The sequence below is a fragment of the Flavobacterium sp. SLB02 genome (assembly GCF_009664855.1).
GTDB lineage: Bacteria > Bacteroidota > Bacteroidia > Flavobacteriales > Flavobacteriaceae > Flavobacterium.
In genome coordinates this window covers 1,683,497-1,741,167 of sequence record NZ_CP045928.1, presented here as the reverse complement: position 1 = coordinate 1,741,167, position 57,671 = coordinate 1,683,497, and the positions used below count along the sequence as shown (strand labels likewise).

Genomic DNA, 57,671 nt, shown 5'->3' with positions numbered 1-57,671 from the left:
GGTAGCCGAAGACTTGATGAGGTATTAAAAGAACAAACCGGTATTGCTGTTGTCAATAATATTAGTGGCGGTGCAAGATCTGTAGGCGTGCAAATGCAGGGTTTTGGGAGTGAATACATTATGGTACTTATAGACGGTCAGCCCATGGTGGGCAGAAATAATGGCAATTTTGACCTTTCGAGAATTAGTGTTTCCAACATTGAGCGTATCGAAATCATAAAAGGTGCTTCGTCGAGTCTTTATGGTAGTGAAGCGCTTGGCGGTACTATAAATATTATTACAAGACATGGAGTTATCGATCCGCAAATGCAGGCTTCTTTAAGCCACGGATCGCTGAATATTATAGATGCCACACTCGAAGGCGAAACACCATTTTTACAAAACAAAGGAACCGCAAATCTCGCTGCCAACTATTATAGAACAGACGGTTACAATACGAATTCGAAATACATAAAAGGAAACACCTCTCCTCCTTATGATAATTACAGTTTACAAGGAAGATCTCGTTATCAAATCAATGAAAAAAGCTTTCTTAATTTAAGCGGGCGTTATGGTTTGCGCCGTTCTTTTATGCAAAAGGATTTTGGTCTGGGACATATATCCGGTGATAATCAGGACGAGCAGGATCTTAATCTTTCTGTCTCTTTCGATCATCGTTTCAATAGTAATCTCAGAAGCATTACCAGATATTATCTCACTTATTATACTGCAGATATGAGTGTTGCCTGGCAGCAAACCAATAATGCAGTGAGTCAGGATGTGTTTAAACAAACGCTACACCGATTTGAACAGCAGTTTTCGTATAGCAACAATAACACCTATCAGCTTGTTGGAGGCATTGGCGCAAGTGTCGAAAATATGAATGACAACGCGCTTAACAATGTAAATTCATTAGAAAATTTCTTTTCCTTTATTCAGGGTGAATGGACGCCTTTTCAAAAACTAAAAGCTGTTGGTGGATTGCGATACGATCATACCAACAATTTTGGAGGAAGATTGAATCCAAGTTTCGGATTACAGTATTTTATGACTCCCAAAATAACTTTTAAAGCCGGTATTGGTACAGGTTTTAAAGCTCCTGATTTTAAAACCAATTATTTAGTGTTTTACAATTCCAGCAGTAACTATTTGGTCATTGGTAATGCTGTCCTCGTTCCTACACTACAGCAAATGCAAAAGGACGGACAAATAAGCGAAATCAGGCAATATGTCCTTAACCAAACTGCCGGAAATCTGCAGGCTGAAAAAAGCACATCTTATAATGCAGGAGTAATTGTAGAGCCTTCTAAAAAATTTAAAATCGAAGGAAATCTATTTTATCATAAAATAACCAATCAAATCAATAGCATACAAGTTGCTACAGGTGCCAACAACAGGATTATCTACACCTATCAAAATCTTCCTGAAGCGGTGAACAAAGGTTTTGAAATTGGCTTAAAATACAGTCCGCTTAAGAATCTGGAAATAAGCGCCGGATATCAATACTTAATTGCGAAAGATCTTAGTGTAAAAGACAGTATCAGTGCAGGAAAATGGCCTTATAGCCAAAACATACACGATTCTGCTACAGGAAACTCTTATAGACCGCGTCCGTCTGATTATTGGGGAATTGAAAATCGTTCCCGTCATATGGCAAATGCTTCGATTTTTTACAATTATACGCCCTGGAAACTTAATGCAAATGTCAGGGTAAACTTTAGAGGCAAATATCCTTTTGGAGATCGAAACGGAAATCAATTCATCGATAAATATGACATTTTTGTAAAAGAATATTTCCTTACCAATGCCAGTCTGGAAAAACGTTTGCTAAAAGACCATCTCAGCATCAGATTTACTGCAGATAATATTTTCAATTATACCGATCCGTTAATGCCCGGGCAGCCCGGAAGAATACTTCTGGCGGGTGTAAGTTACCGATTCTTTAAAGATCAATAAAAAATAATAAACATTAATACTTTCTAAATGATAACAAACAAAACCGTTAAAAAATACTACGCACTGGTATTACTTTTTACAGTGACATTATTCACCTCATGCAGCAGTAATGAAGAAGATACAACTACTTCTCTAACAGATGGTAAAAGTACCGTAATTACTGATCTTGCAGGAGATACAGGAGCCTCTATGGGTGGTGGTACAAATGGCAAGGAACAAAGGAGTTTTCACACCTTTCTTTTCCGTTTTAGCGACCAGAAACAAATATGGCTTCATACAAAAGCTGACTCTTTGCAATATATGAAAACAGCCGACTGGGACATTGCTTTTACAGGGCCTTATAACAGTGAGGTTTTTGTAAATAATGCCAAATACCAATACAATCCAGGTTTTGGTGGTCCAGCCGAAAAAACAGCTGTAATTTTGGTTAATGATGATTATAAAAACGTAAGCCAGGCTCCTTCTGATGCCAATTTTGATAGCAGCGAAGTTACCAAAATAGGCTGGGCATCATCTGAAAGTTCTGCTGGCTGGTTCTATTACAGTTTAAGCAGTCACATTATGCAGTCCATTCCAAACCGAACATATGCCATAAGACTTCCAAACGGAAAATATGCCAAGCTACAGCTTATAAATGCTTACAAAGGCAATCCGCCTGCCGTAACAGATCTTAACTGGCCTGCGCCTTATTTTACCTTTAGATACTATGTTCAAAATGACGGAAGCAAAAATTTAAGCACAAAATAATTATTCCATGAAAAAAATTAAAACCCTAATTAAGGAAATACCACAAATACTTTTGCCTCTTTTATTCCTTGCGGTATTACTAACAGCATGCTCATCTGATGATAAACCCGCAGACTCAGAAAACGGCGGCGAAAATCCCGGAACAGAAGTACCTGATAATGTTTTATTTTATAAAGTAGTACATGTAAAAAATTACCAGGGAAGCACTTCTGATGACAACCCTACTGCTCCATCGGCAACGCTGTATTACAGTCTTGAAGAAAACAAAGCTGTAGATGGTTCTTATAAAAAAACCAAAAAATGGGATCTTGCATTTGGCGGACTTTATGCCAGTTTTTTATCTGGAAATAACAGCAGTAATACACAAAACAACGGTGCTCTTGCCGGCGGTAAGGGTGGTATTACAATCGTAGAAAAACCTTTTAGCGAAGTGGTTGATATTCCTGCTGATAGTCAGTTTAAGACTGGTATAGACCTTATTGGTACAGATGATGCAGGTTCGTTTGGTAACGGAACTGGATGGTATTTGTATGATTTTGGTGGCGAAGTGGTGACTGACGGAACTAATCCGCAAAAAGCCCACGTTGCGTATGCACTGGGAGAATCTCTTAAAATTGCTAACGGAAAAGTTATTCCTGCCAGGACAGTTATCCTTAAAACTGCAAATGGCAATTATGCTAAAATAAAAATGATATCAGTGTATAAAGATGTGTATACCTCTGCCGAGTGGTTCAAAGATACTCCGCATATGTACTACACTTTCGATTATGTAATGGTGCCGGCCGGAAGCACCAAATTTTCAATTAAATAACCCTATCCTAATTAACATGACTATTAAAATTACCCCATTAAAAACATCTTTGTTTTTTACTGCTTTTGCATTATTTAGTCTCTTAACCTCATGTGATAATGAAGAAGACAGATGGACAGATGTAAAAGGAGAAACGGTCAAAGAGATCGTAACAAATCTTGATGCCAAACGAATTATATCGTTTAAAGTGACCAATCCAGGCGAAAGTCAGGCTTTATACAGCGCTGTAGATAACGTAAAAAAAACGATTACAGTTTACTTGCCCTCTTATTACGAATATCAATATCTGGAAACAGCTATAACATTACCAGAAAAAACGACTATTTCTCCTGCTGCTACTGAGTTGTTACCGGTATTTAGTAAAACTCCGGTAACCTATACAACAAAAGCAACTGATGGAACAACTGCTGTATATACAGTTAAGATTGTAATACAACAGCCTTCAATAATTTTAAAAGAATTGTCTACAGAAACCGAGACTATTACCATTCAGGCAGGGTCTTCTGTAACCGTAAAAGGAGAAAACTTTATACCCTCTTATGAAGTGACAAAGCTTTTTATTGTAGACAAACAGGGAAACAAAAAATTCCAGTTGAAACAATATAATGATGGAATCGATATTGCGAGTTTTTATGTTATGTACTCTTTTCCTTCTATAGAAAATGGTCTTCAGGCTGATACTGATTACTGGTTGTTAATGGAAAGCTATAATATCTCCAAAACAATGAAATATCCTTTTAGGGTCACCAATTAAATAAGAAAATAAAAAAATGCCTGTCTTCGTTGCCGGGGTAATGAAATAAGCCACTTAATCTATTTAATATAAAAAATTATGAAAAAATTAATTTTATCAATTGTAGCATTGGCTGCTATTTCAATGACATCTTGTAGCAATGACGACCAAACTGCTGACTCACAAGCGCAAGCAAAAGATCAAGAAGGATCAAATAATCTAACAAAAAAAGCTTTACTTGATCTTTGTACTGTAACCACAGCATCTGTAACTGTTAACAGATGGCAGGCTCCATCATCTGTTGATGCCAACTGGACTCCGGTTGCTGCAACAATTGGCGGTGTAAATGTTCAATGGGAAGGAATCTACGGTGCTTCTATACGTCCTGTAGGTAATACTGGAAAATGGTATGTAGGTACAATAGACCTAAGCTCAACTTGTGATGAGTGGGGAACCTGGAAAACAGCGGTTGCTGTAAAAAATGCAGCAGCTAATCTTGGTACTGCTCCAACTGACAAATACAATGTATTAGGGTATAACGGTACTATATCAGGAATAAATTACGGTTTAGGATATTATTCATACAATATCACAACGCATGTTATGACTCCTTCTAAAGCTATTGTAATCTGGAAAACAAACTCAGGAACAGATGCTACATCAGTTACTAGTCCTTCATCAGCAACAGAAGCTTATTTGGTAAAAGTAACAAGCGTTACTCCAGGTACATCAACAAGTACAATAAACTATAACTGGACAAAAGTACTATAATTAATAATGGCGTAAAAAAAGAACATGGGATCACGAAATGTTTACAGGTTACTTGCAGCAAAAGCTGACCGGCGATCTCTGCATATTACCACTATCATATCATTCCCCCATGACTATCAAACGGCTTTATAAATTACCGTAAGCATCGAAAGTACAGGCATTTTAAAAAAATAAAAGCAGGCTAATCAATGAGCTGCAAAATTAATAAATAAAATCTTTTAAAAATTAAATCCCCCATAGAATCATGGATAAAAGCAACAAAACCGGTATATTTTTACATAGGGCTATACTACTTTTCTTATCAACACTTTTTTTTTCCTGTGATACAGAATATGTTGATAAAATAAATGACATTCCCGGTGATGTAGTGCAAGTTCCCGGATACACCCAAATCGAATCATTTACCTTTAAGGATACCGAAAATAATGCCATTAGTGGTGCTATAACAGATGATGCTATAATCATTACCTGGAGCAGTTATATGGCGCTTCCGGAAACTATAAAACCAGAAATTGTTTTGGGTACAGAAGCAACTGTTAGTCCCGCATCAGGTGTAGAAGTTTCTTTTAAAGATGGCACTGTATATACTGTTACTTCAAAAGCGGGAACAACTAAAAAATATACCATCAAAATAGATCTTAGACAAAAAGAACCAAAAAGCTGGACATACAATGGCGGAGACTTTTTGTACAAAGGTTTTATGCAAAACATGACTAATAATGGTTCATCAAATAGTATTGACAATTTATGGTTAAGCCTTAAAGATACAAGAGTATATTTTGTAGCAGCTAGCGATAAAAAAACAGAATATACTGCCGAACTAGTCTATTTAGGAGTGGGCGATGCCACATTATTTCCAGCTTACGGAGTATATTACTTTCTTCCTGATAATATGCCTGCTGGTCAATATGATATGCGTATCAAGAATGGCGCTTATATATTGCAAAACACAAGCGTAGATAACAGATTTAAAGTTGAGGTTGCAGAACCGGATTATTTTTCAGCAGAAAGATATGGTTCTCCAATCGAGAAAAAATCCGGTGAAACCTTCGAAATTCGTGGCGGAATGATGAATACCATAACCTCGGCAGTGATTTACAATAACAAAGCTAAAACTTTAATTTATCCTATCGAAATTGTAAGCCTAACTCCGTACAAAGCTGTATTTAAAGTACCATCAGGAATTCCTGCAGGAATATATGATAGAATTAGATTTACAACCAATGATGGTTCTTCAGTTTTAAATTATACTATAACTATTAAGTAACAATTTTGTTTTTTGAAAATAAAAAGCCTTTAGATATGATTTGAGGTCACTGAAAAATTCCTTTAAAGTTGAAAAGGTAGTTTTACAAGTAAAATTGAGGCTCTCAGAATCGTCTGTACAAAAGTATTCTGCATCACCTTTTTCAATATTGAAAACAGCCTCTTTTGATAAACAGCTACTTTTTCAGTGCCCTCTATGAATTCTAAAGGCTTTTTTGTCTATTAAACAGTTTTTTTCAGCAGCAATCCCCTACCGGAGCCTGAAAGTGCTAACTGGCGAAGCAAATCGTACCCCTGACTCCATAAAATTGGTCGTTTTTTTTCCAATTATATCACATAGAGTTGATTAAAATCCATCTCTGCAAAATATTTTCTTCCTACAGAGCTTTTAAAAATCTGCGTAAATCAGCGCTTTCGCGAAAGCCAATCTGTATTATCTGCGTTAATTCCCTTGCAAACTACAAACCATTCAACTATTACAAGAAATTAGAATTTGGAATTTTCACAACAAACCATCCCTTTCTTTCTTCCATTTGCGTATTCTCCCGCGGGCATTTGTATAAGGCGAAGCAGTATTCAATTGAATCATTCGCCCTAATGTCCATTTTTCATACCAAGGTATTTCGTAAAGTTCATGATTCGATTTGCTTTTAATGAATGCTATAATTGAAGCTACATTATTGTCGAGTTTTACAAGAAGTTCCTCAAAACTATTGTTTTCATAATCTTTGTAAAATTTTTGAGCCAGTTTTCCTAATTCGTTCCATTTGTAGCCTGTTTCCGGAATATCGACAGCATCGTTTTTCATTTTTTTATAATTCCATTTTAAGACCAATTCTCCCCAGCCTATAAGATACGCCATAAGATTATTGATACTCATCAAAGTTCCTTTGCTATGACCTTCCAGTTCTTTCAATGTGGTTAACTCAACAGGAATACTTAAAAGTTCCTTTTTAAGTTTATTATAATTTGCAATTATTGCCTCCAGCAATTCATATTGGTTAATGGGAACAGCCATACAATTATTAATTTTTACTTACTCAAAAATACTATAAAGTATTAAAAAACATATTAACTATGAATCGTTTAAATTTTAAAAATTGTTTCCTGAAGTTCTTCTAAAAATTTCCTTTGGTTTCCGGCATTATAAAAATTACGAAAAGCAATTGAAATACCATCATTATTGCAAAAATTAAAAATACAGCTCCGGCTCCGATGGTAGAAAATAAAAAGGGAAGTTGTTGGTAACAGCCGCAAGAATGCAGTTTACAGATCATCCAAAGGCCTGGCCGCTGGCAAGCAAATGAAATAAAAAAAACTGAGAATCAATAAATGCTTATCGGGTCTTAGATTTTCTAAAAAAGTTGTATTTTTTAAATGCCGATTAGCACAATAATTATCTTACTTCACAAGCGATGACTCGCGTATTATTAGTTCTGTTCTTAGTACAATACTGTGATGAGGTTCACTCACATCTTTTTTCTTTAAAAGAGGCAACATCAATTCCATCAGTTTAGTACTTATTTCGATCAAAGGCTGCGCAACAGATGTGATCATAGGATCGTAGATTTTGAACATGTCATTATCATCAAACACAATGATGCCTAAATCTTTAATTAATTTTGGATTGTTCTCTTTTAAAACTTCCAATCCGCTTTGCGCAAAATAGTTAGTGGCAAAAAAAACAGCGTCTAAATCAGTATGTTTTTCGAAGAAATCCTTAATATACTCCTTGGCTCTTCCTTTGATAATTTCATTAAAAGGAATTTGAAGTGTACGTGGTTTTAGACCATTTTCTTCGACTGCTTTTTCGTATCCAGACAAACGTCCTTTCATTTGACTCTGATCTGAAGCCGTTGTAATAAAACTAATATTTTTAAACTTATTTTGTATCAAATGCTGCGTCGCTTCAAAAGAGGCCTGTACATTATCAATAACAACACTATTACAATCTAATCCTTCAAAAAACCTATCTAATAAAACCACAGGAATATTATCTTTTATTAAACCTTCAATAGTATCTTTTATTCCCGGAGAGGGTACAATAATAAACCCATCTACCTGACGAAAATTAAATAAATTGATTAATTCATTCGATTTTTCATCATCATTTTCGTTGCTGCAAAAAATTACTTTATATCCTTCATTGTATGCAATATCTTCAAAAATTCGGGCAAGTTTAGAAAAGAAATTATTCGAAATATCTTCTACCATAAAAACCAAAATTTTAGATTTTCCGGTTCTAAGGCTTTGTGCTATTTGGTTGGGTCTGTAATTTATTAATTTTGCATAATCTAAAACCTTTTTTGTAAGTTCTTTAGAAATGTGTTTTTCTTTTGCCTTACCATTCAATACAAAAGATACCGTAGTTACAGATATCTTCAATTCATCGGCAATATTTCTAATAGAAACAGGTTTTTTCTTCATTTTAAAATCATTTTTTAATCTAGAACCACAATTTTTGCTCAAATGTAGTAAAGTTATTATTGTGGTATAAAATTAGTACTATTTTACTTGAAATCAGTTACAATGTTTTAATCCCGCAAGACGCCAAGTTGCATTTTTTTTGTTTCTCGCAGATTTAAATTGATTAATTGAGGTATCGCTTCTTTATTCTATTAGTCAGCAAATTTCTCTAAATTAATTGCTGTTAAGTATTTTAGAACTTCAATAGCAGGAAGAAATTGTGGATAAATAATATATGCAGAAGCCAAGCTTTTTATTGTTAACTATAAAAAAAAACGTAAAGGATTTTTAAATACATAAAAGCAAAGTCTACAGTAAAACTAGCGCAGACCTTGTTATTTGTAAGTTAAAAGGAATATTCTATTATTTTAGAAAAAACAAAATAACCATACTACTATTCTGAAACAGCACTATTATTCTTTGGCGGAAAAAAGAAATGCAAAGGCTTACTTCTAAAATATCGAAAGATCGCTCTTGCTACTTTTCTTAACTCTGAAAGTGGAATATTTCTGGAACGAAACGCAAGCCCTAGTGATAAACTAAAACTAACCATAAAGTTGACCAGGCCAATCAGCCCAATACCTATCACTGACCAGAAAAACATTTGTTGACTTACATAAAAATCAGCGCCATATAAAGCCATTGCGAAATTTCCGCTGGCAAAAGTAATGTGCCTGATGTCAATATTTAATCCGAAGAAAATTCCAATAAAAACAGTACTTCCCATAAAGACTCCAAACCAGAAATTGGAAATAATTCCGGCCCATTTATTTTCATAGACTGAGGCTAATTTCTTCGTCCACCTTTTTCCTAAACTCATTTTAAGTAACGGATGTTCCTGAATGCGATAGTAAATATGGTTGTGCTTGTCGCGATTGGCAATACTACCCGCAATAATCCCGGATAAAAACAGAAAAACCCCGGCTATAGCGGCATGAAAAATTGCCGGCGAATCAATAGGATTAAGATCACTGATTAAAGTTGGCCATTTTTCTTTGGCAATATTATAATGAAATATTTGATCAATAGCCCAGATTCCAAGTAATGAAACCGGAAAAGCAATAATAACGTTCCCTACAAAGGCTATAAACTGCGAACGGAATACTCTGGCAAAAAATATAGCAAACTCTTTGTATTTATAATCTTTTTTCTCTTGTATTTGTTGTTTGAAACCTTCCTGCAACGCTCTTACCAATGCAGAAGCTGTCATTGCCGGTTGCTTGGTTGCCAGCGTAAATCCCAAAATATAAATGATGATAAACCCTATAGAATAATTCATGCTGTATAAAAACATATGACCAAAACCACTGGCATGCACTTTTCCTAATAAGAGCTTGATAATACACAGTATACCCACAATAAAACCACCACCAGCTGCTGACAAAAACATTTTATAATACTCTTTACGGCTGTTTGTAATATAATGTTCTCCCGTATTGGCGGTATGCTGGGTTATTTCATAAGATAAAAGCTGTGTGCTCTCGTTGACTAATTTTTGAATATTGTTTTTATTACAATTGTACTTAATCAGTTTATAAGAAAGGTAAATTGTATTTCTGTTCGCATCTTCCTCGTTGCCTTGTATCAAAAGCGGCAATAAGGATCTTAGTCGGTCGAGTTGCTGGCGAATGCGTAAAAGGCTTTGATTGACATGCAGCGAAATACCAAATTTATTACTGTTTTTAAAAGCCGTTTCGATATAATCTGTGCATTGTTTGTGCAGGATGATCAATTGTTTATAGTCTAAATCTTCGGCATTGATAACACTGTCAGGAGATTGTAACAGTTTTTCATTCATGAGCAATAATTCGCGCTGAAAGGCAATAAAAGGACTCTCGAGATTTTCATATTCAGGTACCATCCTGATTACATCTGTTTCCATGGCAGATCCACAAATACGGTAGGTAATAACTTCCATGGCAAAAACCAGTTCATTAAACGATGAATTCTCTTCGCGAACCCCGTAAATAGAACGAAATTTGAGCAGTGAAAATAACTGCAGGATTTGCTCCTGAGGTATTTTACCAATCCACAGTAAATCTGTATTGACAAAAAAGACCTGATTTAAGATAAATTGCAAGGTATCTTTTTCTGGCTGCTCAGGAATTAATTTGGCAAAAATTCTCTTGCGCACTTCAAAAAAGAAATTGGCATCCTGAAGAATACCTGCATCTGAAAGGATTTTATTAAACTTTTTATTTTCTAAATTAGTGCTGATGCAATCCATCAGACCGTCACGATAATTTGGGTTTTCCTGAAGCAGATAAATAAGTTGAGACAGATCGACTTCGGTTATTGTTTTTGGATTTTTAGGACGAATTAAATTTACTAATTCTACCAGCACTTCTATATTTTCTTTCTTAGATTTCCATACTTGTTCATTATTAAAGTTTTTTTCGAAAAAGGACTTTAAAGCCATTTTTGTTTTTCTTCTCAATTTCATTCTAATTCTATTTAATTATTGCTGTTTTGTGCAAATAAACGCATTCTTTTTATCAAAAAAGGGCAAATCTGTAGTGAATAAAAGTATTTTATATGAATTCTTGATTATGGGTGCTGTAGAAAAGAATTCTGCCGTAAAAAATAAAAACTGTTCGAAAATTAATCTCCGGACAGTTTTTATTGCTGTTATAATTTTACTTCTTTATTGGTAAACCAATACAAATTTGTTGAGTTGCGACTTGCGAAGCCATACAGAGTTCCTTATAATCATAATTAGACAGAAATATATGATCTGGAATATTTGGTTTTGAAACTATCAAAAACCATTGTTTGTAAGATTTTACATTCAGACTGAAATGATCAAGACTGCTATTTGTTTTTATAACCTCTCAATCAAAAGGCAAAACAAGATCTACACTCTGTTCCGTACCATTGATGTTTCCCCAGGAAATATCTTTTTTTATGGTTTGACTTTCTAACTTTAGCTGCGCGAGATGAACAGTGCCTATTTGTTTTTGTGCAAAGTATGTAATGCCCATAAAAAAATGATCAGAACCAATTCGCATTAACCATAAATGATTCTTTGTATAAATTTATTTTATCAGTAAAAAATTCATTTAGCATTTTCATCAATGATAACAACTTCATTCTCCGGATCTTCGTCAAGCCAGGCAATGAACAATTTATAACCTATCGAAAATATTATGGGCCCCACAAATAAGCCAATAAATCCCGACATAATAAAACCGCCTATAACGCCCAAAAAAATAACAAGCATTGGAACCAAAGCGCCTTTGCCCAGTAAAAGTGGTTTTAGAATATTGTCTGATAATCCGCTAATGATAAAAAATATGGTCCACAGAATAGCATAACCCGAAACGCCGGTAGAAAAAAGATAGATAATAACGCCAATATTGATAATGGTAGGGCCTATTTGTAAAATAGAAAATATTAAACATAGCAAAGTCAATATTCCTGCATAAGGAATTCCGGCCAAATAAAGTCCGAATGCCTGAATAAGGGTCTGGATTATCGCCACGCCTATTATTCCTTTTACAACCTGATAAATTGTCGATACAGAAATGGTTAGAATTTCATCGGCTTTTGAGCCTGCAATTCTTTTAATAAACTTTACGGCTAAATTCTTAGCGCTGGTCGATACCAATAAAATCCCGGCAATTATAACCGATAATATAAATTGAAGAAAAGCCAGTCCTGAACTCAAAACGCTTTCCATAATCGTTTTGGACAGTTCGGTTATTTGCGTACTGTATTTAAGTAAACTATGCTGTAAATCTGACGATAAGGAATATAAAAAGTCATATAAAGATTTGCCTATTATGGGCCATTCTTTTATGGTTTGAGACGGTGGTGTAATTTTAAGTGTTCCGGCTTCAAAACTATTTTTTAATTCTAAAAAATTGCTTGTTGCCGAACTTAAAAAATAAACGATTGGCAGAATCAATAATCCAACAATAGTTACTGTGAGAAGTACAGAGGCCAGTGTTTTACGCCCTTTTAATATTCTCTGCAGAAAATTAAAAAAAGGATAAAATATAATTGCCAGAATCGTTGCCCAAATCATAGGCATAATAAAAGGCAGCATTAGTTTGAAACAAAAGCCAACAATTAGTACCACAAAAAAGAGTTGCAATATGGTTTCAAATAGTTCTTTTCGGTTATTTAAATTAGACGTTTTCATTGTTTATTTTTTTAGGGAATAGTAAAACATTCGTGATTTGTTATTATTTATTTTGAAAAAAATTCGCATCAGAAACCAATCGGCCAATGAGAATTACCGGAAACAAAACGCCCGTAAAAGCTTCGACCTGAACCAGCGATCTTGCAACAGGATGAAGCGGTACAATCTCACCAAATCCTGTGGAGGTAATCGTTACATAACTGAAATACAAAAAACCAGCCAAATCACTATTTATCTTAAACGCAGAAGGTGTAAAATGAAAAGAACCTTCAATTTGTTCAAAAACAAATAAATAGGCAATGCACCAAAGATTGGCCAGCAACATATAGACTACAATTGAACCTATTATTTTGTAAGTGGTGACAGGTCCGGGTTCAAAAACTTTTATTAAAACCAATACAATAAGCAAGGAAACTGTAGCAATTGTTAAAACAAAATCTGTAAGCAAAACAAAATTGCTTGTGTTATACATACTGACCCAATTGAAAACCACAAACAAAAATGGTACGACTGAAAAACGAATGGCCTGCTGTTTATTTTTGGCCAATGAATAAATCCCTGCCAATAAAAATAACATCCAGAAAATGTTTAAAATTACCATAAATGATGAATGGCTCCCCAACAGCGGAATTACAATAAAATGCATAACAAAAAGGAGCACCAGCATACTGCTAAGCCCGCTTTCTTTGATCCAGAAGCGATAGAAAAACCGGTCTTTTTTTTGTTTTATCATAATAGCTTTGATTAAATTGGTATAGGCTCCAACTCTACTCTTCTAAGCGGTCTGCGCCAAAGTTTAAAAAGCAGGATAATAAAAACGGGCAGGAAACAAATGGCCGACATGACCAGGTAAATATCCTTATAAGCCAATAATATCGAGGCTTGCGCCGTTTTATTAGAAAGGCTTTTTTCTGCTTTTTTTTGCGCTTCGGCTTCAGATAATCCCATGAATAAAAAGTTTCTTTTGGCGTTGGCCAATTGTTTTTGTGCCAATACATTCACTTGGGTCAATTGCTGACTCAAACCTGTTTTGTGCTGTAGGTTGAGATTGGAAACAAATGTTCCTAAAATGGCGCTTCCTAATAAGCCTGCAAAAATAGCCTGAGCAATAATCCCGCTCATCATACGCGAAGCACTTAGTTTTGGAGGAACGCCTTCTGAGATATAAAGCAATGATATCGGAAAAAGAAACCCCATGCCTAATCCTTTAAAAATTAAAGGAAGAAAAAAATCGGATGAATCGATTCCGGGATAAAACCTGAAAAAGAGAATAATATGATACAATCCGTAACAGGAAAAACCCATAATCCAGATCGTTGCCAGATACGTTCTTTTGTATAAAAGCCAGGTCGATAACGGAATCGAAATACACAAACCAATCAATAAGGCCAAATGTGTCCTGGCTCCTGAAACCGAATCGAAACCCAGGATATTGGTCATATATCCGGTAACCACACTTCCGGTTCCGTTCATCACGCCAATATAAAACATCAGGAATGCGCCAATAACGACATTTTTGTAGGCGTAAACATGGGGATCAATTATAGGATCTGTTGTAAAACGGGCGTGTATTAAATAGATTCCTAAAATGATCAATAATAAAGCTACTGCCAAAGTTATTTTAGGATCGTTAAACCAGTTTCGGCTTTGTCCTTCGGCACTTAGAAAAAGGATAACGGTAAAAAACAAAATCATGATGATCCATCCCCGCCAGTCAAACTGAAAATTGGTTTTCATCGGCGCAACATCGGCTTTATAAAAATACCACGCCAGAATAATACAGACCAAAAAATTGATATTCAGGAAATAAATACCAAAAGTCCAATTGTAAAAACTGGTAAAATGCGCACCAAAATACTGGTAAAGATGCTGACTTCCTTTCTGGATAAACTGAAGGATTCCGTACAGCAAAGCCATATTAAAAGCCGGATTGTATTTTAATAAAATAGGCACCATCGATGCAAAAATTCCTATTACCGAAACAATTGCCAAAAGAGAACGCCAGAACGTAAACCACTCTATAGTTCCTGCATACAAAGAAGCGGTATTGAATATAATCGACAAAAAACTGGCCGATAATATCATGGTGCGAACCTTAATTTGTTTTCCCAGTTTTAATCCCAAAGGCATAAAAGCCAGCATTACAAAAATTGGAATATAGATCGAATAGGTAAAAACGGTCGTAGATTCTCCAAAATGTCCTAAAATCTGCGAATTGTCATAAGCCGTGACATTGAGTCCATTAAAAAAAGGAATGGTCAGGATGTACAATCCTATAAGGGTAAAAACGCTTGCTTTTTTTCCTGCGAACATCTTTTATTTTTTTACGTCGACCGTTACATTCATTCCCGGCTTTACTTCTTCCAGCTCTTTGGCGGAAGCCTCAAATTCAATTCTAACGGGAATTCGCTGGGTGATTTTTACAAAATTTCCTGTCGAGTTATCGGGTTCAACCATCGAGAATTTGGCTCCTGTTGCAGGAGAAAACCCTGCTACTTTTCCTTTAAATTCTTTTCCGTTCAGGGCATCTATAGTAATGCTAACTTGTTGTCCTTGTTTTATTTTTTCGATTTGGGTTTCTTTAAAATTGGCCGAAATCCATAATTTTTGGTTGAGTACAATTGTGGCAATGGTTTGGTTGGCATTTATGAGTTCCCCAATCGATACATTGCGTTCGCCTACAAAACCATCAGATGGCGCCAGAATACTGGTATAAGACAATTGAAGTTTTGCCGCATCTAGATCAGCTTTTTTTCTGGCTACGGTTGCTCTCGACGCTTCCATATTGATATTGCTTTGTCTGGTTACAGAACTGCTTGCTTCTACTCCTTTTTGGCCTGCTTTTAAATACGCTTCTTCAGATTTTAATTTCGATACGACCTGATCGTATTGATTTCTGGTCACGGCCGAATCGGCATACATTTTTTTAAAACGTTCATAATCCTTTTGGGCTTTCTCCAAACCTGCCCTGTCTCCTGCCAGTTTTTCTCTTCCGGCAGCCTGATTTGATGCTGATGTTGTTATCGATTGCTCCATCGAATGCAGGTTTCCTTCGGCTATAGCCAAATCAGCTTCGGCTTGTTTTACTTTTATAAGATACTCCGCATTATCCAGAATTATGAGTGTATCGCCTTTATGCACCAGCTGATTCGATTCAAACCGAATTTCTTTAATATGTCCTGTTGCCCGTGCAGCAACGCTGTTAATATAAGCTTCGACCTGAGCATTGTTTGTCGTTTCGTAAGTATTAAAATCAAAAAACAAACTCAAAATCCAGAAACCTCCGGCGATCAAAAAAATAAAGGACAAAATCGTTAAAATCCTGTTTCTCTTTTTGTCCTTTTTTATGGTTTCATTTTGTGGGGTTTCTTCGCTCATATTCTTTTTATTTAAAGTTTACCCATTGCAAACTGCAGGGAATAATATTGAATGATTAAATCTAAATTGGCATTGACAAGGGATATTTTAGAATTATTCAGCTGAAGTTCAGCATCTACCATATCGCTTATTAGGGCAAAGTCATTGTCGTACCGGCTTTTTACGATTTTATAATTGCTTAAAGCCAGCTCAACATCTTTTTTATACACCGTTATATTTCTTTTACTTTCGGCATACTTAACAAATGCTGTTTTTACTTCCTTATCGATTTGATCTTTTGTAGCATCCAGCGCAATATTGCTTTTTTCTATTTGCAGTTTGTCTCCACGAACACGGTGTTTTATGCTATAAAAACTCGAAATATCCCAATTTAAAGAAATACCGGCCGCCCAGTAATTGATAATATTGACATAGTTGGGCCACTGGGCAGGATACTCAGTATTTAGAATAAGATTGGCATTTATATTGGGTCTAAAACCGCTTTTTGTAATATCTAATGTCGATTTGGATAATGCTATACCTATTGTGGCTCGTTTTATTTCTTCTCTGTTTTGATAGGCTTCGGTAAGGCTTTTTTGCAGATTTACGTCTTCTAAAAGGATCGCATTTTCTGTAATCTGAGGTTTTAAAACTGTATTGGCAGGAAGTCCGATTAAGATGTCCAGGTAATTGCTGACCAATTCTATATCATTGGTATTTCTAAAAACCGAAACTTTAAAATTCGACTGCTGCAATTCGGTTCTTATTAAATCGCTTTTTAGGTTTTGCCCATTTTCTACGCGCGACTTTAACTGACTTATTCTAAGATCTGTATTAATGATATTTTGTTTGGTAACCTCTATTTGCCGGTATAATTTTTCAAGTGTAAAATAATATTGTGTTATGGCGTTCTTGACATCTGCCTGAGTCATTCTCGCCACTGACTCCTGCATTTCGCCTATTAGCTTTTGTTGTTCGATTTTGGAGTTGATTACCCCACCGCCATAAATAGGCATTGTTGATACAATATTGGCGAAAGCCCGATGGTTGAAATAATCTACTGTAATATTGTTTTCGTAAAATCCCTCATACAATTTAGGATCTCCAATATAAGTATATCCAACACTTAATCCCACGCGGGGAACTTTAGCGATTTTTGCCTGATTGATATTTTCGGCTGCAATGGCTACATCTGTATGGGCCATTTTGAGCTGTCTGTTGTTTAAAATTCCTAACTGAATCGCTTCGTCTAAAGTAACCGTCTTCAGCTGTCCTGAACTATCGTCCTGAGCAAAACCTGCCACATGAGCGAAAAATAATAGTAGTAAAATCAGATGTTGCAATTGTAGTTTTTTTGATAACAAATGTTTCATTATTTTTTTCGTTTTACAGGGTCAGCATTACAATCCGGAAATAAAAATGTGTTATTCTAAGCAAAAAAGTTAAAAATAAAGTACTACAATTACTCCTTTCGCCAATGAATAAAGCATTAGCAAGAAATTATGTTAAATTATGTTAATATAAAAGTAGTAAAAATTTCGTTATATAAAAATAAATTACTAATATTGAGGTACTTAAAAAAAACAAACCATGCTAATAGAACTTGCTTTAACAGGAAAATTCATTGTTGACATTGTGAAAAGATTAAGAAATGACAAGACATTTCGAACATTAGGTTTCTTACTTTTTGTACTTGTTTTGGTAGGTACCATGTTTTTTTGGTTGGTCGAAGATTTGCCTTTTCTAAAATCATTAGCCTATTCTGTAGGAACCCTTTCTATGAATAGTCCGTATGACGCCTCGGTTACTTTCTCGACTATTGGAGTCATTTTTAATATCATTTACATTTTTATTGGCGTTGGCGTTTATCTAATTTTCGTCCTCGAAGCAGGAAGAACCATTATTGCCGCGCATGAAGATTTTGAGAAAAAACAGGCGGAGAAAAAAGCATTGAAAAAAGCCCAAAAAGAAGCAAGACAATAAACTATCTGTAATAATTTATATGGAGGAATTATAAATTGGTAAAACTAAATTAATATGAAACAAAAATTAAAATGGTTATCCGTTTTTTGTTTATTCATAAATATAATTCAGATGTACTTTATTTATATCATTCCCAAAAATGATAGCGTGAGCGGGCCTTTTTTATGGCTGGTGTTTTCGGTTCCCATTACGATTATTCAGGTTATTCTGTTCCTGCGTTTTCTGGTTACAGAGGAACACAAGAAAAGACAGCTTCTAATTTTAGGGATATTAAATTTCGTTTTAACAGCTTTACCTTTTGGCATTTTACTACAGTATTATTAGCGAGAAAAGGAAATTCCACGAAAGTGAAATAATAGAATAACAGGTAAGATTTCAATCAATAAAATAGAAACGCTATAAAGTAACTTTATAGCGTTTCTATTTTATTAGAAATAATATTTAAATCCTGATTACTCCTTCAAAAATGTTCTGCTCTCTGTATCACTTCCTCTCTGAATATTTAACAAATAAACACCTTTAAGCAAATAATTGCAATTGTAGGCAATATCGATTTTTCCAGCTTCATAGACCTTATCCGTAATTGTAGCTATTTTTTGTCCGTTAATATCAAACAATACGATCGTTACTTTTTCTTGTTCGGTTTGTAGAAAAGAAATGTTCAGGTTTCCTTTTGTTGGGTTTGGGTAAACATTTAAATCTGTTTGCGGATCAACAGATACTTTACTTGCACTAAGTGCAGTTACAGTACAATTGGGTGTGGTGCTAAAAGCCATTTGTGCAGCAGTAAAGTTGGTAAATGTCGCATTAATATCGATATTAGAAGTATCACTCGCGCCTTTACCATCGCAATTGTCTCTTCCGTTTCTCCAATACGGAAATTGCAAATAAACACCCGGTGTAGAGCAGCTACCAATTTCTGCATCGCCGCCGACTATAACCGAACTGCCAAAGTCTCCCGCAAACAACATTGCATTTCCTTTTATGTTGGCTGTATTTTTTACAGAACCACCTTCCATCCAGGCATTCCCTTCAACAATGGCGCTGTTTGATAAAGTCGCATTGTACACACAGGCATTTCCTCTTACAATCACACTGCCACTTATCGTTCCGCCATCTACCAACGCGTAATCATCGATACGTGCATTTCCTGAAATAGTTCCGCCTCGTACAACGGCATACGGACCTACATATACTGTAGAAGCTACAGTTGCATTGTTGGATACCCATCCGCCTCCGTTTGTATGTAAATGTCCGTTTGTTTTAAGAAAACTTCTAAAATTTGCGGCAGGCTGAAATCCTTCCGGAGTTGCATTTGCAACTTTTAGTTCATAGGGATATCTTCTTTGTTTTGGGTAACCCACATCCATATTATAATTGACATGCACTTTTGGCGCAGCAAAAACTACAAGATACATATTGGCTTCTGTAGAGGTATTAAGCGTAAAAGAAGCTTCGCCATCGGTTTTATACATTGGACTGTAACGCGAAATAGTACCATCGGTTTTTGTGGTAACAAAACCATAACGCCATCCGGCCTGGGTGGTATTTACCTCTGTATGTCCTTTAAATTTAATGGTAACTTTCTTTTGCGTTCCTGTACAGGTTGGGTATAACGGAATCACATTCATTCCGTAATCCTGTGGCGCCCAATCGTTGTTGGTGTAATATTGGTCTGTTGTTCCTGTTACCTTTGTAAGCAGCGTGTACTGTCTGCTGGTGTAACGAGGTATATTTGTTTTTATGGCATTGTAAACATTTCTGATGGTTTTCCCGAAATTACTGGTTGTGTTGATTTGAGAATTCCACTGAATAGGATAATCGAATGCCGGTTGTCTTTGTGCATATCCCCAAAGATAATCGTCGAGCTGATCCTGAGTAAATCCTTTTAATCTTTTAATAGTTTCAAGGGGATGTTCTTCATTGATCGATTCTGCCCACATTCTTCTGGTAAAATCAAAACCTTCTTTTTCCTGAACATAATACATCAAATGAAAATTGGTGTAATGATGTCGGTTAGAGGACCACATAAAATGTTTGGTTTGTATCCAGCGGGTCAGAGTTCCGTCAATTTCTGCCCATTGCGGATACGCCTGTGCACGCATAAAATTGGCATGTCCTTCGTAAAACGGACTCGCCCAATCGTATCCTGCAAATGCTCTTCCGGCACCGGGATTTTCCTGAATGCTCATCATCATTTGCAGCGTATGGGCAAACTCATGCGATAATGCCCCGCCATCTCTGGTCGCTTCGGGATGCACGAACATAGCGCCAATAGTATTACTAAAGGAACTCGCTTGTGCGAAAGCTTCTAATCTGGGATCTGTAGAATTCCAGGTGTTCATCATCATGATAATGATCTTGTACTTCCCGAAATTGGTTGTTGGCGCATTATTTACAAAATGCAAATCAGTGATATAGCGTTTAAAGCTAGTTTCGAGAGTATCTGCAACCGATTGGGGAGTAAATCGTAAAGCAGCATCGGCATAAGCTGCAGGATTTGTGCCTACTTTATCGCCCCAATACAATACAAAATTTGTCGACTCGTACTTTCTGGAGTTGGATACTTTATTATAAAATTCATTGTTGGGGTCACTCCATTCTGTGGGAGTAAAAAGCGTTTTCTGTGCAATTGCAAAATAACTGGATAGAAAAACGACAACTAGTAGTAAAAGTTTTTTCATAGTTTATTTAATTAATAGGTTAAGAAATAGCATTCTTTTGTAAATGTAAAAACAACACTAATCTATTTATAAGACAATATTATCTACATTTAATACTATTTTACCTATTTTATTAAATACACTTTTCTGTTTTACAATAAGTTACAAAATTACAATTCCAAAAACTACTCAACAGCTGTAACCTCTAATACAACGCTGCTTTCCTGCTTTGAAGAAGAAACTTTCAAACCTACTTTCATCAGGAAATCTCCCGAAAAAACATTCCCTGATGCTTCAAAAGTATTTTTGGCTTCAGGCATAAGATTGATTTCTTTGACGATGTATTTTTTTAAAGGATCGAGTCCTTCTAATCGTACCAGACTATAATTAGGATCTGTTAATGGATGCAAAGTATAAGAGAAAACAACCGACTTGGTTTTGTCCTGATTCACATACATTAGTACTGCCCTGCTTTCTTCATAAGGCGAAATCAAGCGATACAAATCGCCTTGCCAGATTACCGGACTTAGTCGTTTGTAATTGGCAACTGCTTGCTGACAAAATTGCAATTCGTTTGGCTTTAATCCTCCAACGTGAATATCAAAACCCAGTTTACCCATCATGGCAACATCAGTTTTAAATTTAATGGACTGATTTCCCATAGAGGTAACGTGATTACAAGTTGCAAGTGCCGGATAAAAATTAGAATATCCCCATTGAATAAACACACGATCAAAAGGATCTGTATTGTCGCTCGCCCAAAACTCAGTAAAATAATTTAGAAATCCGTAATCGACCCTTCCTCCTCCTCCGGCACACAGCATCATAGGAAGATTAGGATATTTGGCTTTTATTCGGTCAAGAACTTTGTACAAACCTTTTGTATATTCAATAAACAAATGCGATTGCTGATTTTTAAGATAAGTCGAATAAGCGCTTGTCATCATACGATTGCAATCCCATTTAAAAAAAGCAACTCCCTGTTTGGTTTGCATGATATCATCGACAACTTTAAAAACAAAATCCTGAACCTGCGGATTGCATAAATCAAGAACCAATTGGGTTCGATAAATATTCTTTTCTCTGTTAGGTAAACTCAATACCCAATCCGGATGTTTTTCGTAAAGTTCTGTCTTTTCGTTGATCATTTCCGGTTCGATCCAGATACCAAATTTTACATCGGTTTTTTTAGCCTGTTCCATTAGAAAACCAATTCCGTTTGGCAATTTCGACTTTGTAGCCTGCCAGTCTCCTAAACCAGATGTAGAACCGCTTCTTGGGTATTTGTTGCCAAACCAGCCATCATCCAGCAAAAACATGTCTACGCCCAATGTTTTGGCATCTGTAAACATATTGGCCAACTTGTTTTCGTCAAAATCAAAAAAAGTGGTTTCCCAATTGTTCAGTAAAGTAAGACGTGGTTTTTCGCCATCTTTAAGACCATATTTTCTGGCCCAGGCATGCAAATTTCTACTCGCCTGACCTTTTCCGTGATTCGAAAATGTATAAATAAAAACAGGCGTTTTAAAAGTTTTTCCAGGTTCGAGATTGTATTCTGATGCAAATTCGTTAATACCTGAAATAATTCTTAACTCGTTATTGTTATCAATATCAAATGTATATTTAAAGTTTCCTGACCAGGCGATTGTGCCTGCGATCACTTCACCCGTATTTTCGCCCGATTTTGAATTTAAAGAAAGAAAAAAACTTGGAGACGCAAACATATTCGTGCGAACTCCCAATTTCGAATCGATAACCTTGATACCTCTGGTAAGCTGACTTTCTTCCATTCGAACTTCCTCAACCACATCGCTATAAAATTGTGTTAGCCAATATTGATCTGCATCCAGATGCAATGCCGATGAAGCATAATTGTACAGCATTACCGGTTTTTTCTCATTGTGCTGAATTTCTGTCCACGATTCGATTACATTTTCTTTAAAGAATGTTTTATAATGAAGATTAACAAAAACCGGATATTGAGGATCTTTTAATTTGACAATAATCTCAGCCGTATTATCATCTGTTTTTTGAACTGTATGATTTTGATATTCTAATTCTAATGAAGGATTTCCGTCGTTATGGGTAATTCTGATAGCGGGTTCAAATAAATTATCAGTTCCAAAAGTGGGGTACGCTGCATGACGCAGATCGATTAATGGATTTCCGTCATTGACCACAAAATTTTTGGTATTTTCTTTTGAAACGGCTTCATATTCAGCGCTATTATTCAGTTTTGTTCCCAAATACGTCTGATACAATTTTTTGTTTTTACCAACTTTTAAAACTAAAGCCGAACTTTCGGTCTCTATCTTAATTATCGAACTTTCCTGCGCCTGAACAGGCAAATACATAATAGTCAGTAAAAGTAAAAATCGCTTCATTTTTTTATTTATTTAATTAATGATAAACCGCATTACAATGTTTTTATTACACACAATAAATTCTCATTTTTGTCATCCTGAGGAACGAAGGATCACACTAGAAACTCGACAAAGATTGGCGGCTCCTTTTGCGGAATTTCTAGTGTGATCCTCCGTCGAGATGACAAACTAATCTAAAATCCTTTGCTTTACAGAGTTGCTTGTGAAGATTTCTCGCTCCTCGAAAAGACAAACAGAGTGGATAATTAATATCCAAAAGGATTATCAATACTCTGCATCGGCGTAGTAAACCATTTTGCTCCGTTTTCGGTCATGTAAAAATGATCTTCATGTCTGATACCAAATTTCCCCGGAATACAGATCATCGGTTCATTACTTACGACCATTCCTTCCTGCAATTTTATTTCGCTTCCGCGTACCAAATACGGGAATTCATGAATGTCTAATCCGGTTCCGTGCCCTACTCTGTGCGGTAATCCCGGTAAATCATAATCTGGGCTTAGTCCGGCTTCCGCCAAAGTTTTTCTTGCCGCATCATCTACAGATCCGCAAGTGGCATCGATATTAGCCGCTTCAAAAGCAGCGAATTGAACCTTTTGCTCCAGATTCCAAATGGTTCTGTATTCTTCCGAAGGATTTCCGTAAGCATATGATCTTGTAATATCCGAAAGATAACCTTCTAACCTACAGCCTGTATCTACAATCACGGCATCATTTTCTTTTAAAGGCTGAGGAACCGAAACTCCGTGAGGATATTGCGTATCATCGGCAAATAAAACAATACAGAAATAAGAACCCGAAGGTATTCCTGCCTTAATATGTGCTTTATTAATAAAATCAACCACTTCGTCAGCTGTAATTCCGGGTCTTAGTATTTTGGCTGCAGCACGCTGAACCTCCATAGTAATGTCTTTTGCTTTTTGAATAATGGCAATTTCATTCTTCGATTTTTGCATTCTGCAAGCCGCCGTAATTTGTTGCGCATTTATAAAAGCGTATGAAGTATTGGCTTTAGCAACTCCATCTACTAAAAAATAAGGCGAAGATTCATCAATGGCAATTCTTCCATACTCAGAGCTTCTGTCATTCAATATTTTACCAAATAAAATATAAGGCAACTCATGTTCTTCCCAACAATTAATATTGGCCTGAACTTTCATGTATTTTTTAAAAGTACCTTCTTCAAATTTTGGCACTATATATTCTAAAGAACCATCATCAAACAATAATGCACCGACCATTCTTTCAGAAGCATTCCATTTTGTTCCTGTAAAATAATACAGGTTGGTTCCCGCGTTAAGATAAATGGCCTGAACAGAAAGTTCTTTCATTAAACCAATTGCTTTCTTTATACGTTCCAGATATTCCTTCAACTGAATTGGCTGTACATCCTGAGTCCTGTTTTGTATTTTTTCTAATTCGATTGCAGCTGTCGAACCGCCTATACCTATTGTCATTTTTTCTATTTAAAAATTATAAAGTGCTAATTTAATTAAACACATAGAAACATAGTATCATTGAACTCAAAAAAGACGTTCCACTTCCATCAACACATCCCGATGCTTCGGGACTATGTTTGAGAAACTTGTTTCTTTTTGATTTACTTTTTTTCCAAAACCATAAAATCTATGTTTCTATGTGTTTAAATTAATTGAATTCAGTTTTAGGTTTTGTTTGTTTCATTACTTCCAATACATCTTTTGCATTAAGCGCATAATCGTACAAACGCAAAGAAGCCATAAAACCAGAGAAATTTTCTCCAATATCTGATGCTCCAATGATAATTTTAGCTTTGTCAATTGCAGAAGATAACAGCATCGTTTGCGAATTATCGACAACACCATCTACATATATTTTCTCTACTACGCCATCAAAAGTTAAAACGATATGATGCCACTTATTAGCTTCGGGAACTTTATTAAATTTCATATCAAAATGACCGTCTAAATGTACTCCGGCGCCATAACTTCCGCTGTTGTATGCCAAAGCATTGTACGAATTGGCTAAATTAAATTCATTGCGATCGCACCATGATGCCAGAATTTCTCCTTCTTTGGCAACGTCAGGATTTTTAACCCAAGTCGCAACGCTATAAGAACCATTCCAGGCTAAAGATTTTGGAACTGCTTTATCTAATGTCAATGCACCATTTTTAAAATGAAAAGCTTTAATTCCGTCCGGCTTTTCTAAAGTTATTTCGTCACTTTTGGTGAAAGTTCCGCCAATCGAACCTTTATTCGAAATGGTATTTATAACTGAATTGTTCGCTATTTTAGACGCATCAAGATCAACTAACAATTTCTTAGTGCTTTTTACGGCAGGAAGTATTTTTGATAATACATTTTTTAATGTTAACGGAAGATCAAATAACGAACTATAGACTTTGATGTTCCAAACTGCTGCATACAATCCGGTTTTTTCCGTCGCTAAAACGGTTAGTTTTATATAACGTGCCGTTACATCATTATCATCAATCATTGGACTTCCTGCTGTACGATTTTTAGATTGATCAGCATAGACCAACCAGTTTTTTCCGTTTACAGAATATTCTAGTTTGTATTGGTAATAATAACTCGCGAATTCAAATTGCGTCATCACCCTTTTTATGGTTTGAACCGTTCCCAAATCGATGGTTAAATCCTGAGGCGATGTGTTGTTCGCTGCTTTCCACATTGTGGCATTGTTATCATCTGTCGCATACGAAGGTTTATATTCGTAATCGTATTGGGTCGATTTTAAGTGATAATAAGATGATGCTGTTGTTGTTTTAACAAAACCAATATCCTCAGGTACAGTATATTTTACAAGATCATTTATACCTTTACTTGTGGGTACTACTTTTTTTATAGTCGAATCATTTTCGAAAATCATTTTATCGATACAAACCTGTCTGGCAAGTCCGCCCCGGGTCATAGGATAATCGTGTTTATGATACACGATGTAGTAATCGTCATTCTCTTTTAAAACAGAATGATGTCCCGGACCGTGCACACTTTTATCTTCATTCGTACTCAGAATTGGGTTATTTTTTCCAGGCGTAAAAGGTCCGTAAGGAGAATCAGAATAGGAATAGCGAACGTTGTAGGTTTCATCATGACAAGAAGCTCCGGAATACAGCAAGATATATTTAGAGCCTTTTTTCATCATATAAGCGGCTTCAAAAGGTTCCGGAGTTTGCGCTAAAGGAATATTGGCTGAATGAACCATTTCACCCATTGTTTTTTTGTTTAATTCACCCACAGCATATCCGCCATTGTAGTGTACCCAGGTTCCCCAATATCCGTAGATTTTACCATCGGTATCTTTAAAAAATTGTGCATCCAGAGACGGATAACCTTCTCGTGGATATCCGTTTGAAATTACGGGAACATCCTTTTCGCTTAATTTTTTCCAAGGGCCAACAGGCGTGTCTGAAACATATCCGTAAATATTACAGCCTATTTCACAATTTCCAAAATACAAATAATATTTCCCATCGTCTCCTTCTACAATATCCGGAGCCCAGAAATTCGTAATCGATTTTGCCGAAAAAGACGGAATTTCCATGATATAATTGTACCAGTTTTTAAAGTCTTTACTGTACCAGACTGCAGGTGCGCCCGATGCCAGCATTTCATTATCTGTCGTGGCATAGATATAATAAATATCGCCAAACTTTTTAATGGTAGGATCGGCAAACCACCCCGGCAAAATAGGATTTTGAGCTCCGGGCGTGTTTACAGGAATATCTTTTTGGGCAAAAATATTTCCTGTAAAAACAAGTGCAATAAGACTGTAAAATAGTTTCTTTTTCAGCATTGTAATTATTATTTATTTGAAGAGCTTTTGTTTTGGATATAATTATTTTGACACATTTATTCTATATTGATTTTAAAATTGTGTGCATATTTTTCTCTCACAGATTTGGCAGATTTAGCAGATTTATTTTAGGAAGTCTTGGTTTGACTTTATTAAAAAAGATGTAAAAAGATTTTTTTTTAAAACAGCGCACTAAATCTATATACTACGGCTGAAAATTTTAAAAAATCTGCTAAATCTGCCAAATCTGCGAGAAAATTTTAAACATATAGAAACATAGTTTTTTTTAACTAAAGGCGGCTCACTATTTAAACAAACAGGGCTTGTCCCGAACTCTCGGGACGCTCTGCCTGACACCTATTATTAACTTGGCTTCAATTAATTCTATTAATATTTCCAAACCAGTACATCAGCAGTTTTTATTGCTTTTGTACCAATAATAAGTTTTGTCTTTTCCGGTAAATTGATGTTGTATATTTTATCTGAATAATTGACCGCAATACCAAATCCGTCACGATAATCCACCATAATGCCTTCGGGATAATTTTCTATGGGAGCATTTTGTTTTTGGTACAACTTTCTCAATACTTGCTTTTCAAGTTCGCCGTTTTTAGAATCTAAGCCAATATAGGTAACGGTTCCTTTACCTAAAGTACGCGAAATAATAGCGGGCGTCCCGGAGTAAAAATCTCCTTCGTAGGTGGCCCAAACTTCTGTTTCTTTATTGGGTTTCAATAAATCACCCCAACTTGTCCAAGCAAATTCCTGATTATTAAATTTAATTGTACCAGGCGATTGTGGCATTAAAAGATCATACGATTCTATTTGAGATCCAATTAAATTCCACATAGGTTCGTAAAATTTCGCTTCCCAAAGATGTCCCTGACGGTTTTGAATTCCGGAGCGACAACTCAATATTAAATTCCCTCCATTCTTAGCATAAAGTGTTAGTTTATCGATCATTTTTTGATCAATCATCTGATAAGCAGGCACTATCAAAAAGGGATACTTAGAGAAATTAGTTGTATCGCGCACAAAGTCAACCGGCGCGCCAAAAGATTTTGTCGCTTTATAATATTTTGAAAAATGTCCTAATGTATTCCATTCTTTTGTTTGCTTGTTTAGCTCAATGCCCATCACATTATCAGCATTGAATAAAATTCCGGTTTTACGTTTTAAATAGTAATCCGGCAATGTCGCTTTAGCATCGTATTTTTTTCGCAGTGTATCAATTTCTTTTATAAACTGGCGAAATTCTGTTCCGCCAACAGTTGGCGTTACTCCATCGGTGCCGACAATTCCGTAATGAAATTGCTCATAACCGTACAATGGCGCGCGAAAACGATAGGTACAGGTAAATTTACTTCCGCCGGCAAAAACATGCCACAACCACATACGGATACTTCCCGGCAAAGGCTGCGGATTAATACTTCCCCAGTTTACTTGTCCCGGCTGTAATTCCATACAACCATACATGCCTTTCAGAGGGCGAAAAAAGTCATTCGACATTCCTATACTCGCGTAATCGCCTAAACGATATCCTTTTGATCCGATGCCCAAACTTCCTCCGTAAACTAAATAGCGTGTATAACAATCAAAATCGAGTTCTTTACTCATTCCAACAAAACTTTCATCATAGTTGGATCTGTAATTAGATGTAATCCATTGGTCTTTGCTTACCTGTTTTCGTATGGTAACTGCCTGGCTGTCCAGAAAAGTTGCCGTTTCCTCGTCGGCAAATCGATAATGATCTAATTGAGAATGCAGATTCATTCCCCATTCTTTGTGTAACGGAATATTAATTTGATTAAAGTCAGAATAAGTTCCGCTCCAGAAATTGTTTCCCCAAGCCTGATTTAAGGCATCAATAGTGGTATATTTTTGCTTTAGCCAATTGCGATAACGCTGTTGTGCATCTGCTCCATAATCCAGAAAACGGGACGGTTCATTGTCGACCTGCCAGCCGATGATATTTTTATTATTGCCATATCTTTTGGCTAATTGCTCAATCATTTTCAGCGAATAGCTTCGATAATAATTACTTGAAAATGATGCGTGTTGTCTCGAACCGTGATCGGTTTTGGTACCATCTTCATAAGTTGAAAGAATATCCGGATGCTGGCGAACGAGCCATACCGGAGGAGTGGCTGTCGAAGTACACATAATAATTTTCAGCTTGTATTTTGCCGCAATTTCAACCGCTTTATCCAGCCATTTAAAATCATAAACACCTTCCTGAGGTTCTAATTGTGCCCAGGCAAATTCGCCAAAATGAGTGAATTCAAAACCCATTTCGGCAATTTTTTTCAAATCACGATCCCATTGACTCTGATCCCAATGTTCAGGGTAATAATATACCCCAACTGTGGTCAGGTCTTTTTTCGGGAAAAATTTATCGAAATTTTGAGCACCGGAATGTAAACCCGTAAGTACTCCAAATACAGTAAATAGTATTTTTTTGAAAAAGTGTTTTTTTGATTTTTGCTTCATTACATCTTTATAATTTAATTTGAATCGCTTTCGTTTTCAATGCAATTTTATAAGCGCCTCTTACTTTTTCGTAAGACAATTTTACATCCTGATCAATTCTTAAATAAGCATCTGGAGTATAGGCATTTTTGGGATCTAAAGTAATTTTAACTGCACCTGTTTTGGTATTGTAACTTACTTTTTGAAACGTTCCCGCGTCTAATGTTAACCATATTTTTTTGGCACCAATATATACTTTAGATTTTGCCGCTGTTGTAATTTCTACTTCAACTTCATCGCCCTTTTCTTTTAGATTTCCTCCAAAAGCCAACCAGCCCAAATCTTTTTCATTGGTTATAAAAGTGGCTGTATTTACGGCATAACCAAAGAAACCTGAACCATAATCTCCGGATAAATAATCGATTCTAAGCGTTTCAGGATAAGAATGAAATGCTGAAGGTCCGAAACCATCCTCGGTAATATTAGAAATTCCTCCTAATAATCCTCCGTAACCTACTTTTAGTAAATGAAAATCATCCGGTGTTTTTCTGAATTGTTCCAAAACCGGAATCGCATTAAGAGCTGATCCATAATGATGAATCTGGCGCTCTACTCTTGACAATTTTCCACCGTACAAAAAGTCCCAATACCTGCGCGCGTTTCCGTTATACGCCCAGTTAGGCATTGTTGGCATATAGGCTAAAATAGCATCAAGCGTGATCTTTGCTTTGTCATTGTATCCAAAATAATCCGACCACATATATACTTCTTCCTGACCTGTAGAATCCCATGGCATTTCGCTCCCAAAAGGATAATTAAGTGTTCTCCAATGATCGGCTCTGGCTTTCATTTTGGCTTCCAGATTATTAGCCATTTCAGTATATCCTTCAGTTTTTAGATCCTTTAAAATTAAAAGAAAAACCGTTCCTTCCATTTGTCCAAACTGAGCATAATATGGCGCCAGTGTTGTCATAGCAATACTGGTTTCGTAAGCATTTTTCAGGTACCAATCCCAAGTATGATTCGTAACCAAACCTTTGTGGTATCTGGCCAAACGATACATCGTCCAGTGTGCTGCGGCAACGTGAGGGTAATTGTAAGATCTTCCCGGATCATCCGATCCTTTTTTGTCCCATGCTGCCCAGGTTTTATAATTCACCTCTTTACTATAAGTTCCTTCCGGCATTAAAGTAGGTTCGTAGTAAAAAACACTTTTTTTAACTCCATATTTAAGCGTATCGGCTGTATTGTATTGAATTCCTCCCCAAAGTGTTTTATCGACAAAATGTTCCAGTTTTACGATTTCTTCTTTATTGGGTTCGATCAATTGTTTCATAATAGCGCCCAACCAGCCGCCTGCTCCGCCTTCGTCACTTAAACCTGAAATCCATACACGACTGTCCTGAGTTATTTGTTTTTTGGTTTCGTAATCGTAAGAGATTACAGATGGGTTTCTGTGAAAAGGATCGTTTTTCTCATCAAACCATTGTGCTGTTGTCGAGAAATGACCAAAATCTGCCACGACATCTTTTTCGGATTTTATTACTTTATAGTTTATCGCTTGCTCTAAGCCGTCTTCATAAGTTACAGTTAGTCTGGCTCTGCCCCATTTTTTTCCGTTTACTTTATATTGAAAATATCCTTTTTCATTTTTTCCTTTTGCCTCGATTCTCAAAGCGCCTTCCGGTTCAATTTTAAAGGATTTTACGGCTTTTTTGTATTGTAAAAAAAGCTGTCCGTCCACATCTTCCGGTAATACATATCCCGGAATTCCTATCGCTACAGGGCGTTCTTTTTCGATTAATGTTTTTTGAATGTTTTTAATTTCATCCACCAGTACTAATTTTAAAGAAAAGTTTTTCGAAGCTCCCGCCGCAAGTGTTAACGAAGTTGGTGTATTCCATTGTTCTGCTGATTTCCATTCGTTCTCAGCGTATGCTTTACTTAACGGCATCCACTCATGAAATCCTTCAAATACAATACTTCTTGGTGTAATATCATCCAATAGCGGACGATAGGCTTCAAATGGCATATTTTCTTCAGGAAGTAATAACAATGCAGGACCGTGACCGCTTAATCTTTTTACTTCAAGATAACCCGCATCTTTTCCTATGTACGGATCAAAAAATACATTTTGAGCGTGAGTATCATCCAGTGATTTTCCTTCCAGAATATTATTAAAAACCATAGGAATTCCTAAAGCTCCAATTTCTATTGCTGATGCTGAATTATTAGTAATTTCAAAACGCAGTACTAAATCTCCGTTTTTATCTTCATAATAACGCTTTACCGTCAGCGGAGTTCCTGCCGGAAAAGTATTTGAAAGATCTGCTGCTGCCAATGTAGTTCCTGAAACGGATAGTTCTTTTACCGAAGCACGTTTGGCAGCACTGGAATAATTTTTCCAGGCACCACTGGCATCTTTAATTCTAAAATTAATATCTCCAAGATGGTAAAGTCCGTCTTTATCCCTGATCGAAAGTCGGTCACCGGGAGTAAAATCAAAAGTTTTATCTACTACGGGAGACAAAGCGGCTACGGTTTGAGATGATTTTAATAATTTAAGCTGAAATGATTTGGTACTTAAATTAAGATATCCCTTATCGATTTCCAGTGTTGATTTTTCGGCTTTAATTTTATCCCAATACTCCTGCGCCTGCAGATTATTTGAAGCAATTGAGCAACAAATCATCACAGCTAATAATGTTATTTTTTTCATATTTCTTATTATTATTTTAATCCCTTTAAACCGACTTTTCAGCCTTATTTTTTTATATTTTTAATGACAGACTTTACGCTCTTTTCATTATTTAAAATCAGTCGAAAACTTCCAATTCGTTTTATAATTTTCATCAACAGGAAGATCTTCCAGTATAATTCTTAGCATTTCTACCGGCATTATATTTTCTTTTAAAACACGGTCGTGAAACTGTTTTTCTGTCCATCCTTTGGCGAGTAATTCATTTCTTAAAGCATAAAATTGTAATCCTCCCGTCATATAAGCAACCTGATACAAGGGTGCGTCTCCGCTGGCAAAAGAACGTCTGACTTCTGCTTCTGCATTCGCTCTTTCGTGCCCAACTTCGTTGACTAACAAATCGATGCATTGCTGTGGTGTCATTTCGCCCAAATGGTATTTTAATGAAAAAATGATTCGGGCACAACGGTGAATTCTCCAGAATAACATTCCTAGTTTCTGTTCCGGCGTTTGCGGAAATTGTTTGTTCCAAAGGTTGATTTCCCAATACAACGCCCAGCCTTCCATCCAAAACGGAGTATCAAAAGGCTGACGATACGATTTATAACGGCTGTTCATGAAAAACTGCAAATTATGTCCAGGCAATAATTCGTGCTGTACCGTTGCAAACGAAAAGTTCGGATTATTGCCACGCATGCTCATCAGCTTGTCTTTCTGATCCATATCTTCGGTTGGATACGAAATACTGATTTCCCATCCTCCTGTAAAAAACGGATTTATTTTCTGGCGTTCCGGTGTCATCATAATCATCTGCCAGGTTTCTTTTGTCAAATCCGGCAAGGTGATTAAATCTCTGTCTTCGATAAATTTAACCGACTGAATGTATAAATCAGTTATGGCTTGCGGTTGTTCGCCTGCAGGAACGTAAGTGTCTTTTACGTGTTCCAGCGCTTTTTTCCAATCGCTTCCGTAACCTAATTCTGTAGCAGCTTTGATCATTTCTTTCTTGCACCATTCAAATTGATTTTGTGCCGTAGCTATCAATTCTTCTGGCGAATACGGAATATATTCATACGATAAACTTTTGATGACAGCCTCTCTGCCAATTGGTTTTCCTATAATACCGCTTCCGTCGTCTTTTACGCTTGTTTTAGAATAGTTTGATCGTAGAAAATCTTCATAAATTTTAAGTTTTTCTGATAGGTTTTTATATGGTTTCTGCATCCACCAAGTAAAATCAGGATCATAGCTATAATAAAATTCATAAGCTTCTTTGAGTGATTTCTCGAAAGCAACGACTGTCTTCGCTGCTTTGTCTGCTGCAAACCAATCTTTGAAAGGTTTGTTTTTTAATAACTCTGTTTTTTTATCAATACTCGTTCCGGCAAGATCAAACGCTTTTGCTAATTGACTTGAAACGGATCTTTTTCCTCTTCTTCTTTCTTTGATAAAAACATTGATATCACCTGAAAAATCCAATACGGAAGCTATTTCTTTATAGGATTTATATTCGATTTGTAAAAAGTAATTTTCTTTATCGATTATATTTTTAAGCAGCAAATAATCTACTTTCCCGTCTTTTGATAGATTCTTAAAATCAATGGCTTTTATTGTCTTGGACCAATCATCGTAAAATTTTGAAAAGCGTACATAATATTCTTCTGATTCATTGTTTGAATAAAAATTCTGCAAGGCTGTTTTATCTGCCTGAAAAGTATTTATAACATCAATGAGATCGTTTGCAAATGATTGAGCTGCCATTGCTAAAAATAAAAAAAGGGTTAGAAAATATTTTTTCATAGTATTGATTTGATGATTTTAATGCCAGAATTACAACTGTTTCTTTGCCACGAATTATCACTAATTTTTATGGTTTTAAAAAAAAATATTTTAAGAATTTGAGATAGATATAAAAAATAATTCGTGCTAATTCATGGAATTCGTGGCGATTTTTTTTAAATTAATTCGCGGCGAACTTTTTATTTCAGCGTAACATCCAGATAAACCGAATGACGGCCATAGCTTTCGTAAAATGGTTTGTAAACAATTCCGTCGATAGCAAATTCTAATTTCTTAGGATCTCCTTGTATTGATTTGCCGATATCTTTAACGTCTAAGTTTACTTTTCTCCAATCTTTTCTTGGTTCCGGTTCCTGCGCTGCAAGCAATATTGGCCCGTAAAATAAACTGGCGATATTTTGCTGATCCATTACTGATTCTAAGTGAAACTCAAACGGCATGCGCAACTCAATTATGTCTCCATTTTTCCAATTGCGTTTTAAGGTAAGATAGCTTCCAGGTTGGGCTTTTACCTTTTCCTGTTTTCCATTAATGGTGACAAAAAATCCTTTGGTTGCCCAATGTGGTACACGAACTTTAATATCAAATTTGCTATTTCCTTTGATGGTCAATCGGGTAAAATCTTCATTAGGAAAATCAGTTGTTTGTACCACTGTCACCTTTTTTTCTGTCCATTCTAAAGTAGATGGAACGTAGAGATTGACATATAATGTGTTGGTATCTGCGCTTTTAAAATAAATCGAATTCTGAAATTTTGTATTACTCTCAATCGCTGTTCCATTGCAACAAGTAAAACCCGTCATGTGAGCATTTCCAAACTGTTTTACCGAACCCGGTCGTAACGGTACGTGATACGTATTGGCAGGACTATCTTGTGCTACAGAAGCCAGAATATGATTGTAAAGTCCGCGTTCGTAGTAATCCATATACTCGGCACGCTGATCATACAGGAACAAATCTCCTGTTAGTTTCAGCATATTGTAAGTCGCGCAAGTCTCATTTTGACCCCCTGATGAAAAACCATTTTCGTAAATCGTAGCAGGCTGACTTATAAAACATTCTGCATTGGCAGGATTTCTTGCTCCGGCAACGCCTCCAATTGTATACATATAATCGTTTACGGTTTTGTACCAAAAGTTATCTGCTACGTTGTAATATTCCGGTGTATTAGAATCACGATACATTTCAAGCGCACCCATAATTTGCGGAATGTGCTGATTGGCATGCAATCCACGGAAAGTGTCTACGTTTTTAGCCAATCCGTGTGAGTGTTTGGCATCGCCGTAAAATACTTTAATGTTATCGAATAATTGGGCTACTTCCAGATAATGAAGATCTTTTGTTATGCGGTACAATCTTGCCATGGCTTCGTTCATTCCGCCAAATTCTCCCGCTATATATCGGTTCCACATACTTATCAAGGTTTCTGTTGGTAGCTTTTTCATACGGGCATATACCCAGTCTCCCATTCCTTTGGCTGTTTCGAGCGCTTTTTCGTTTCCGCTTACTTCGTAAACATCCATTAAACCGGCAAGAATTTTATGCAATGTATAATAAGGTGCCCAAATTTGAGTTTTTTGTCCTCCGTAAGTTGCTCCGTTTTCCAACATAATAAACTGATCCGGCGGATAGGCACTTATGAATCCTTTTCCCCAATTTTCATAATCGGTACGAATACCTTCCGGACTTAAATCTGAATCATAACTAGTTTTTCCGGGACCAAAAGGTACAGCTGTAGGATCTGACACAGATTTACCTCCAGCCTCTTTTGGTTTTCCGGATAACTGTTCTAACTGATATAGTGTATTCACCATATACTCCATTTTTTCCTTGAAATTAGCCTGAAGCGTTTTATCATAACCCGTACTTGCATAAGCCTGAGCAATGGCAGTCAGGTAATGTCCGGTGGCGTGTCCGCGTAATTTGGTTTCCTGCGTATCCCAAACACCAAGCGGTTCTGCTCCTGTTGGCTGTTCCTGCCCAAAAGCATTACGGAACATATACAGAAAAGAATCCGGATCTGTTGTCGCAAGTGTTGTGATAAATTTATCACGGTTTTCTATAAATTTTGTCTGGTTACCGTCAAGATTATTATTTAAAGACACCTGATCGAGATGAAAAACTTCTAATTTACGTTCTGGTGTTGCAGCTTCTTTTGCCGAAATTACTTTTACAAGAGCTTTTGGTTTTAAATCAGTTCCGGGAATCGTTCCTGTCACGGTATATTGACCTGTTTTTAATACCTGACTATTGTCTGTTGGTGCAGGCCAAATTACCCGCACTTCCGGGCCCTGAACGCCATCTTTGTAAACTCCTTTTATATAACTTGGTAATCGCGGAAGATATCCAACTCCAGTTTCTACTGTAATGTCTGATACACTGGTTAAATACTGATTATACAATTGTGGACTTGTTTTAGAAAACGACGGAAGATCTTTGGCCTGTTCTTCTTCTGTTTCTTCTTCCTGGTTGTCTTTTAAAGAATTATGATAGATTCTGCCAACTTGTTTTTCGTTTAATGGAACTCTATAGATTCTGAAATCGTGCAGTTTCGCATTAAGAGAAGGACCATCTGCTAGTGATTTCCCAATGTAAAGCAGATTTTTATCCCCTGATTTAGTATCGAATATCTGATCTAAATTTAATGCTACATTTTTAGTTTCGCTTACACGCAATCCGTTTACATAAGTACTAATAGATTTCGATGGAATATTGATTACAACTGCTACATGATACCATTTATCGGTTTCAAGGGCTGGTGAATTTGTTTTGTATTTTGCTCCTGCACCATTACTGATTTCCGCCTCAAAACCCGAGCCATCAATTGCTATTGGTTCAACAAAAAAATGAGCATTGGTGTTTTTTCCAAAATCAAAAAATCGCTGACCTTTTTGTTTAGATCGCAGAAAAATCCAGCCCGTAATACTAACAGATTCTTCACCTAGTAAAGCTTCACCCGGAAGGGTAACAAAGGCTTTTGCATCAGCTGGTAAAGAAAGTACTTTACCAAATTGCTCGTCATTGACAAACTTGGCTTGCGATTCCTGAATTTTTCCGTGTAAATTATTTCTTGACCAATCCTTTGCATTTCCGTCAAATATATAGCGCGCAATTAAACCTGTCTCACCAATTCCGTCTAAGATCTGATCGCCTCCTTGTGCCATTACCGATGTTGAAGCTGATGCCCAAAAACTTAATAGTACACAAATAAATAGCCTATATCTTTTCATAATCTAATTCTTTTAAAACGTTTTTTACTTATAAACTTCACTCCATGCTGGTGGCGTAACTCCCAATAAATGCTGCACAAAATAGTCTCTGCGCTTGCGTTCTCCGTAATCGCCTCCGGCTGAATGTCCCATTCCGGGAACGGTTACTAATTCAAAATTTTTATTGGCTTTTATTAGCGCGTTTGCAAATTGCATGGTCGATGCGGGATCTACATTATCATCTAATTCTCCCACAATCAACATCAAATTACCGTTTAGTTGTGCAGCATTAGCGGTATTCGAGCACGCTTCATATTCCGGACCTACAGGATATCCCATCCATTGTTCATTCCACCACATTTTATCCATTCGATTATCATGACAACCGCAAGAGGCAACGGCCACATCATAAAAATCAGAATTAAATACTAAGGCTGCTCCGGCATTTTGCCCTCCGGCTGATGTACCGTGAATTCCCACTTTATCAATATTCATATATGGATATTTGGCAGCAGCGGCTTTCATCCAGAGTTTTCTGTCAGGAAAACCACCATCTTTTAAGTTTTTAAAACAAACGTCATGAAACGCCTTTGAACGATTAGAAGTGCCCATTCCATCAATCTGAACTACTATAAATCCTAATTCTGCCAACGAAGACATTGCCCAGTAATAAGGCTGGAAATTTTTAGGAACAAATGAATCCTGCGGTCCTGCATAAATATATTCGATAATAGGATATTTTCGATTAGGATCAAAAGTAGTCGGACGTACTATAACGCCCCAAATATCTGTTTTTCCGTCTCTCCCTTTGGCTGTAAAAACCTCCGGTGCTGTCCATCCTGTTTTTTGTAATTCAGTGATATCTGCTTTTTGCATTTCTACAATAGCTTTTTGTGTTTCGACACTTTTTAAAACGGTAACGGGTGCAAAATCTACACGCGAATACTGATCGACATAATACTTGTAATCCTGCGAAAAAGTTACTTTATGATTGCCGTTTTCTGTCGTTAATCGTGTGAAGTTTTTTCCATTAAAATCAATTCGGCAAAAGTGTACTAAATAAGGATCCTGATCTTTGTCGAGTCCGCTTGCTTTAAAATAGATTTGTTTCTTTTTCTCGTCTACTTTAATTACTTCTCTAACTGGCCAGTTACCTTTTGTTATTTGATTTTTTACTTTACCTGTAAGAGCATCGTATAAATACAAATGATTCCATCCGTCGCGTTCCGAAGCCCAGATAATTTCATTGCTTTTTTTACTGTCAAAACGATATCTTTTTCCGCTGTATTCAACAAATGTCGGACTTGTTTCTTCTATAATAATTTTCACTTTTCCAGTGGTCGCATTTACTTCCAGAACGCGATAAACCTGATGCCCTCTTTGATTGTATTCGAAAGTAAAACTGCTGCTGTCGTCTTTCCATTCGATCCCCGAAAGATCATATTGCTCGTGAAATAAATCAGTCGCTACGGAAATTTGCTTTTTTGAAGCCACCACAAACAATTGCGGACTTTTGAATGGTAATTGATCACCTGGTTTTAAATAATCTCTGGTTTGTAATTTGGGCTGAAACTGATCTTTAGGACTTGATTCTACAAAATAAATTTTGTGTTCTTCCCCCGGTCTTACTTTATATGCCATGATTTCGGCACTATTTGGTGACCACTGTAAATATGATGAATAATAAAAACCTTTTGAGCCATCATAACTTAACTGGGTTTCTACTTTTGTCTTTTTGTTTTTGATATATAAATTATAATTCTTTATAAATGCTGTGTGCAAAGAATCTGGAGAACCTACAGGTTTATTGCCGAGTTCATCAAAGTTTCCGCCCCAATACTCATTTGTTTTTATTGGCTTTTTATAACTCCCTAATTTTGTTAATTCGTAAGTCTTTAAATTACAGGAAATTTTAAGTGAATCGGTTGTAAAAACAAGCGTTGACAATGTTTTGTCGAATTCTAAATTTTCAATCGGGAGATCTTTGGCGTTTACTTCTTTGCCCACTATTTTCGAAAGGGATTCCCCAAGCTTAACGGCATCAAATGCTTGTTGCTGTTTTTGCTGTTTGGTATCTACCAAAAGAAATTCTTTCCCTTTTAACAGGTTATTGCTATACCATACATAATCATTTCCTACCCAATGAAACTCTTTAGGAATATTAGTTACCTTATTTTTGAATAAAGAATCGACAGCGTTTGCTCTCTTATACTCTTTCAAAGTTCCCTGAGCCTGAGCTATTAAACAATACGAAAGTGTTAAAAATACACTTATTTTCTTACCAGTTGTTCTCATAATTTAAATATTAATAAAAATATATATTATTTATTGAGATCTATGCGTTAATATTAACAAATACTAATATTATATTACCCATCGAAACAATAATGTGAGGAAAATCAGTTATTAAATGCAAGTAAGGTGTTGAAAAACAGTTTTTCTTAACCTCAAAAATGAAATGAAGTAAATCGAATTATTTTTTCTTTGGCTTAAGCCAAAATAAATTTCAATACACCTATTTAAGCATTACATATTGTAGAGACGCACAGCAGTGCGTCTACGCAAAGTTTTTTGATATGCAAAATGTTAGACACATAATAATGCATCTACATTAATACCTGATTCAAAATTTTAATAGACCTAACAGGTTTTAAAAACCTGTTAGGACGTGAAAGATTAATTTGGCGTTTTTTCTTTTATTAAATAATAGATTGGAATTCCCATTAACATAATTAAAACACCCCAGCCACAAGTAGAGAATTTGGTGAACAATAACGAAATACAAACTGCCGAGGCAATTACAATATACAACAAGGGTAAAAATGGATATCCGATCGCTTTATAAGGACGCACCGCATCGGGCATTTTTTTACGAAGAATGATAATACCGTAAATTGTCAGGATATAAAAAATCAGCACAATGATGATTACGAAGTCTAATAAATCACCGTATTTTCCGGTAAGACACAATACCGAAGCCCATAAACATTGTGCCCAAAGCGCCCAGGCAGGAACGCTTGCATGGTTTAATACTGCTGCTTTTTTAAAGAATAAACCATCAGTTGCCATCGTATAATACACTCTGGCTCCTGCCATTATCAAACCGTTATTGCAGGCAAAAGTCGAAATCATAATCATGATCGCGATGATCAGCGTTCCGATATCTCCAAAAATATAGTCTGAAGCCACCACCGCTACCCTATCTGATTTTGCGCCGGCAATTTCGCTAAGCGGAATAACGGCTATATACATTATATTGGTCAGTACATAAATGATGGTGACGATTAAAGTGCCCAGAAACATACTTAAACCCACATTTCGTTTTGGATTTTTTATTTCTCCTGCAATAAAGGTAACGCCGGTCCAGGAATCACTTGAAAATAAAGTTCCCACCATCGCAGCAGAAATCCCTGAAATTAAAGCCGTTCCTCCTATTGGAAACCACGAACCTGTTTCGGTATTAAAGGAATGTGGTGTCCAGGCATCTGTCCAGTTGGCGCTCCATACAGAAGATTTTGCGGCTAATGTTAACCCAAAAATAATTAAGCCTAAAATCGATACTATTTTTATGATCGTTAGAATGGTTTGCAAAATTTTGCTGTTTTTTACTCCGCGGGTATTCAGATAGGTGAGAAAAATGATGGTTACAATGGAAACGATTTGTGCTACATTGAGTTTAAAACTTCCCATCTCGTAAATAATATTATCATCACTTACCGCCGGAATTAAATAGGCAGTAAATTTCGAAAACGCAACGCCAACCGCCGCAATGGTTCCGGTTTGAATGACTGCAAAAAAGCTCCAACCGTATAAAAATGCGATTAGTTTATTATAGGCTTCTTTAAGATACACATATTGCCCGCCGGCATTAGGAAACATGGCGCTTAATTCTCCGTAACTTACTGCTGCAATCATAGTGATGATTCCTGAAATAAGCCATATCAAAATAAGCCAGCCTGTAGAACCTACTTGTCTGGCGATATCGGCACTTACAATAAATATTCCTGACCCAATCATAGAACCTACTACAAGCATGGTTCCGTCGAGAAGTCCGAGTTCTTTTTTAAATTCTTCCTTGTTATTGTCTATCATTTTTTGGTTGTTTTTTGTTTAGGAATGGGATAATCTGTTTTTTAAAATTTTAAATGTGGTTAGTATTTAGAATTTATGTTGTGAGTTGTAATGAACATGAAGCTTTAAAGGATTTTAATGATATTTTTTTTAGGAGCTAATCCCGCACCCGAGCCTGAAAGTGCGAATTGGCGAAGCAATCCCTTTCAATCTTTTGTACCGAACACCGGCACAAAAGGATTTCCACTTCTATCGGGGCTAGGGCAATCATTTTCACAATAATATTCTCGTCCAATTTGTCATTTCGACGAAGGAGACCAGAACGATAGCGAACAGGCGAAGTAAATCTTCGCAATCCCGAAGCTTCGGGACGCAACGAGAATCTAATCTTTGTAGAGTTCCTAGTGTGATTTCTCGTTCCTCGAAATGACAAGATTAAGCTGATAAAATCCGTTTTAATCTGTGTTTTCGCAAAGCGAATCCGTGTCATCCGCGTTCAATATTGTTTCCAATCTTTGTCGAGCTTGGGTCGAAATGACAAACTCTTTATGCCTTTCTGAAAAATTTGTTCGCAAGAATTCAAAACGTCATTGAATAAAAAAAATCAGCTTCATGTTTGGTTAAAAAATGAAGCTGATTTATTAGAGTTGAAACATTTGAGTATCTACAGAAGTCGTTTTTCCTGAAATGATTTCTTCTACTATTTTGCCTGTGGCAGGCGCCAGACTTAATCCCATCATGGCGTGTCCTGTGACTAACGTTAAATTTTTAAGTTTTTTATCTCTCGCAATAATTGGCATTCCTGAAGGTGTACAAGGTCTGAAACCAAACCAGGTATCTTCTACTTTTGGCATTTCAATTTTTAAATCCGGATAAAAGTCATTTACTGAATTGACAATTCCCTGTAGCCTGTTTTGATTGATTTTGGTGTCATTGGTGTGAGTAATTTCCATGGTTCCTCCAAAACGGATATCATTATTCATAGGGGTTACGGCAACTTTTCCTTCGCATAAAATTGTCGGGATCGACGGTTTATGGTTTTGATCGTTAAGCGTAAAACTGTATCCTTTTCCCGGTAAAATCGAAATGTTTACATTCAATTTTTTGGCAATATGAGGACTCCACGATCCTGTTGCTAAAACCACTTGGTCTGTTGTAAAATTGCCTTTATCGGTGATGATTTCGGCGACTGCGTTATTCTTTAAAACAAAATCACTTACGGTGGTTTGCGAATGAATTTTTACGTTTAATTTATTCAGTTCTTCTTTGATGAATTGCATGAATTTTTGCGGATAAACATGCGCATCACTTTTGTAATGCACACCACCAATTACGTTTGTAGCGGTTCCTGCTTCTAATTTTGAAACTTCTTCTTTCGAAAGAAAATCGACTTCTAATCCTAATTTTTCTGCCAATATTCCTTCATGCTGAATTTCTTCGCCTGTTTTTTCGGTTTTAAAAAGCATCAAAAGTCCTTTTTCTTCATAAAAAAAGGAGTTGTTTTGTTTGGCAAAATCCTGATACAAGTCTTTACTTAAAAGCGATAAATTACAAAGTGCAGGCATGGCTTTTTCAACATGCTTTAAATTGGCGTGTTTGTAGAATTGTAATCCCCATTTCATTAAATCCATGTTTAATCTGGGTTTTACATAAAACGGACTTTGACTATCAAACATCCATTTTATTCCCTGCGCAATCATGCCAGGTTGTGCCAGCGGAATTATATGCGAGGGAACAATCATTCCTGCATTTCCATAAGAACAGCCGTCACTCATATCTGATTTATCAAAAACAACTACTTCATAACCTTCTTTGGCTAAATAATAGGCTGAACACAAACCTATTATTCCTCCGCCAATTATACTTACTTTTTTCATTAGTATTATAAATTTAAAAAATCATTGGCAAGAAGTTTTTCTGTAAACCAATGATTTTTTTATATTATCATTTTTTTTTAAATCACCTGAAAACCAAAAGCATACGGATCATCATCTTCATCAATAATGATATTGTTGTAACCGTAAACTTTTGCCCAGCCCTGAATACTTGGTACTATGGCTTTGATATTTCCTATAGAAGTTTCTTCTTCTACTCTGCCAATAAATTTACTTCCAATAAAACTTTCGTGTATATAATCTTCTCCTTTTTTTAGTTTTCCTTTGGCGTGAAGCTGTGCAATTCTTGCCGAAGTTCCGGTGCCGCATGGTGAACGATCGATGGCTTTGTCTCCATAAAAAACGGCATTTCTTCCTGACGAAGTTGGATCGATAGGATCTCCTGTCCACAACATATGACTTACATCACGAATAGTATCATTCTCTGGATGAATGAAAAGATTTAGATATTTCTCGTTGATGCGTTTGCGCACTTCCTGACTGTACTGCACAATTTTTCCGGCTGTAAAATCCTGAACGCCCGAGAAATTCTGTTGCGGATCTACAATGGCATAATAGTTTCCACCGTAAGCGACATCAAAAACAATTTCGCCTAATTCCGGACAATCAATAGTAAGGCCTTCTGCTGCCAGATATGATTTTACGTTTGTCAATCGTACCCAGTCTACTTTTTTACCGGTTTGCTGGTATTCGATCTGAACAAGTCCCGCCGGAGCTTCCATCTTAATTTTTCCCGGAATTTTGGGTGTCACCAAACCTTCTTCGATTGCGATAGTTATGGTTCCGATAGTTCCGTGACCGCACATGGGCAAACAACCTGAAGTTTCGATAAACAAAATTCCGAAATCATTTTCTGGATCGCTTGGCGGATATAAAATACTGCCGCTCATCATGTCATGACCGCGGGGTTCAAACATAAGTCCTTTACGAATCCAGTCGTACTCTTTTAAAAAATGTTGTCGTTTTTCGCTCATGTTGTTTCCAACCAAATTGGGTCCGCCACCAGCGACAACTCTTACCGGATTTCCGCACGTATGTGCATCAACACAAAAAAAGGTTTTTCTTGGCATAAATTATATTGGGTTCTTTGTTAGTATATCGTTTACAGTTCTGGTAATATTTAAAGGATTTTTATCCTGTAAAGCGCCTGGCAATAATTGATCTGGCCAATCCTGAAAAGTTACCGGACGAACCCATCTTTTCACCGCTGTTAATCCTACAGATGTAAATTTACTGTCTGAACTTGCAGGAAAAGGTCCGCCGTGTGTCATTCCTGAACAAACCTCTACCCCTGTTGGGACATTATTAAAAATCAATCGTCCTACTTTGTTTTTAAGGCTTTCGATTACTTCGCTGAAGTTGTCCCATTCCTGTAAATCAGCATTTAAAACTGTTCCTGTCAATTGACCTTCTAACTCCAGAATAATGGTGTTGAGCTGCTGCACATCATCGCATTTGACTACTACAGAAAATGGCCCGAAAACTTCTTTGTGAAATGTTTTATTTTTTAAGAAGGTTTCACCATCCACCGCAATTATATTTTGCAATGCGTAATTTGGTTTTACCACTTTCTCCAAACTGGTTTCCTGCGTATATCCTTCCTGGTCAAGCACTTCTGATTTCAGGTTTTCGTATTGCTTTTTTATAGTAGGATGCAGCATGCAGGTTGGAGCTAATTTGTCTGTCTCTAAAGCTAAAATAGCAATAAAATTATCTAACTCAGCGCTTTTTATTCCTAAAATAAGGCCTGGATTTGTACAAAATTGCCCTGTTCCTGCCACAATTGATGCGGCATAATTTTTAGCCCATTTTTCTCTTTCCCTTTTTAAAGCTGAAGGCAAAATAAGTACGGGATTGATACTTCCCATTTCTGCATAAACCGGAATTGGAATAGATCTGTTGGCCGCAATTTTGCAAAGTGCTGTTCCGCCTTTTATACTTCCTGTAAACCCAACTGCTTTCACGGAAGGATGTTCTACCAAAGCTGTCCCCACTGCTATACCGCTACTGTTCAGGTTAGAAAACACACCATTTGGCATTCCGGTTCTTTTGGCTGCTTTTATAACTGCCGAAGCTACTAATTCGCCTGTTCCGGCATGAAGCGGATGCGATTTTACCAGTACAGGACAACCGGCAGCTAATGCACTGGCGGTGTCTCCGCCGGCAGTAGAGAATGCAAGCGGAAAATTACTTGCTCCAAAAACAACTACCGGCCCAATTGGAATCTGCAATCTTCGGATGTCGGGTTTGCCTTCTGTTTTATTAATGATTGCTTCTACCCACGAACCTTCTCTTAACATAGTGGCAAATGCTTTAAGTTGTCCGGTTGTTCTGCCACGTTCCCCATTTGCTCTTCCGGCAGGAAGTCCTGATTCCTGAATATAAGTGGTTAATAAATCTTCGCCAAGGGCTTCAATTTCTTCGGCAATCGCGTCCAGAAAATCGGCTTTTTTTACGTCTGCAATTGTTGCGTAAGTCTTAAAAGCTTCTTCGGCTAATGCTACGGCTTGCGAAATTTCTTCGTCTGTAGCTTCGTAAAAAACAGTTTCATTCTCCGAGTTTAATTCGGGGTTGATTGTTTTATAGGTCGTTTTACCTTTTGCGGAAAGCACATCTCCAATATAATTTTTTCCTGTAGTCATCGCTTTCTTTTAAACTTTAATTAAATACTTTTATAACCTGGCAATACGGGTCTGTTTTTCATTGCAAAATCAATGATAGACAAAACGCGTTCTCTTTCTTTACCCTGCAATGGCAATCTTGGTGCTCTTACATTTTCTGTTCCAAGTCCGGTGGCTACTTCGGCCAGTTTTATATTTTGTACCAATTGCGGAGAAATATCCAATTCTAATAATGGCATAAACCATCTGTAAATTTCTAACGCTTCGGCTACTTTTCCGGCTTTTACCAGTTTGTAAATAGCAACTGTTTCTGCCGGATATGCCACTACTAAACCTGCAACCCAACCATCAGCTCCGGCCACTAAACTCTCAAGTGCCAAAGTATCGACTCCGCAAAGCACTTTTAGTCTGTTTCCAAAACGGTTTCTGATTCTTGTTACATTACTAATGTCTCTGGTGGATTCTTTTACTGCCTGAATGTTTTCGAGTTTTAAAAGTTCTTCAAACATGTCTAATGTTACCTCAATTTTATAATCTACAGGATTATTGTAAATCATAATAGGCAATGAAGTGCTTTTAGCAATTTCCTTAAAATAAACTACTGTTTCATGATCTGTTGCTTTGTATCGCATTGGCGGCAAAAGCATCAAACCATTTACGCCCAATTCTTCTGCACGTTTTGCCAGAGTAATGGCTTCGCTGGTAGTTTGCTCGGCAATATTTACAATAACCGGAATTTTTCCTTCGACGATTCGTAAAGTGTTGTTTATTAAAACTTCTTTTTCTTCTTTAGTTAATGTACTGGCTTCTCCAAGGGTTCCTCCCAGAATGATTCCATTAACTCCAGCATCAATTTGTGCTTTAATATTCTTTTCGAACATTACGAGGTCCAGTTGACCTTCTGCTGTAAACTTTGTTGTTACAGCTGGCATTACGCCTTCCCAATTTATTTTCATATTCTTAATTTTTATCAAAAATAAAGCTTAAAGAAAAGAGCTCCTGTGTGATTATTAGCCTTTATCAATACTATATTACCACATCTATTGTATAATCTGTTTTTTTTGTTAATATTTACATATCCTAAAAATATCACGTTGAAAATTCTACCTTTTAAAATACCTAAAACCGAAAGAGAAGCTCTAATTTATCAGGAAGATATCGAGCGTGTTTTCTATGACCAATTGCACCAGCATGAAGAAATTCAGATTAGTTATATTGCAAAAGGTTCCGGAACTTTAATTGTGGGAGATTCTATAAATGATTATAAGGAAGAGGATATCCTGGTAATTGGTGAGAATGTTCCTCATGTTTTTAGAAGTAATGTAGAGGCAAATCCGGAATCGGTAATGCTGACTTTGTTCTTTACGAAAACTTCTTTTGGTAAAGATTTTTTTAGTCTTAATGATATGAGTTCTGTAGATGATTTTTTTAAAGATTCTGAGTATGGTATGAAGATCCTTTCGAATCAAAAGAAAATTACACATCATTTTAATAAATTAAAAAAGCAGAATAAAATTCAGCGTATTGCTTCTTTCCTGAAAATTATCAATATTATTATTTCTTCGGAGAAAACGCCTCTTTCGTCTTTTGTTTACAAAAAGAAATATACTGATGATGAAGGCCGCAGAATGAGTGCTGTTTTTGAATATGCCATAGAATTCTATCATCAGAATATTACTCTTGATGAAGTGGCAGAGAAAGCCAATATGAGTAAAAATGCTTTTTGCCGTTATTTTAAAAAACGAACCAACAAAACTTTCTTTCAGTTTTTGATTGAAATCAGAATTGAAAATGCCTGTAAGTTACTCCACAACAAAAAAGATCTTTCGATTGCTTCTGTGTCTGAACTTTGCGGTTTTCAGGATATTGCTAATTTCAACAGAAAGTTTAAGGAGTTGAAAGGAATTTCGCCTTCGCATTATCGCGCTCAGTTTTAAGTTTTTTTTCATGCAGATTTTTTTTAATCGCGCAAAGACGCAAAGGCGCAAAGTTTTTATTAAACTTGTTTTTATAAATTGTCAAAAAAATAAGTCTTTAGCTAAATGTAAACATTTGGCTAAAGACTATAGTTGTCTGCACATTTTTGTCATCCCGAGGAACGTGGGATCTCCGTTAGTCGCTCGAGAATTTTTGAAATACTTTGTGTGAGTTTCTTGTGGAGATTGCTTCGCCAGTTCGTACTTTCAGGCGCGGGCGCGGGATTAGCTCCTAAAAAAATGAAAAGCCATTCCTAAACAAGGAACAGCTTTTCACACACTTATAATTACAAGCAACCAACTTGTAAAATCTTCATATTAATTTCTAGTAACCAGGGTTTTGTTTTAAATTGCTATTCTTAGCCATTTCTGACTGAGGAATTGGGAAAATAGCTCTAAAACTATCATTAGCATCTCCCTTTTTAGAAAACCATGATTTTGTTGAGTATATTCCGAATCGTATTAGATCTTGTCTTCTATGGGCTTCTCCAACAAATTCCCATGCTAATTCGTCAAGGAAACCGCCGTACTGAATATCAGCACCTCCTTCGTAATTTGTAATTACTCCGGCCTTATAAGTTCCGTATTTATACACGCTGCCTCCTAAAAGTTTTGCGCCTGATACTACAGCCTTGGCAAGATTGGTGTTTTTGAAATTTCTTTGTCTGACTTCACTAACAATGGCTGCGGCTGCACCGGCATCGCCTTTTCTTAGTAAGCATTCCGCTTTGATCATCATAGCATCGGCTAATCTATAAAAAGGAACATCGTTACTGGCTTGTCCTACAACACCAGGACCAATTTCGTATTTCACCATTCGGTAACCTTCATTTGGCTCACAACCATCTACGCTGGTCATGTAATTAATGTATTCGAATTGTGTTATTTTATCGTCTAACATTATTGGCTCTCCTTTACTTGTAAATTGCTTACCTCCTATCCAGCAATCTTTTAATCGTTGATCATCCGGATCGTAAGTATCGATGAACTGAGGGATTCCGCCAGTTCCGTTCCATGGACCTCCTGCCAAATCATAAGTGGCCTGACTTGCCGCTGCCAATGTTCTGTACGGCCAGCTTGTTCCCGGAGCTTTTACCTGATCGTAAGGGATTGATAATATTTGTTCTGTAGAGAATTCATTTTTTATCATGAAGTTGTCTCGATAATTAGTGTTCAATCTAAACCCGCCATTATTGATAACATCATTAACCTGAGCCAAAGCTTCATCCCATTTAGGTGTTCCTAAATAAACACCGGCATTGAGATACAATTTTGCCAAAGTCATTTTTACAGCCCACTGATTGATTTTACCATAAGTCGAAGAATTATTCTTATCGCTTAAATAAGGCAAAGCTGTTTTTAATTCGCTTTCTACAAAATCATAGACTTCTTTTCCTGTATTTTGAACCGGTAAATATCCCGGAGGGTTGATATATGAAGTTACAATAGGAACATTTCTGAAATTATCTAATAACAAGTAATAATAAATGGCGCGTAATGCTCTGAGTTCCTGAATGACATTCTCTTTGTTATCAACGCCTTCTAATTGCTCTATTTGATATATCGCTCTATTAACTTTATTGACTCCTGTAAACATATAATACCAGTTACCTTCGGCCATAGGAAGTGCGGTACCCCAGGTATGTTTATGCATTGTAATATAGTAATCTCCCCAGCCAATACCGTTTCTTTGAGGGGTTACCATTAGATCTGATGAATCTTCATAAAGGTTGTAAATAGCATCCCAATCTGAATAAATTTGTCTGAATGAATTGTATGCCGGTGCAACAATACTGGCTAAATCTTCCGAAGTTAATTTAGTATCCTCGGCACTTACTTTGTCGTAAACGGTCTCATCTAAATTTGTACATCCTGTTCCTAAAAGCAATAAGCCCGAAATAAGAATTTTGTATACTATATTTTTATTTTTCATTTTGATTTAATTTAAAAAGTTACATTTAAACCTAGTGTAATACCTCTGGTACTTGGATATTTATCCCTTCCGTCCATTCCTTGCGACAAAGGATCTTGTCTTTTTATTTCAGGATCTAATCCTTTATATTTTGTAAATGTGGCTAAGTTATTTCCGGATACATACAAGCGCATTGCGTTTATAATTTTGAATGGTGTTACATCAAAATTATACGAGAAGGTTACATTATCTACCTTTACATAATCTCCTTGTTCAACATAATAACTTACATAGGTTTGATTGTAGTTTAGTATCTCCTTACCATAAACTTTATCATATGCACTCTCTAACATATTATAAGCAATTGTTGGGTTTTCGTAAAACATACGCTGGGTATTTAGGATTTGAAAGTCGAATGCTCCTGTTAGTACCACACTTAAGTCAAATTTTTTATATGTGAAAGTATTGGTCCACCCTGCATAGTATTGCGGAATACCATTTCCTAAATATTGCTTATTGGCATCGTTATACATTTCTGTGGTAAGTGTTTTTCTTGTACCGTCAGGTAATTCTACTATCCATTTTCTATCCTCTTCCGGTACAGATGAAGCCCAAGTGATATCCACAGATTTTAATCCCCAGAAATTACCTATTGATTGTCCTACTTCTAATCTGTGTGTTTCAAACGAAATTGGATCTCCTGTGTTTCCTGTGTTCAGGAAATCTCCTTCTATTTTATATAAATCATTCGAAAGACTTGTTAGCTTATTTTTATTGTGCGAAAAAGTCATAGAAGAGTTCCAAACGAAATCTTTTGTTTTAACAGGGATTGTATTTAGAAGGATTTCAAATCCTTTGTTTTCCATTTTTCCAACATTTGCCGTAATTTGAGGGAACAAATAAGGAGGAGTTGGTACAGCATAATCCCATAACATATCACTTGTCTTTTTATTATAGATATCAAAACTTCCTGAAATTCTATTGTCGAAAAATCCAAAATCAAGACCAATATTTACCTCGGCCGTTTTCTCCCAACGCAAATCAGGATTTGGATTACTTACCGGCTCTAAACCTTTGACCCATTTTCCGTTACTAAAGAAATAGCCGTCATATTTGTACAAAGTCATAGACATATAAGGATCATTAGGTATTACTCCTGTTTCTCCGTAACCTCCTCTTAATTTTAAAGTATTTATAGCCGCAACATCTTTTAGAAAAGACTCTTTATTGATACTCCATCCTGCAGAAACAGCCGGGAAATTACCCCATTTGTGATTGTCTCCAAATTTAGAAGAACCTTCTCGTCTGATACTAAATAACAAATCGTATTTGTTATCAAAATTGTAGTTAAGCCTGCCAAAGAATCCGATTAATTTACTGTCATTTTTATAACTATCCATGAATCCAATACCATCTGACAAACCATTTCCTGCCTCTAAATTATTATAGGAAAAGGCATCTGTTGGAAAATCAGAATTCCTTGCCTCAAATCCTTGATTTACGGTATATTGATAACTGTATCCACCTAGTACTGTAAAATCATGCTTGCCTAAATCTTTATGGTATTTTGATGTAATTTCTACATAATCATTATCTGTAACTCCTGTACTTCTTGAGGCAACTCCATTTCTTTTATTAATAGTATTTGAATAATGTTGTTTGCTTTCAGCATATCCATTTAAACCTGTATTTTTATTTTTTGAAAGCTGTGCACTTACATCCCATCCTGGTAATAAATCCAAAGTTAAATTAGCCGTAAATCTTTGCCAAGTACTATTTCTGTCCTGTGTTGTTTCATTCAAAATCGCTACCGGGTTGTAATACTGAAGCTTACCAGAATCTTCGTTATAAGTGCCATTTGGGTTGTATACCGGAGCAGTAGGATTTCTGATCATTGCCTGTCTGTAAGCGTAAGCAGTAATTGGCTCTTCAAGTCCCATATCTTGTGTCCCGTTTAGTAAGCTTAAGTTGATCTTTAACTTATCATTGAACATGGTATGATTGACATCAAATGAAAATCGGTACTCTTTATTATAGGTGTTAATAAAAGCTCCTGTTTGATTTACGTAATTAAGGTTTACAATATAATTTGTTTTAGCAGTTCCGCCTTTTAAAGCTAAATTATGATTTTGAGTAAATCCGGTTCTTGAGATTTCATCTAACCAATCTGTACTGGCACCACCGTCTGTAAAAGGAAGGGTAACACCTTGTGCACGCAAACTTCTTTGCTGACTTGCATCTAAAAATTTAGCTTTATTAGCAAAACTTGATGTTGTAGCAAATGTTGAGTACGTAATTGTTGGCGCTATTTCGCTATTTACTGTTTTTGTTGTAATAAGAATTACTCCATTAGCTCCTCTGGTTCCATAGATTGCTGCTGCCGAAGCATCTTTTAAAACATCTATCGAAGCAATTTCATTTGGCGCTACGGTATCAATACTTCCGGGTACTCCATTAATTAATACCAAAGGCCCTGTTCCTCCTTTTAGAGTTGAGAATCCACGTAATGTAATATTGGGTGTTGAACCTGGATCTCCTGAACCGTTATTAATACTTAAACCTGCAACTTTACCTTTAATAAGATCAGAAGCATCATTAATAGCTCCTCTTGTAAAATCTTTTTCTTTTACACTGGCTATAGCACTGGTAACTCTTGATTTTTTCTGAGTTCCGTATCCTACAACAACTACTTCATTTAACTCTTCTTTACTTTCCTGAAGTGCAACATTTACTACATTTTTATTCAAAACAGCAATTTCCTGAGTTAAAAAACCCATATAACTAAAAACCAATTTTGAATCTTTATTTTTAAGTGTAATCTGAAAATTACCATCGAAATCACTTACAACGCCATTAGACGTGTTTTTTTCTAGAACTGATACTCCCGGTATAGGAATATTATTTGCATCTGTAATTTTACCGCTGATTTTCTGTTGTGAAAACGAACTAAAAACAACAAACAAAAACAAAATCGTAAAGAACATCTTGTCTCGGTGAGAGGATGTTGCAGTACTTTTAAAAACATGCGTGGTTGGTTTCATAATTTAACATTTTGGTTAGTGTATTTTTAACACTTGTAAAATTATGTTAAATTGGAGTTAACAAAATTGTTGATATTACCACATGATAATACTATATTATCCTCTTTTTACTAAAAGCACCCTTATTTAGCAAATCAGTTAATTATTTAACAAAAAATTACATCAAAAAATATATTATCTATCATTTTACACGCAAAACACCTATAAGTATTCAATGTAACTATGAGATAATAAATCTCTTATGATTGTCTTATAGAAATGTCTTCCTAAATCGCTATTGCACTTTTAATTGAAGTGCTATAATAGAAAATGCCCTTTCTAAAATTATAGAAAGGGCATTGTATTGAAATTTATTTAATCGAATATTATTCTATCGAAATGATGATAAACTCACTTCGTCTGTTTAACTGATGTTCAGCTTCTGTACAAGGTACACCATCACCACAATTATTAATGAGCTGGCTCTCGCCATATCCTTTTCCAGTTAATCGATTTGAAGCGATACCATTTTTTGTTAACCATTGCACGGTTGCTTTGGCCCTTCTGTTGGATAAGGTCTTATTGTATTCTTCGGTTTGTCTACTATCTGTATGAGAGCGAACATCGATTCTCATCTTTGGGTATTGTTTCATTACTGCCAGAATTTTTTCCAGTTCAAAAGCTGCATCTTTACGGATGAATGATTTATCCAAATCAAAATAGATAATAGGTATGTTGAGCGTTTTAGCTAAATCAGTTCCTACCCCTATTGGTTTTATTCGTTTTTCTAATGCCACTACAACACTTGTATCGCCTTCTTCTCCTATTATAGTTACGGGAACTTCTTTGGTTTGGTAGTCTTCTTTTGTGGCTCTTACATAGTATTTTTTATTGCATTCTACATTAAATGTATAACTTCCATCTGCTTGTGTAACAACCTCATTGATAACTTTAAATTGTTCGTCGAGCAAAGTTACTTTGGCATTGTCTAATACTTTGCTGTTTTCTAAATCAACAATTGTTGCTTTTAGTTTTTGCTCGCAAAGCAGTTTTCTTGTTTCGGTAATTTTGTAAATATCATCGTTTCCAATTCCGCCTTCTCTGTTAGAAGAGAAAAATCCGTTGCTGGTATCGCTATTGATAATAAAGGCAAAATCATCTTGTTTACTGTTTATTGGCGCCCCCACGTTTTGCACTGCCGTAAAACTACCATCGCTTTTAATTGTCGCTACAAATACGTCAAGTCCGCCTAATCCTGGTCGTCCGTCACTGGCAAAGTACAATTGGTTGTCTGCGGCAATAAAAGGGAAAGTTTCTCTTCCTTCGGTATTAATGGCAGGCCCCAGATTTTCTGGCTTACCAAAGCTTTTATCATTGTTAATAGTAACACTATACAAATCAGATTGTCCTAAACTTCCGGGCATATCAGAGGCGAAATATAGCTTTTTTTCGTCATTGCTAAGTGCAGGATGTGCCGTACTGTATTGATCACTATTGAAAGGTAATTCGGTTATATTTATCCATTTATCATTAATAAATTCAGCTTTATAAAGCTTTAGCAATGTAATTTTCTGATCATCTCTACCTCTTTTTCCTTTTAGATAGTTGTTTCTTGTAAAATACATTGTTTTTCCATCTTTTGTAAAAACAGGTGTCGATTCGTTGAACTTAGAATTGATTTTCTTTTCAAATCGTTCTGGTTCTCCTAATGTTCCGTCTGTTTTTAATTCTGCCCAATATAAATTGGTAAACGCTTTATTGGTCCATTTGAATGTTTTTCTACTTACCCCTCCTGTATCTCTAGCGGATGCAAAGACAATTTTGTTGTTGAAATAAGCGCTTCCGTAATCTGTTTGTTTGGAGTTTATTCCTGCATTCGCTATTTGGAATCTTCCTGAATTGGCTTTTATTTGCTCGAGATAGTTTTTATTATTTTCGAATAAAATACCTCTTTTATCTGTTGTAGTTTTTTTATTGAAAGCTTCGAGGATTTTATCCGCTTTAGCGTAATCTCCCGCTGCTTTCAACGTTTGTGCGTAGCGGTAATAATATTCGGGTTCCTGCTCGGCATTCATTTCAAAAAGGGCATCGTACCATTTGGAAGCCTTAATTAGTTCGCCATTAAAATAATAAGCATTACCAAGTCTCTGAAACATTGTTTGATCTTTATATCCTTTTTCTGCAACTTTTTCATAAGTTCCAATTGCATCAATATAAGCATATTGGGTATAGTCTTTATCTGCTTTATTCTGACTAGCTGTTTGCGCGTTTGCTTTTAGCGCTATAAGTGCTAAAAAAATGGAAGAAACTATATGTTTAATTTTCATCTGTAAAGGATTTAGAAGAATCTTGGTGAAGTGATACGGCTATAATTATTGAAGAATTCGAATCGCAGGAATATCTCATGTGAACCTGAATTATAATTATTTAATCTCGTTGTTTCGCGGTCATACGAATATCCAATAAACAATCCGTCGGTTAGCTGAAATCCAACCATTGCACTTAATGCAGCGCTCCATCGATAGGCTAAACCTGCTACAAATTTATCATTGAACATAAAGTTTGCCGAAAGGTCTACTTGTAACGGAGACCCTTCGACCATTTTTGTCAATACCGCCGGTTTGAATTTAATGTAAGGATCTAAATCAAATACATAACCTGCCATTAAATAGTAGTTGATTTTGTCTTTGAAAATCGCCGTATCATTATCATCGTATCTATTGGTTTCGATAAAATTAGGAACTGATAATCCTACGTAGGCTTTATCTGAATGCCAATATACCCCTGCTCCAATATTTGGCGAAAATTTACTGTTGAGATCCTGAAATTGCGGATCGCCCTGATGTTCTGGCTGCAGTTTGTTTACGTCAAGACTAAAAAGGTTGGCCGTTGCCTTGATTCCAAAAGACAGCTTAAAAGTCTCAGATGTCGGGATTGTATACGATAAGTCAGCAGATAGGGTGTTCTCGTTTGTTGGTCCTATTTTATCGTTTACCAATGAAACTCCCATTCCCAGATTACTGTTGCTTAAAGGGGTATTTACTGAAAAACTACTGGTTTCCGGTGCTCCGTCAAGACCCACCCATTGCGTACGGTACAAGCCAAAAAGACTCATTGCTCCTCTTGAACCCGCATAAGCAGGGTTTATATTGATGGTGTTGTACATGTATTGTGTGTACTGCGCGTCTTGTTGTGCAAATCCTACAGCGGAAAAAAACATAAAAACTAAAACTAATTTTCTCATTTATTTTTCTTTTAATAATGGCTTAGCTTTTTAGGGACTAAGCCATTTTAATTTGTTCTAACTATTATTTACTCAGGTATAAATATCCTGCTTCCTGATGTGCGTTTGAATCGCTGTCTTTGTACTTAAGAATATAGTAATACGTTCCAACCGGTAATCCGTCTGATTGTTTTACTGTTGTGCGTCCTTCAGAGATTCCTCTAAAAGCACGTTCTTCGTTATTATAATTCTCGCGCTCGAACACCAAAACTCCCCAACGGTTGTAGATCTCTACTGTATTATCCGGATAACATTCTATCCCCTGAATATAGAATCGTTCGTTTTTGGTATCTCCATTTGGAGACATCGCATTAAAGATTTTGATTACACAGCCTTCGATTTGTGAAACAGTTGGATTATTTCCTGTGTTATCATTGTCATCAGAAGCATCACTTACCGTAACACCCAGAGGATTTTTTGCAGTTACAAAAGCCTGATTAGAAACTTTCCCTGCATTGATATCACTTTGTTTTAAGGCATAAATTCCTTTAAAATTAGTATTATTACTTTCTCCCGGAGATAACGAGATTGTTCCTCCTGTCATAACAATTCCTGGTAAGGGATCGTTAATAACAACATTTGTTAGCCTCACATTTCCTGTATTGGTAACAACAAAACTATAGGTTATGGTTTCACCTGCTTCGGCATTTTTATTATTGTTTTCATCATTAAATACCGCTGTTTTAACTAAGGCAATTCCTGATTTTTGTTCCAAAATAGTAACCGTACAAGTAGGACAAGTAGGTTCGTAAAATTTATCTTGTGGAGTTAATGGTGAAATATCTTCAGAATCATTATCGATACTTACTCCGTTTGGATCATTTCCGGTAACCATAGCTAAATTATATACTGCTCCCAAATCGATATCTGATTGTGTAAGTACATAACTTGCTGTAAAAGTTGTTGTATCAAAAGCTAGTGGTTCTAGTGAAATTGGTCCACCTGTAACTGTAACCATAGGGTCAGTTACTACAATATCTTTGATGGTAACATTTCCTGTATTAATAACTCTAAAAACATAATTAATACGATCACCTTCACTTACTGATCCGTCATGATTTGCATCTTCAAATATTCCGTGTTTCAATAATTTTAAACCAGGATTCTGAAATAACTTGGTTATTGTTGGATCATTTTTCCCCGGTAACGCAGGATTATTGCTGTCTGATAAATTAGATATTGGAGTTCCCACAATTGGAGTTGCTGTTACCAAAGCCTGATTGTTTATCGCTCCTGCATCAACATCTGCCTGTGTGATTACATAAGTAGCGCTGAATGTGGTATCGTCTTTTGTTCCAACATTTAATACCGCAATTGGTCCGCCAGTCACAGTAACCATTGGGTCAGTTACAACAACATTGGTTAATTGCATTGTTCCCGTATTGACTACTGAGAAATTATAGGTAATCGTTTCTCCTTTTTGAGCAAAACCATCGCCATTAGCGTCATTAAAGGTTTCCTTTTTGATCACTTCAATAGAAGGTACCTGAACTATAACATCTATTGTAGCTGTATCACAAATTAATGGATTAGCTTTTTGACAAATTGAATACGTGATAACATGAGTGCCCGGTGCTGTATTGGCATCAACACTAATGCTTCCGTCTGCATTCAACGTTAATCCTGTTGGAAGAACCGTTGAAGTGGTAAGTGTAACAT

The 57,671-nt window shown here is 36.2% G+C and carries 38 protein-coding genes (1 of these 38 cut by a window edge); 9 read left to right on the top strand and 29 right to left on the bottom strand.

The window, feature by feature from the left end:
- The 6 genes from GIY83_RS06930 to GIY83_RS06905 form a co-directional block, all read left to right on the top strand.
- On the top strand, positions 1–1,935 hold the 3' portion of the coding sequence (locus GIY83_RS06930) for a TonB-dependent receptor (protein ID WP_208685960.1). Its footprint begins 450 nt before the window's first position; the window shows 1,935 of its 2,385 coding nt (coding positions 451–2,385); its start codon lies beyond the left edge, outside the window; it ends in the stop codon at positions 1,933–1,935.
- A gap of 27 nt (positions 1,936–1,962) precedes the next feature.
- Positions 1,963–2,682: an HmuY family protein gene (locus GIY83_RS06925; protein ID WP_208685958.1), complete on the top strand. Its 720-nt coding sequence runs from the start codon at positions 1,963–1,965 to the stop codon at positions 2,680–2,682.
- 7 nt (positions 2,683–2,689) lie between these two features.
- Complete coding sequence (locus GIY83_RS06920) at positions 2,690–3,493, top strand: HmuY family protein (RefSeq protein ID WP_194619317.1); 804 nt, start codon at positions 2,690–2,692, stop codon at positions 3,491–3,493.
- Positions 3,494–3,509: 16 nt separating this feature from the next.
- Entirely contained in the window at positions 3,510–4,247 is a 738-nt protein-coding gene (locus GIY83_RS06915) for a hypothetical protein (protein WP_208685956.1), read from the top strand.
- A gap of 78 nt (positions 4,248–4,325) precedes the next feature.
- Entirely contained in the window at positions 4,326–4,997 is a 672-nt protein-coding gene (locus GIY83_RS06910; protein WP_194619321.1) for a hypothetical protein, read from the top strand.
- 244 nt (positions 4,998–5,241) lie between these two features.
- Complete coding sequence (locus GIY83_RS06905) at positions 5,242–6,264, top strand: hypothetical protein (RefSeq protein WP_194619323.1); 1,023 nt, start codon at positions 5,242–5,244, stop codon at positions 6,262–6,264.
- A 501-nt stretch (positions 6,265–6,765) separates the two neighbouring features.
- Here the strand turns inward: GIY83_RS06905 and GIY83_RS06900 are convergent.
- The 10 genes from GIY83_RS06900 to GIY83_RS06855 all read right to left on the bottom strand — a co-directional run bounded on the left by GIY83_RS06900 (position 6,766) and on the right by GIY83_RS06855 (position 17,603).
- Positions 6,766–7,281 carry a ClbS/DfsB family four-helix bundle protein gene (locus GIY83_RS06900; protein WP_194619325.1) on the bottom strand — a complete coding sequence of 172 codons (516 nt, stop codon included), beginning with the start codon at positions 7,279–7,281 and terminating at the stop codon, positions 6,766–6,768.
- A 100-nt stretch (positions 7,282–7,381) separates the two neighbouring features.
- A complete protein-coding gene (locus GIY83_RS06895; protein WP_370514243.1) occupies positions 7,382–7,540 on the bottom strand; it encodes an MFS transporter in 159 nt (52 codons plus the stop codon).
- A gap of 124 nt (positions 7,541–7,664) precedes the next feature.
- Positions 7,665–8,690, bottom strand: a complete 1,026-nt coding sequence (locus tag GIY83_RS06890) for a LacI family DNA-binding transcriptional regulator (RefSeq protein WP_194619327.1) — start codon at positions 8,688–8,690, stop codon at positions 7,665–7,667.
- Between the two features lie 433 nt (positions 8,691–9,123).
- Positions 9,124–11,172, bottom strand: coding sequence for a site-specific recombinase (locus GIY83_RS06885; RefSeq protein ID WP_208685955.1), 2,049 nt, complete (start codon positions 11,170–11,172; stop codon positions 9,124–9,126).
- A 388-nt stretch (positions 11,173–11,560) separates the two neighbouring features.
- Positions 11,561–11,710 carry a hypothetical protein gene (locus GIY83_RS06880; protein WP_229029239.1) on the bottom strand — a complete coding sequence of 50 codons (150 nt, stop codon included), beginning with the start codon at positions 11,708–11,710 and terminating at the stop codon, positions 11,561–11,563.
- 74 nt (positions 11,711–11,784) lie between these two features.
- The gene (locus GIY83_RS06875) at positions 11,785–12,873 is read right to left on the bottom strand and encodes an AI-2E family transporter (protein WP_194619333.1); all 1,089 of its coding nucleotides are present in this window, start codon (positions 12,871–12,873) and stop codon (positions 11,785–11,787) included.
- 43 nt (positions 12,874–12,916) lie between these two features.
- Positions 12,917–13,606, bottom strand: a complete 690-nt coding sequence (locus GIY83_RS06870; RefSeq protein WP_208685953.1) for an ion channel — start codon at positions 13,604–13,606, stop codon at positions 12,917–12,919.
- Between the two features lie 11 nt (positions 13,607–13,617).
- Positions 13,618–15,186, bottom strand: a complete 1,569-nt coding sequence (locus GIY83_RS06865) for an MFS transporter (RefSeq protein ID WP_208685951.1) — start codon at positions 15,184–15,186, stop codon at positions 13,618–13,620.
- Positions 15,187–15,189: 3 nt separating this feature from the next.
- Positions 15,190–16,251: an HlyD family secretion protein gene (locus GIY83_RS06860; protein WP_208685949.1), complete on the bottom strand. Its 1,062-nt coding sequence runs from the start codon at positions 16,249–16,251 to the stop codon at positions 15,190–15,192.
- An 11-nt stretch (positions 16,252–16,262) separates the two neighbouring features.
- Positions 16,263–17,603, bottom strand: a complete 1,341-nt coding sequence (locus GIY83_RS06855) for a TolC family protein (RefSeq protein ID WP_208685947.1) — start codon at positions 17,601–17,603, stop codon at positions 16,263–16,265.
- Positions 17,604–17,820: 217 nt separating this feature from the next.
- On the opposite strand from GIY83_RS06855, the gene GIY83_RS06850 reads away from it, so the two are divergent.
- A complete protein-coding gene (locus GIY83_RS06850; RefSeq protein ID WP_194619342.1) occupies positions 17,821–18,213 on the top strand; it encodes a hypothetical protein in 393 nt (130 codons plus the stop codon).
- Between the two features lie 54 nt (positions 18,214–18,267).
- Positions 18,268–18,537: a hypothetical protein gene (locus GIY83_RS06845; protein WP_194619344.1), complete on the top strand. Its 270-nt coding sequence runs from the start codon at positions 18,268–18,270 to the stop codon at positions 18,535–18,537.
- 128 nt (positions 18,538–18,665) lie between these two features.
- Here the strand turns inward: GIY83_RS06845 and GIY83_RS06840 are convergent, their stop codons facing one another.
- The 14 genes from GIY83_RS06840 to GIY83_RS06775 all read right to left on the bottom strand — a co-directional run bounded on the left by GIY83_RS06840 (position 18,666) and on the right by GIY83_RS06775 (position 46,777).
- Entirely contained in the window at positions 18,666–20,897 is a 2,232-nt protein-coding gene (locus tag GIY83_RS06840) for a DUF6055 domain-containing protein (RefSeq protein ID WP_208685945.1), read from the bottom strand.
- Positions 20,898–21,061: 164 nt separating this feature from the next.
- On the bottom strand, positions 21,062–23,260 hold the full coding sequence (locus GIY83_RS06835) for an alpha-galactosidase (protein WP_208685936.1): 2,199 nt from the start codon (positions 23,258–23,260) through the stop codon (positions 21,062–21,064).
- Between the two features lie 245 nt (positions 23,261–23,505).
- Positions 23,506–24,717, bottom strand: a complete 1,212-nt coding sequence (locus GIY83_RS06830; protein ID WP_194619358.1) for a Xaa-Pro peptidase family protein — start codon at positions 24,715–24,717, stop codon at positions 23,506–23,508.
- A 190-nt stretch (positions 24,718–24,907) separates the two neighbouring features.
- Entirely contained in the window at positions 24,908–27,058 is a 2,151-nt protein-coding gene (locus GIY83_RS06825) for a family 43 glycosylhydrolase (protein WP_208685934.1), read from the bottom strand.
- Positions 27,059–27,445: 387 nt separating this feature from the next.
- Positions 27,446–29,548, bottom strand: a complete 2,103-nt coding sequence (locus tag GIY83_RS06820) for a beta-galactosidase (protein WP_208685926.1) — start codon at positions 29,546–29,548, stop codon at positions 27,446–27,448.
- A gap of 7 nt (positions 29,549–29,555) precedes the next feature.
- Positions 29,556–32,246 (bottom strand): DUF5695 domain-containing protein, encoded by a 2,691-nt coding sequence (locus GIY83_RS06815; RefSeq protein WP_208685924.1) that lies wholly within the window; start codon positions 32,244–32,246, stop codon positions 29,556–29,558.
- An 87-nt stretch (positions 32,247–32,333) separates the two neighbouring features.
- A complete protein-coding gene (locus GIY83_RS06810; protein WP_208685922.1) occupies positions 32,334–34,025 on the bottom strand; it encodes a DUF885 family protein in 1,692 nt (563 codons plus the stop codon).
- 179 nt (positions 34,026–34,204) lie between these two features.
- Positions 34,205–37,255, bottom strand: coding sequence for a beta-L-arabinofuranosidase domain-containing protein (locus GIY83_RS06805; protein ID WP_208685915.1), 3,051 nt, complete (start codon positions 37,253–37,255; stop codon positions 34,205–34,207).
- Positions 37,256–37,279: 24 nt separating this feature from the next.
- Positions 37,280–39,529, bottom strand: coding sequence for a S9 family peptidase (locus GIY83_RS06800; protein ID WP_208685913.1), 2,250 nt, complete (start codon positions 39,527–39,529; stop codon positions 37,280–37,282).
- Between the two features lie 381 nt (positions 39,530–39,910).
- Positions 39,911–41,326, bottom strand: coding sequence for an APC family permease (locus GIY83_RS06795; RefSeq protein ID WP_208685911.1), 1,416 nt, complete (start codon positions 41,324–41,326; stop codon positions 39,911–39,913).
- Between the two features lie 620 nt (positions 41,327–41,946).
- Positions 41,947–43,182 carry an FAD-binding oxidoreductase gene (locus GIY83_RS06790; RefSeq protein ID WP_208685909.1) on the bottom strand — a complete coding sequence of 412 codons (1,236 nt, stop codon included), beginning with the start codon at positions 43,180–43,182 and terminating at the stop codon, positions 41,947–41,949.
- Between the two features lie 77 nt (positions 43,183–43,259).
- Positions 43,260–44,270 (bottom strand): 4-hydroxyproline epimerase, encoded by a 1,011-nt coding sequence (locus tag GIY83_RS06785; protein WP_208685907.1) that lies wholly within the window; start codon positions 44,268–44,270, stop codon positions 43,260–43,262.
- A 3-nt stretch (positions 44,271–44,273) separates the two neighbouring features.
- A complete protein-coding gene (locus tag GIY83_RS06780; protein ID WP_208685905.1) occupies positions 44,274–45,842 on the bottom strand; it encodes an aldehyde dehydrogenase (NADP(+)) in 1,569 nt (522 codons plus the stop codon).
- 20 nt (positions 45,843–45,862) lie between these two features.
- Positions 45,863–46,777, bottom strand: a complete 915-nt coding sequence (locus tag GIY83_RS06775) for a dihydrodipicolinate synthase family protein (protein WP_194619377.1) — start codon at positions 46,775–46,777, stop codon at positions 45,863–45,865.
- 138 nt (positions 46,778–46,915) lie between these two features.
- On the opposite strand from GIY83_RS06775, the gene GIY83_RS06770 reads away from it, so the two are divergent.
- Positions 46,916–47,758: an AraC family transcriptional regulator gene (locus GIY83_RS06770; protein WP_194619378.1), complete on the top strand. Its 843-nt coding sequence runs from the start codon at positions 46,916–46,918 to the stop codon at positions 47,756–47,758.
- 364 nt (positions 47,759–48,122) lie between these two features.
- On the opposite strand, the gene GIY83_RS06765 is transcribed toward GIY83_RS06770, so the two are convergent.
- From GIY83_RS06765 to GIY83_RS06745, 5 genes are all read right to left on the bottom strand, one after another.
- The gene (locus tag GIY83_RS06765; RefSeq protein ID WP_208685903.1) at positions 48,123–49,730 is read right to left on the bottom strand and encodes a RagB/SusD family nutrient uptake outer membrane protein; all 1,608 of its coding nucleotides are present in this window, start codon (positions 49,728–49,730) and stop codon (positions 48,123–48,125) included.
- An 11-nt stretch (positions 49,731–49,741) separates the two neighbouring features.
- Positions 49,742–52,750 carry a TonB-dependent receptor gene (locus GIY83_RS06760; protein ID WP_208685901.1) on the bottom strand — a complete coding sequence of 1,003 codons (3,009 nt, stop codon included), beginning with the start codon at positions 52,748–52,750 and terminating at the stop codon, positions 49,742–49,744.
- A 365-nt stretch (positions 52,751–53,115) separates the two neighbouring features.
- Positions 53,116–55,056, bottom strand: coding sequence for an OmpA family protein (locus GIY83_RS06755; RefSeq protein ID WP_208685899.1), 1,941 nt, complete (start codon positions 55,054–55,056; stop codon positions 53,116–53,118).
- 11 nt (positions 55,057–55,067) lie between these two features.
- The gene (locus GIY83_RS06750; RefSeq protein ID WP_208685897.1) at positions 55,068–55,973 is read right to left on the bottom strand and encodes a type IX secretion system membrane protein PorP/SprF; all 906 of its coding nucleotides are present in this window, start codon (positions 55,971–55,973) and stop codon (positions 55,068–55,070) included.
- Between the two features lie 64 nt (positions 55,974–56,037).
- Positions 56,038–57,671 (bottom strand): gliding motility-associated C-terminal domain-containing protein (locus tag GIY83_RS06745; protein ID WP_208685895.1); only part of this gene is annotated, 1,634 nt, incomplete at its 5' end.

Coding starts and splice junctions, on each gene's coding strand:
- GIY83_RS06925 (WP_208685958.1), top strand. CDS start 1,963: ATGATAACAAACAAAACCGTTAAAAAATACTACGCACTGGTATTACTT.
- GIY83_RS06920 (WP_194619317.1), top strand. CDS start 2,690: ATGAAAAAAATTAAAACCCTAATTAAGGAAATACCACAAATACTTTTG.
- GIY83_RS06915 (WP_208685956.1), top strand. CDS start 3,510: ATGACTATTAAAATTACCCCATTAAAAACATCTTTGTTTTTTACTGCT.
- GIY83_RS06910 (WP_194619321.1), top strand. CDS start 4,326: ATGAAAAAATTAATTTTATCAATTGTAGCATTGGCTGCTATTTCAATG.
- GIY83_RS06905 (WP_194619323.1), top strand. CDS start 5,242: ATGGATAAAAGCAACAAAACCGGTATATTTTTACATAGGGCTATACTA.
- GIY83_RS06900 (WP_194619325.1), bottom strand. CDS start 7,281: ATGGCTGTTCCCATTAACCAATATGAATTGCTGGAGGCAATAATTGCA.
- GIY83_RS06895 (WP_370514243.1), bottom strand. CDS start 7,540: ATGATCTGTAAACTGCATTCTTGCGGCTGTTACCAACAACTTCCCTTT.
- GIY83_RS06890 (WP_194619327.1), bottom strand. CDS start 8,690: ATGAAGAAAAAACCTGTTTCTATTAGAAATATTGCCGATGAATTGAAG.
- GIY83_RS06885 (WP_208685955.1), bottom strand. CDS start 11,172: ATGAAATTGAGAAGAAAAACAAAAATGGCTTTAAAGTCCTTTTTCGAA.
- GIY83_RS06880 (WP_229029239.1), bottom strand. CDS start 11,710: ATGGGCATTACATACTTTGCACAAAAACAAATAGGCACTGTTCATCTC.
- GIY83_RS06875 (WP_194619333.1), bottom strand. CDS start 12,873: ATGAAAACGTCTAATTTAAATAACCGAAAAGAACTATTTGAAACCATA.
- GIY83_RS06870 (WP_208685953.1), bottom strand. CDS start 13,606: ATGATAAAACAAAAAAAAGACCGGTTTTTCTATCGCTTCTGGATCAAA.
- GIY83_RS06865 (WP_208685951.1), bottom strand. CDS start 15,186: ATGTTCGCAGGAAAAAAAGCAAGCGTTTTTACCCTTATAGGATTGTAC.
- GIY83_RS06860 (WP_208685949.1), bottom strand. CDS start 16,251: ATGAGCGAAGAAACCCCACAAAATGAAACCATAAAAAAGGACAAAAAG.
- GIY83_RS06855 (WP_208685947.1), bottom strand. CDS start 17,603: ATGAAACATTTGTTATCAAAAAAACTACAATTGCAACATCTGATTTTA.
- GIY83_RS06850 (WP_194619342.1), top strand. CDS start 17,821: ATGCTAATAGAACTTGCTTTAACAGGAAAATTCATTGTTGACATTGTG.
- GIY83_RS06845 (WP_194619344.1), top strand. CDS start 18,268: ATGAAACAAAAATTAAAATGGTTATCCGTTTTTTGTTTATTCATAAAT.
- GIY83_RS06840 (WP_208685945.1), bottom strand. CDS start 20,897: ATGAAAAAACTTTTACTACTAGTTGTCGTTTTTCTATCCAGTTATTTT.
- GIY83_RS06835 (WP_208685936.1), bottom strand. CDS start 23,260: ATGAAGCGATTTTTACTTTTACTGACTATTATGTATTTGCCTGTTCAG.
- GIY83_RS06830 (WP_194619358.1), bottom strand. CDS start 24,717: ATGACAATAGGTATAGGCGGTTCGACAGCTGCAATCGAATTAGAAAAA.
- GIY83_RS06825 (WP_208685934.1), bottom strand. CDS start 27,058: ATGCTGAAAAAGAAACTATTTTACAGTCTTATTGCACTTGTTTTTACA.
- GIY83_RS06820 (WP_208685926.1), bottom strand. CDS start 29,548: ATGAAGCAAAAATCAAAAAAACACTTTTTCAAAAAAATACTATTTACT.
- GIY83_RS06815 (WP_208685924.1), bottom strand. CDS start 32,246: ATGAAAAAAATAACATTATTAGCTGTGATGATTTGTTGCTCAATTGCT.
- GIY83_RS06810 (WP_208685922.1), bottom strand. CDS start 34,025: ATGAAAAAATATTTTCTAACCCTTTTTTTATTTTTAGCAATGGCAGCT.
- GIY83_RS06805 (WP_208685915.1), bottom strand. CDS start 37,255: ATGAAAAGATATAGGCTATTTATTTGTGTACTATTAAGTTTTTGGGCA.
- GIY83_RS06800 (WP_208685913.1), bottom strand. CDS start 39,529: ATGAGAACAACTGGTAAGAAAATAAGTGTATTTTTAACACTTTCGTAT.
- GIY83_RS06795 (WP_208685911.1), bottom strand. CDS start 41,326: ATGATAGACAATAACAAGGAAGAATTTAAAAAAGAACTCGGACTTCTC.
- GIY83_RS06790 (WP_208685909.1), bottom strand. CDS start 43,182: ATGAAAAAAGTAAGTATAATTGGCGGAGGAATAATAGGTTTGTGTTCA.
- GIY83_RS06785 (WP_208685907.1), bottom strand. CDS start 44,270: ATGCCAAGAAAAACCTTTTTTTGTGTTGATGCACATACGTGCGGAAAT.
- GIY83_RS06780 (WP_208685905.1), bottom strand. CDS start 45,842: ATGACTACAGGAAAAAATTATATTGGAGATGTGCTTTCCGCAAAAGGT.
- GIY83_RS06775 (WP_194619377.1), bottom strand. CDS start 46,777: ATGAAAATAAATTGGGAAGGCGTAATGCCAGCTGTAACAACAAAGTTT.
- GIY83_RS06765 (WP_208685903.1), bottom strand. CDS start 49,730: ATGAAAAATAAAAATATAGTATACAAAATTCTTATTTCGGGCTTATTG.
- GIY83_RS06760 (WP_208685901.1), bottom strand. CDS start 52,750: ATGAAACCAACCACGCATGTTTTTAAAAGTACTGCAACATCCTCTCAC.
- GIY83_RS06755 (WP_208685899.1), bottom strand. CDS start 55,056: ATGAAAATTAAACATATAGTTTCTTCCATTTTTTTAGCACTTATAGCG.
- GIY83_RS06750 (WP_208685897.1), bottom strand. CDS start 55,973: ATGAGAAAATTAGTTTTAGTTTTTATGTTTTTTTCCGCTGTAGGATTT.